Genomic DNA, 56,130 nt, shown 5'->3' on the forward strand with positions numbered 1-56,130 from the left:
TGAAGCTTCATCGCCCTTGAATTTCTACCTGGTCTATTCGCCATCGGACGAGAGCGACTTCTTCTGTTTTGAACCGGTCAGTCATGCTGTCGATGCTCACAATCGTGGTTCGATCGACAAATGGAATGGACTGTCGGTGCTTGGGCCTGGCGAGGGCCTGGCAGGCCGTTGCAGCTTTGCCGTCAGTTAGGCGGACCTCAGCTGCGCCCTCGAATTGGCGGATCTCGGCCAGGGCTAGCCGTCGGCGATCCAATCCGAGAGGCTGCGGGCAAAACTTCGCGGCACGATAAGTTCGCACGCGGTCTCGTCGGTGCGCAGGAAGAGCACGGACACGTGATGGAAGGATGTCAGCACGGCGCGGCCCGGAGCGGCGGCCGGCGCGTGCCAGTCGACGGCAATGCAGCCGGACAGAAGCCTTGCGATACCAGGGCCGGCCATTTTCAAACGAACACGACCTTCCTCGAGGGGAACGGAACAGCCGAGATCGGGGTCGACGGCAAGCGCAGGCGCTTGCGTGCCTTCGTCTAGAGCCAGCCAGAGGCGGCGAGGTGCAACGCGGATAATTAGAAGCCCCTTGTGGCGAACCGTCTCTCCGACCGAAGCGGGAAGTTTCTTGCCCAGCGGCGCCGAGACGCTCTTTTCGAATTGCGTCAATGTCGCGTCCCAGCCCTCGATCTGGATGAGCGGACAATCTGCCACGGACAGGCTGAAATCCCGAGAAGAGGTCAAGCTAGCCATGCAGCCGTTCTCCCTGTGGATCGACGAATACCGGCGAGACAACGCGGGCGCGAACCGTTTCGGCCTTCATCGGATAAACCGCTACGACCTCGCTTCCTTCTGCCGCGACATCACCGGCAAGCAGGGCCAGCCCGACATAATGGCCGCGTTCGGGGCTGAAAGTGACGGAGGTGACGCGACCGCGCCCATGGCCATGGGGTTTCTCATCCGGCAGGAACAGGATGGCGCCGCCGCGCAGGCGTTTTCCGTCCTCAATGCATTCCAGTCCGACCAGGCGCTGTCGGTTGGGGGCCTGGAGGGCAGGGCGCCGTCGCAGGACGTCGCCGACGAAGCCGCTGCGCTTGCCCGCCATGCGGCCGAGGCCGAGATCGTCGAGCGTCGTGCGCCCGTCGATCTCCGGTCCGGCGACATGGCCCTTTTCGACCCGCAGCGCGCCAAGCGCCTCGACGCCGTACGGCTTCAGCCCGAGCAGTCTGCCGGCTTCGACCAGACGGCTCCAGAGCTGTTCACCGGCAGTGGCGCCGACATAGATTTCGTAAGCGCGCTCGCCGGAATAACTGAGACGCAAGATGCGGAGCCCACGGTCCTCCCACTCGCTTTCGAGTAGTCCCATGTGCGGAAGTGCCTCATCGGAAACGTCAAGGGCAGGAAAAGCAGCACCGAGGATTGCGCGGCTGTTAGGCCCGGCAACCGACATTGCCGCCCATTCATCGCTGACCGAGGTGACGGCCACACGCAAATCCGGCCAGGCCGTGTCGAGCAGGAATTCGAGACGCGACAGCACATCGGCGGCCTTGGCGGTCGAGGTCGTCATGAAGAACCGGTTTTCCGCCAGCCGCGTCGTGGTGCCGTCGTCGAAGACGATACCGTCGTCGCGCAGCATGATGCCGTAGCGGGCGCGGCCTACCGCCAGTTTGGCAAAGCCGTTGGCGTAGACGCGATCGAGGAAGATTGCCGCATCCGGGCCCTGGACATCTATCTTGCCGAGCGTGGAGATGTCCATCAGCCCCCCGGCCTGGCGCACATTCCGCATTTCGGCGACATAGGCGTCGTTCACGTCACGTCCCGACTGCCGGTAGAAATAGGGCCGCATCCAGAGCCCGACCTCGAGCATCTCGGCGCCGTTCGCCACGTGCCAGTCATGCATCGGCGTGCGGCGGATCGGCTTGAAATGATGGCCGATGGCGCGCCCGGCAAGCGCGCCGATGGCAACCGGCGTATAGGGCGGGCGGAAGGTCGTGGTGCCGGTCTCACGGATCGTTGCGTTGCGCAGCGCTGCCATGGCGGCAAGTGCGGGAAAATTGCTGGTCTTGCCCTGGTCGGTGCCCATGCCGAGCGTAGTGTAGCGCTTCAGGTGCTCGACCGATTCATAACCCTCGCGATGGGCGATCTCGATATCCCCGGTCGTCACGTCCATCTGGAAATCGACGAAGGCTTTTCCACGTCCGACCGAAGGGGCTTCGCGAAGTAGCGTCGTGGCGGTTTCGCCGAGATCGAGTCTGGACGGAGCGGACACCGGCGCCGACTTGCCGCAGGAGGCTGCCGCTTCGATGCCAGCGCGATGGCCGTCCTCGACGGCAGCGGCGGTCGCATAGGCTCCTATCATTGCGCCGGCGCCGAACTGGCTGGCTGCAAAGACGCCCGGCACGAAGCCGTCAATGTCGTCGTGATACACAGGTTTGACACCGAGGTGTGAGGTGAGATGCACGGTTGGCGACCAGCCGCCGGAGATGCAGACCAAGTCGCAGGCGGCCGAAGATTGTCCCTCCGGACCATTGAGCGTTACGCGCCTGACGGCATGGCCGCCATGCAGGTCGACGATGCGCGTTGCGGCCCGCACCACCACGCCGAGCCGTGCGGCTTCTGCGGCAAGTGCTGCGGGCGGGACGGGGCGCAGATCGGCAATCGTCACCTCCGCGCCGGCTGCGGCATAGTCGAAGGCGGTGCGCCAGGCACCGTCATTGGTGGTAGCGACGACGATTTTCTTGCCCGGCAGGACGGCGAAACGGTTGAGATAGGTCCGGGCGGCCGAGGCAAGCATGACGCCGGGCCGGTCGTTGTTCGAGAACACCATCGGCCGCTCGATGGCGCCGGTGGCGAAAACGATCGAGCGGATGCGCAACATAGTGACCGTTTGCCGTGTCTCGCCATTCGGCTGCGGATTGGTTGGATCGCGCTGTTCGACCAGTCCAAGGACATTGCCGTCATAGCTGCCGAAAGCGGTCGTCCGCTTCATAAGCGTGATGGTTTCGAAGCCCTCCAACTCGGCCTCGGCCTGCCGCAGCCATGCGGCCGCTGCGCTGTCGGACGGTTCCGCCAGAAGCTGGCCGCCAAGCAGGAAATCCTGCTCGATCAGCGCGACCCGCGCGCCGGCCGCGGCGGCCGCCCGCGCCGCCGACAATCCCGCCGGGCCGCCGCCGACGATGGCGACATCGGCGAAGGCATGACGAACCTCGTAGTGGTCGGGATCCACGCCGGTGCCGGCTCTGCCCAGACCGGCAGCCTTGCGGATAAAGTGCTCGTAGAACATCCAGGCGCGGCGCGTCGGGCCCATGAAGGTCTTGTAGTAGAAGCCGGCGGACAGAAACGGTGCCAACAGCCCGTTGACGCTTTGCATGTCGAAGGCAAGCGATGGCCAGCGGTTCTGACTCTCCACGACCATACCGTCGGCGAGTTCCAGTGTGGTCGCCGGCAGGTTCGGCTCGCGCCTCCCGGCGGTCCCGAGCGTAACCAGCGCATTCGGCTCTTCGGGTCCGGCGGAAAAAATGCCGCGCGGGCGATGATATTTGAAGCTGCGCCCGACCAGCGTGACGCCATTGGCGAGCAGCGCGGAGGCAAGTGTGTCGCCGCGATATCCAGCCAGCTTGCGGCCGTCGAAGGTAAACTCGACCGGCTGCTCGCGAATGATGCGGGCACCCACCGACAGCCGTTTGCGGTTTGAACTCATGCCGGTGACTTCCTGAGAGTTGATTTCCTGGCCCGCAATTTTCTAGCGAAGTCGACGGCTGCGATGGCATGGTTGCGGGTGTCGCGTTCGACCACCAGCCATTGCCGGCAACCGGTCACGTGCTGCCAGAATTCACGGTGCGGGCCGGCCGGGTTTGTCCTGATATAGACGTAGCGGTACCAGGCCTCCGGATCGGGATCGTCATGGGCCGGACGCTTGACCGAGGCATCGCCGCCATAGCGGAACTCGTCATGATCGCGCGGGCCGCAGCAGGGGCATTCGATGCGCAGCATTTTGTCCTGCCTCCTATTGCAGCCAGGCGGAAGGGCCGGCGCCGGCCTCATCGAGCGTGTGGCCGGTGCGGAAACGATCGAGCCCGTAGGCCGCGATCAAGGGATGCGGCTTGCCGGTGGCAATCGTGTGGGCGAAGCACCAGCCGGAAGCCGGCGTCGCCTTGAAGCCGCCATAGCACCAGCCGCCGTTGAGATAGAGACCCTCGATCGGCGTCGGGCAGATGATCGGGCTGGCATCGGGGGTCATGTCCATGAGGCCGCCCCAATGGCGAAGCAGACGGACGCGCGAAATGCACGGCATCAATGCGATCGCGGCCTCCGCCACTTCGCGCACGACGCCGAGATTGCCGCGCTGGGCATAGGAATTATAGCCGTCGAGATTGCCGCCGAAGACCAACCCCCCCTTGTCCGACTGGCTGACGTAGAAATGGTCGGCGCCATAGGCGACGACGTGATCTACCAGCGGCTTCAGCGGCTCGGTTACGAAAGCTTGCAGCACATGGCTTTCGATCGGCAATTCAAGCCCAGCCTTGGCGCCGAGCACGGACGTGTGGCCAGCAACCGCGAGGCCGACCTTGCCGGCGCCGATCCGGCCTTTCGTCGTTTCGACGCCGACGATCCTGTCGCCGTCACGGACAAAGCCTGTCACATCGCAGTTCTGGATGATGTCGACGCCATGGCTGTCGGCGGCACGCGCATAGCCCCAGGCGACGGCGTCGTGGCGTGCCGTGCCCGCGCGGCCCTGAAAGATGGCGCCATGGATCGGGAAGCGGGCGGTGTCGGAAAAATCGAGATAGGGCACCAGCCGGCGCACGTCTTCGCGGTCGACGATGTCGGCGTCGATGCCGTTCAGCCGCATGACGTTGGCGCGGTGGCTGAAACCGTCGAGCTGATCGGCCGAATGCGCCGTGACGAGTTGACCGCGCTGGGAGAACATCACGTTGAAATTCAGCGCCTGAGACATGTCCTCCCAAAGCTTCATCGAGAATTCGTAGAACTGGGTGTTGCCGTCGAGCAGGTAGTTGGAGCGGATGACGGTGGTGTTGCGGCCGACATTGCCGCCGCCGACATAACCCTTTTCGAGCACCGCGACGTCACGGATGCCGTGGTTCTCGGCGAGGTAGAAGGCGGTGGCGAGGCCGTGTCCGCCGCCGCCAATAACGATCACGTCATAGGACGATTTTGGCTCCGCGGCCCGCCAGGCTCGCTGCCAGTTCTTCTGGCCTGACAGCGCGTTGCGGAAAACCGAAAATGCCGAGTAGCGCGCCATGTGTGCAGGCCTATCGAATGATCGGGCCGGCCGGCGTGCGGGTAAGCACTTCGGCGCCCGCATCGGTCAACAGCACCGTGTTGGAGACGAAGTCATTGCCGCGACCAGTGCCCATCAGCCACGACAGGATGTGGAAGCTCATCCCGGTTTGGATCTCGAGGTCGGAATCGTGTCGCAAGCCGGTCACCGAATTGCCGCCGGTCCATGACGGCGGCTGGCCGGCGCCGACCAGGTAACCGCAGTGATGGCGGCGATAGTGGGAAAGACCGGCCTCGTCGGCGACGGCCTGCCAGGCGGCGTAGACATCGCGCGCCTTGGCGCCCGGCCGTAGCGCCTCGACGACCGCGTTGAACGCCTTGGCGGTCACCTCCGCCATTGTGGCGTCTTCATCGCTGATGTGGCCTATGCGAACGAGCCGGCCGAGCGGGGCGTGGTAGCGCGAGATGCACCCGGACAGTTCGACAAAGACGGGCTCGCCCTTGCGGTAGATCCCGTCGCCCCAGGTTGTGTGCTCTTCACCCAGGCGCGCGGCCGGGCGGATGAACGGTCCGAAGCCCGGCGCATGACCGCCGGCGCGGATCATTGCCGCAACACATTGGGCGGCGACCTCCTGTTCGGAAGCGCCATCGGAGATCGCCGCGATCGCGGCACCGGCGGCGGCGTCCGTCACTTGTGCCGCCCGCCGCATCAGCGCCTGTTCTTCGGCGCTTTTCACCCGCCGCATTTTGTCGGTCAGACCGGAGACATCGCTCCACTTTGCATCGGCTTGCATCTGGAGTGCCACGGCAAGTCCATGGCTAAGGCCGGCTGTCCAGTATTCGAGGCCGATCCGCTTGCCGGATAGGCCGAGCTCTGCCAGCACCCGCGCGGCAAGGTCGGCCGCCGTTTCGCTGTCGGAATGGCCACGGAATTCCGCTGCCTTCACCTGCTTCTCGATTGTCACCTTCTCCATCGAGCGGGTGACCAGAACAGGTTTTTCCCGGAGCGGGACAATCAGCAGGTGAGGGGCAAAATACCCCCAGTGATCAAGCCCGGTGAGATAGAAGACGTTCTCCGGCGAGGCAAACACCGCCGCGTCGAGCTCGCGCTCAACCAGTGCAGTACGGACCTTTGCCAGCCGGCCTGCGATTTCGGCTTCGGAAAAAGGATTGCGGTCCATCGGGCGTCCTCGTGCTTGTTGCCGGCTTGCTGGCGGGCATGGTCTTTTTCGGCAGGCGGTTTCCCGGCCCCCATGTCAGTCGATGACGATGAGTTCGCGCGCCACATCGCAGAGGCGTTCGCCGCCGCGTTCCGTGACGACGAACGATTCCGAGATGGCGATGCCGAAATCGTCGAGCCAGACGCCGGCCATGAAATGGAAGCACATCCCAGGCTGCATCTCGGTAGTATCGCCCGGACGAAGGCTTGCGGTGCGTTCACCCCAATCGGGCGGATATGCGAGCCCGACCGGATAGCCGACGCGGCTGTCTTTCTTCAGCCCGTTCCGTCGCAGGACTGCCTGCCAGGCGGCTTCCACCTGTTCGGCGGTGTTGCCGGGGCGCGCGTTCTCGAGGCCAGCGTCGACGCCCTCGACGATCGCCTTGGCCATGTCGAGCATGGCTTGCGGCGGCTTGCCGAAATGTACCGTCCGGGTCAGCGCCGCATGGTAGCGGCGGCGCACGCCGGCGACCTCCAGAATGGCGAGGCCGCTGTCCGGCAGCGGCGCGTCGGACCACGTCAGGTGCGGCGTGCTAGTGCCCTCGCCAACGGGCATCAGCGGACAGATCGCGGCATAGTCGCCGCCTGATCCGGGCACGCCCATGATCTGCGCGTGATAGATTTCCGCAATGGCGTGGTTCTGAGGCACACCGGGCCGCATTTTCTCGATGGCACGGTTCATGGCATGCGTGCAGATCGCACCCGCCTCGCGGATCAGCACCAGCTCGGCTTCGGATTTGATCAGCCGCGCCCAGTTGACGAGATCGTGGTTGTTGGCGAAGTGCGCGTCGGGCAGTCCCTCGACAAGGTGGGCGTGGCAGCGCGCAGTGTAATAATGCGCGTCCATCTCGACGCCGATACTGGCCTTTTCCCAGCCGCGCGACCGGATCAGTCGGGCGAGTTCGTCATAGGGGTGTTCGACGGGCTGCTGCACCAGCCGCTCCGAGAACGGCACGATGTTTGTCTCCGGCAGGCCGGTTGTCAGGCGCGCGCTCTTGGCATCCTGCGCCCTGCCGAACCAGATCGGCCGATCCTCCTCCAGATGGACGAGGACGCACTGCGGAACATAGAACGACCATCCATCATAGCCGGTCAGCCAGCACATGTTGGCTGGATCCTGACAGACGATGAGATCGAAGCCGGCTTTTTGCATGCGTGTCTTCACGCCGGCGAGACGCTGCCCATACTCCGCTTGCGTGAATGTCCCGAACCCGTTCGCGGTCGCCACCGAAATCCTGCCTTCCAGGTACGCCGCTTGCCCTTTGATCAACATGGGCAAATAGGCCAAATTGTGCACAACTCGACGTCAATTTGTTGGCTAACTACGAATTACCGCCGAATTTTCATGGTTTCTATATCTCAGCTTGCGAAATGTCTAGGGCAGTTGTATACGTCTTATCAAGCAGGCGTCGACCTCGAAGAAGGCTGCGCCCTGGGAACCATCCACAGTTGTCCAATGGGAGAAAAGCATGCTCAATTCATCAATATCGCGCCGCATGGTCGTGAAAGCGGCTGCCTGCATCGCGCTCGCCGCGACGTCATTGACGTCGCTATCCGCTCACGCGGAAACCACCCTCGAACGGGCCAAGAAGGACGGCTACATCCGCGTCGGTTTCGCCAACGAGGCGCCGTTCGGTTACGCCACGCCTGACGGCAAGCTGACCGGCGAGGCGCCGGAAGTCGCCAAGGCGGTGCTCGCCAAGATGGGCATACCGCAGGTCGACGGTGTTTTGACCGAATTCGGCTCGCTCATTCCAGGTCTCAAGGCCGGCCGCTTCGACATCATCGCCGCCGGCATGTTCATCACTCCGAAGCGCTGCGCCGAGATCAACTACTCCGAGCCGTCCTACGGCATCGGCGAGGCTATGCTGGTGGCAAAAGGCAATCCGAAAGGCATCAAGGATTTTTCCAGCATCAAGGATAATCCGGATCTCAAGCTTGCCGTGATGGCCGGCGCCGTCGAAGGCGGCTTCGCCAAGGAAGCGGGCGTTGCCAGTGGGCAGATTGTCTCCTTGCCCGACCAGTCCAGCCTGGTCGCGGCCGTCCAGTCGGGCCGCGCCGACGCTGCTGCGCTGACCGCTCTTTCGATCGCCGATATGGCCAAGAAAGCCGACGGCGTCGAATCGACCAAGCCCTTCGGCGAGGTTGCCGGCAAATCGGTGAAAGGTCATGGCGGCTTCGGCTTCCGCAAGGAAGACACCGACCTGCAGCAGGCGTTCAACGCCGAGCTGAAGAAGTTCATCGGTTCGCCGGAGCATATTGCGCTGGTCGAGCCGCTCGGCTTCGGCAAGGACTACCTCCCCAACAAGACCACCGCGGAGCTTTGCGCGGGCAAGTAGGTTCCCAACTGCTGGCGGCGCGAAAGCGCCGCCCTTTTTTCTCCGGGGGAATCGCATGGGTATCCGTACGCTCGTTGCCATGCTGGTCATCGCGCTCGTCGTGATCGGCGCCTTGGCAACACAGGAAAGCTATCGAGTGTTCATGCCGGGGCTGCTGCAAGGCGCGGTCCTGACAATCGAGATCGCCGTCCTCGGCAGCCTGCTCGCAATCGTCATGGGCGTGCTTGCAGCACTTGCACGGATGTATGGCCCGACGCCGCTCAGATGGCTGGCCACGGTCTATGTCGAGATCTTCCGCGGAACGTCGGCATTGGTACAATTGTTCTGGCTGTTTTTCGTGCTGCCGCAATTCGGCGTCACGATCAACGCTTTCGTGGTGGCAGTCCTGGCACTCGGCCTGAACGTCGGTGCCTACGGGTCGGAGGTCGTGCGTGGTGCGATCCTTTCGGTCGCTCGCGGCCAGTGGGAGGCATGTACGGCATTGAACATGAGCCGGCCACAGATGTTGCGCCGGATCATCCTGCCGCAGGCCTTTGTGGCGATGATCCCGCCCTGGGGCAACCTGTTCATCGAGCTTCTGAAATCGACAGCGCTTGTGTCGCTGATCACGCTTTCCGACCTCGCCTTCAAGGCGCAGCAAATGAACCAGAATACGTTCAAGACCATTCCGATCTTCACACTTGTCCTTTTGATGTACCTGGCAATGTCGCTGGTTCTCACCATTGGCATGCGGCTTCTCGAAAGGCGGGCATCGATCGGACTGGCGCGAGGGAAGGCAGCATGATCTGGGACTGGGCATTTGCTTTTGAAATCCTGCCGGTGCTCGCCCGCGCGGCCATCGTCTCCATCGAGGCGACGCTGATCGGCTTTGCACTTGCCGCCTCGCTTGGCCTGGTGCTGGCCGTCGTCCGTATCGCCGTGCCGTGGACCGGCTGGACAATTTCGGTGCTGGTCGAACTGATCCGTTCGACCCCGCTGCTTATCCAGATATTCTTTCTCTATTTCGTCTTTCCGAAATTCGGTGTCGTGCTCGACGCCTTCACCGCCGGGGTGCTAGCCATCGGCATCCACTATGCCGCCTATTGCTCCGAGGTCTATCGCGCCGGTTTCGACAACATCCCTCGCGGCCAGTGGGAAGCCTCGATCGCACTTAATCTTTCGGCCTGGACAACGTTCCGCGACATCATCATTCCGCAGGCGATTCCGCCGATCGTTCCGGCGCTCGGCAACTATCTGGTTGCCTTGTTCAAGGAGACGCCATTGCTGTCCGCAATCGCCGTGCTGGAGCTGATGCAGACGGCCAAGATCATTGGCTCCGAAACCTTCCGCTACACCGAGCCGATGACGCTGGTGGGTCTGTTCTTCCTTGCCATGAGCCTGGTTTCTGCTGCGTTCATTCGCTCCCTCGAAGGCCTGCTCAACCGGAGGACCATGCGATGACGGAACAACCGATGGTTCGCTTCGACAATGTATCGAAACGCTACGGCACGTTAACCGTTCTCGACGGGCTTAATCTGGAAATAGCGCGCGGCGAAAAGGTCTCCATCATCGGCCCGTCCGGCTCGGGCAAGACGACGGTGCTGCGCATGCTGATGACGCTGGAGACGATCAATGACGGTGTCATCTGGGTTGAAGGCGAGCCGCTGACCCATATGGAGAGGAACGGCAAACTTGTTCCCGCCGATCTCGCCCACATCCGCAAGATCCGCGCCAAGATCGGCATGGTGTTCCAGTCGTTCAACCTGTTCCCGCACATGACGGCGATGCAAAACTGCATCGAGGCACCGATAACCGTGCTCGGCATGAAGCGGGCCGATGCCGAGGCGCGTGCCGCCGAACTGCTCGACATGGTCGGCTTATCGGATAAGAAGGACCACTATCCCTCGCAGCTCTCCGGTGGTCAGCAGCAGCGTGTCGCCATCGCACGCGCTTGCGCCATGCGGCCCAAGATCATGCTGTTCGACGAGGTGACCTCGGCCCTCGACCCCGAACTCGTCGGCGAAGTGCTTGAAGTCATCCGAAAACTTGGTAGGGAGCATGACCTCACCATGCTGATGGTCACCCACCAGATGGGATTTGCCAAGGAATTCTCCGATCGCGTCTGCTTTTTCCACGCGGGCAAGATCTGCGAGCAGGGGCCGCCAGGCGAGTTGTTCGGCACCCCCAAGAACGAGCGGACACGGCAGTTCCTGCACGCTGTCCTGGAGGCTGGATGACGCTTGAGACAGATGCCACGCCCACAGCCGTGACCGCCGCGCCGCCACGTCCGCTCTCGGCCCGGGAGCGATTTGAACGCATTTACCGGATACTGCGCGACCGCATCTGCCTGCTCGACTATGCGCCGGGAAGCCATCTGTCCGAGGAAGAACTTGCCCAGGAATTCGAGATCAGCCGCACGCCGGTCCGGCGTGTCCTGGCGCGTCTCGAATCCGAGGGTCTGGTTCAATCCGTTCACGGCGTCGGCACGATCGTCACCGATGTCGATATCGAGGAATTGCAGCAGGTCTATCATTTGCGCCTGGAGCTGGCGCTCCTCGTCGGCAAGCTTTCGCCGCTCCCGCGCACGGCGGACGATCTCGACCGGATACGGGCGCTCATCGCGCGTTGCGATGCCGATATACTCAATCCCGACCAGCGCGCTTTCCTGCGCCTCAACATGGATTTTTTCTACGAGCTCACGGCGATGACCGGCAACCAGCCGCTGCGCGAGATCAGCGAGCGCCTGTATTTTCAGGTCGCGCGCGTCGTCCTGAAGATGATGCCGCAATTGGGCCTTGTCGAGGAGTTCACCGCGTTCCGCCGCGAAATGGAAGAGGTCCTTGCCGCCGCCGAGATCGGTGACTGGGAGTCCATAGGGCACATAAGGCGGGCGCATATCTCAATGAGCTTTCGCCGCATGATGCGTCATGCAGGCGACGCCAATCTGGATAGAGCAACATAGTCAGCCCCTCGGGGTTGTGCTGGCCGCCAAGGTCGGCGACAGCGATAGTCAAAACCGAATGTGCGGTTTCATAGCAGTCTCCTCTGGTCGAAGAACGCGCCGAGAATTCACTGGCAGTGCAGCAGATGATGAATCTGTCGCGGGGTGCTTCCCGTCAGGCGGCGGCTCTCGCGGACAAGATGCGCCTGGTCGGAATAGCCCGCTTCGGCCGCCAGCATGGCGGTGGAGCTGCTGGAGCGGCTCGAAAGCCGCAGAAAGCGCTGGTAGCGGAGGATACGGTCAAGCGTCTTGGGGCCATAGCCGAAGCTCGTGTCGAAGCGCCGGCGCAACGTCCTTTCGCTCATCTCGAGCGCGCGCATCAACCAAGGGACGAGCGGCGCGTCGGGTGGCGGCCCGCGCTCGATCAAACGATATGCCGCCTGCATGGGAACGTCGGTCGCGGTCGCGGGCATCTCCTCGGCGACGACCTGTTGGAGCGAGCAGGCCAGATCCTCGAGACTGTCGCTGGCGCGCACGCGGCTGGCCAGGCGGCGAGCTCGCGCCCCCCACAGATCTTCGAGCGACAGCCTCTTGCCGACCAGCTCGATTTGCGGCACGCCGAGCCATGCCGCCGCCGCGGCAGGATGGAAGCGCAAGCCGATCACGACCTCGTCCGCCGCTAGAACCTCGGTCTGCGGTTCCTTGTCAGGGCCGGCAATTCGGAAGCTGCCTCCGATCCATTGCAAATCGATCGTCGTGTCGGGCATGATGACGATTGGCGGTGAGCCCGCCGGGTCCATTCGATGCACCCACACCGAAGCAAAGCTCCCGCGAAGCCGCGCCGACGCTGGACGTTGCTGAAATGAACCCGTTGCCTGCGCTGGGACGGGATCGCTCATCTCGCTCCCCTTCGGATTAGCGGCGGTGAACCTACGGCGCAGCGGCGGCGCCCGGCCGTCGCTCGAGACAACGTCTTCCAATCGAGAACGGTTGCAAGAATCGGTTGTTTTCTTCCGGCCGGAACGAAGAGGGCAGGTGGAGGGCGATGCCACGTGCATCGCCATCGGCAGCGCCGTGTGCGGCTCATACGTCAATGGCCGTTCTGTTCAATAAGGCAAGCGAGATGCGTGCTTATCTTTCGGCGTCGTACATCACATGAGAGGTATGCGTCATGAGCAACAAAAACGACCAACGGATCGACTATGTCGAATTCAACGTGAAAGACATTCAGCGGTCACGCGACTTCTACGGAAAGGCGTTTGGCTGGACCTTCACCGACTACGGCCCGCAATATTGCGAGTTCAACGACGGGCGCTTGTCAGGTGGCTTTGCTGCTGGCCCAGCGAGGTCCGGAGGAGGCCCGCTCGTCATTCTCTATGCCGATGATCTGCCGGGAACGGTCAAGCGTGTCGAGGAAGCGGGAGGCAAGATCGTCAGGCCGATTTATGGGTTCCCCGGTGGCCGGCGCTTTCATTTCGCGGACCCGAACGGTTACGAGCTAGCGGTTTATACCGAAGACGGCAGCAATGAATGATCGCGTTCCTCCCACCTCGGGTTGGTTTTGCTCGGCGGCGTCTTGATTTGGGCGGGCGCCGAGCATGTCCTCAGATTTCGGGCGATTGCAGCGTCCCTGGCCGGGCGGGGCTTCCTGCTCCCAAGCCTCTTCTCGCGGCCGGACCGGTGCTGGAGATCGCAGGCGGCTTTTGCCTCGCAACGGGCCTTGGTGGACCCTTTCCCGCCGCGGCCCTGGCCGTATTCACCATTACGGCGTCGTTCATGGCGCTCAACTTCTGGCCTACAGCGGCGATGAACGCGAAGCGCTTCGTACCGGCTTCACCAATGTTGCCGTCTTGGGCGGGTTGATTGTCGCCGCGACCACTAGCCTGTGATCATCATTTCGGGGCGGCGGCTTCGTCTTCATCTGCAATCAGCCGCTGGTCGTTGGTGATCCGGTGTTGTTGCAGCATCCGCCTATCGCTGCCAGAAGGGCAGCTTGGCGATCTCTTCCTCGGCCTGTCGCCTCGTCAGACCGATATCGTCGATCAGATGGGGATTGGTCTGCGCCAATCGCTTGAGATCCCAGCGAAAGCGTGTCGGCTCGCGCCAGGCCGCGATAATGCTTCGCAGCGTCGCCAGGCTGTAGCGCCGAGGCGATGCTTCCGCCGGCCGCACTGCCTGAAGCGGGGCCGAGGCAAAGGTGGGAATATCGTTCATGGCAACCTCCATATGGTTTGAGGGGCCCATACGATTTTGGGAGTGTGGGGCCCTCGACCTGAAAGAGGCTGAATTCTGCAGGATACGAACCGCGCCGTAATTAAGCTCTCCCAAATAGTTCTCAAAACTTCCAAACGGGCTATAGATGCGCCGTATGCAGGGATCGCGCTTTGCCTTTGGTCCGTTCGTGCTTGATCCGGGTGCGGGAACGCTTATTCGGAACGATGTCCCCGTTGCCGTTAGCTACCGCGGGCTAAAGCTGCTTGCGGCGCTCGTCGGACGGCCCGGCGAAATCCTTGAAAAGGCTGAGTTGATGGACGCGGCGTGGCCGGGTACAGCCGTCGAGGAAGGCAACCTAACCGTCCAGATCGCGCTGCTGCGGAAGCTGCTTGGCCCGGCCGCCGACGGCGGTGAATGGATCGCCACGGTTCCGCGCGTCGGCTACCGCTTCACGGGCGCCGTCGAACAGCTCGGCGTCGCGAAGCGAAAACCTTTGCCGCTGCCCGACAAACCATCGATAGCCGTGCTGCCCTTCGTCAATGTCAGCAACGATCCCGAGCAGGAATCCTTCGCGGACGGGTTGACCGAAGACCTGATCACCGACTTATCCAGGATCTCCGGCCTCTTCGTTATCGCACGCAACTCGGCCTTTGCTTACAAAGGAAAGGCGATGGACGTGCGCGGGATCGCACAGGACCTTGGTGTGCGCTACCTGCTGGAGGGTAGCGCAAGGCGCGCCGCAGGGCACGTGCGCATCAACGCACAACTGGTCGACGCGGTGAGTGGCGATCATCTATGGGCGGAACGCTTCGATCGCAGCCTGGAAGATATTTTTGCCGTTCAGGACGAGGTCACCGGCAAGATCGTCGAGGCGTTACTCGGCCGGCTGCGCGCACCGCCGCCGCGCAATCGGCCCCAAAATCTCGAGGCCTACGATCTCTGCGTGCGGGCGCGCAAGCTGATGGATGATTCGCCGCAGACGGCGCAGGAAGCGCATCTGATGCTGACCCGCGCGGTTTCGCTCGATCCGGAATATGCCGAGGCCTATCGCTGGCTTGCCATGAACCACTGGATGGGATGGGTGCATTCCGGCGGACCAACCGAAACATCCCGTAGCGCTGCTTTGGAACTGGCGCGCAAAGCCGTGGCGATCGACCCCAACGATGCCGGCTGCCGCTGGGTTTTGGCTTACCTGCTTGCCTACGAGCGCAGCTTCGCCGAGGCGGATGCGGAATTCGCCAAGGCGATCGAGCTCGACCCGAACGAGGCCGATGCCTGGGCGGCATTGTCCGACATCGCGGTCCTGGCCGGACGGGTCGAGGAGGGTCTTGAGCACATTCGCAAGGCGTTCCGGCTGAATCCGTTTCCGGCAAGTTGGTATTATCTCGCGCTCGGCCAGGCGCAATATGCGGCCGGCGAATACGAAGCCGCTGTCGAGACACTGCGCAGGGACGAGACCTATCGTACAAGCTCACGCCGTTTCCTGGCGGCAAGCCTTGCCCAACTCGGCCGGCTCGACGAGGCGCGCGCAGAGGTCGAACTGTTTCTCGTCGGCAACCCGCATTTCACAACCCGCCACTGGGCGGCGACGGAGCCATTCCGCGACGCTGCGACGCTTGAGCATTTTCGTTGACGGCTTCCGTAAGGCCGGCCTTCCGGAGTGACGCGCCGGCGCCGTCGCACGGTTCGTGCGACCTATTCCTCAAAGCGACCCGTGGCGTCACGATCGCGCTCGTATCGTCTCGTGAGCGGAAACGGCGGCAACCAGGACTCGCGACGGATGATCCAGCTTTCGTAAGTTGGCATCAGTTGGTCAGGCGCGTCCAGGGATCCGAGGTTCACTTCGACTTCGTCGGCGGTGCGGGCGAAAACGGTCGAGCCGCAGCGGGGACAGAAAAACCGCCCGGCATAGTCGCGTGTTTCGCCGTCGATCGTCACCGCATCTTCGGGAAATATCGCGGAAGCGTGAAAAAGGGCTCCATGATGCTTGCGGCAGTCGAGACAGTGACAAAGACCGACCCGGTATGGGCGCCCCGACGCGACAATTCGGACGTTGCCACACAGGCAACCGCCGGTGAATCGGTCCATGCTGCGTCTCCTCCAAAATCAAGCGGCCGGAATGGTTACAACGACCGGCACTGTTGTTGCAATCGGCGCGCCGCGGGCGGGGACACGTCGTTCTTCCGTGGCGATGACATTGCAGCCGCCTCTCTATGCCTTATGCGAGCTTGCCGCCGAAAATAGGCTTTGGTTTGTCATATGGAACGAAACGGCGCGTTCCATTGAGCCGCCAACTCGGCGGCCGAGGCGAGCTTGACTCCGCAGTCGGCGAGTATGCGTGCGACCGTCGCTACCGCCTCGGCGTTGGACGAGGCCATGCTGCCGTTCGGAAGGAAAAGATTGTTTTCGAAGCCGACCCGGACATGGCCCCCAAGCAATGCGGCGGCGGTCACGCACGCCGCTTCGTTACGGCCGAAGGCGCAGACGCTCCAATGATCGAAGCGCGGCATGTTCGCCGCGAGGAATGGCAAGAGATCGGCAGGAACGGACGTCTGTCCCGGCGTGTAGCGGCCCAGCACGTAGAGAACCGGTATGCTTGCCCAAGGGGTCAGTCCGCGTTGCTGCATGTCCGAAAGCCTGACGGCCTCCTCGGGCGAATAGAGGATGATCTGTGGCGCAACCCCCTCGGTGTGCAGCCAGGCCATGAAGCGCACGAAGGCGAGTTCCGATCCGGCATCAGGAACGATTTCGCGAAGCGCCAGGGAGACAGCTTGCGGCTTCACATCTTGTACGACGGCCATCTGTTGGGCCGGCGAATAGATACCGAGTGCTTCGGAGGTGATCTGGATTACCAAGCGGTCGCCGGCAGCACCGCGGATGGCGGCGATCGCCTGGCGGTAGGCGTCGGCGTCGAGCAGATGATTGCCGCTTCGGTCGCGGACATGAACGTGGATCATAGCCGCACCGGCATCGGCGCATTCCGCGGCCGTCCTCGCAAGTTCGGCTGGTGTCAGCGGAATCGCCGGATGGTCGGCCTTGCTCCGACGTCCCCCGTTCGGGGCGACGGCTATGGCGATGCCGTCGACACCATGGGCCGGCTTCATGGGAACGTTCTGTAAGCGACAAGATTCATATGAATCATCTTTGATCACACTGAAACAGACGTTGCAATCGCTGGTCTGGCGAGCTAGCAATATCCATGGACCAGGAAGAGCTTGCTGGACAGATCGTCACTGCCTTCGACGGCATGTCGGCGCAGCTTCGGTCCGCCGCGCGCTATGTCCTTGATAAGCCGTATGATGTCGCGCTGTTGTCCATGCGCGAGCAGGCCCGGCACGCAGGAGTGCAGCCGGCGACGATGACGCGGCTGGCCCAGCATCTCGGCCTTGATGGCTACGAGGCGGTACGCGATATCTACGCCGCCGCGATCCGGGACGGCGAAATCGGTTTCGCCGGCAAGGCGGGCCTTCAGGTCGCCAGCCAAAAGGTCAAGGGCGACCACGCGCTGGCGGCCGATATTCTGGATTCGATTTCCAGCCAGCTTGCCCATCTCGCCGAAGGCAGGTCGATCGACCGTCTGGTCGAGACGGCCAGGGCGCTCAGTGCGGCAAGGCGCGTCTATTGCCTCGGCCTGCGCTCAAGCCACGCAGTGGCCTGGCATCTGCATTACATCCTGTCGCTGATCGGCGAGAAATCGGTGCTGCTGCACGGCATCGGCGGAACCGATGGCGACGCTCTGGCCCATGCGACCAGGGACGACGTGCTGATCGCCGCCAGCGTCCTGCCCTACACGCGCTTCACCATCGAGCTTGTCGAGTACGCTGCCGGCCGCGGCGTACCGGTCATTGCGATTACCGACAGCGGGGTAGCGCCCTTGGCGCTGCTTGCCGATCACCTGGTCGTCGTGCCGACCGGCAGCCCGTCCTTTTTCCACACCATGACGCCAGCTTTCATCGTTGCTGAGGTCCTCGGTGCTCTTGTCGCGGGGCAGGCAGGCGAGGGCGCTGTTGAGTCGCTGCGACGTTTCGATGAGCAGGGCGCCGCCCTCAAGACCCATCTGAACCAGCGTCCGCCGAAGAAAATGCCCATCAGGGACCGTCGATGACACACATTCTTCATCGAACCATCCACTCGACGCTGCCGGTCGCCGCTCGCGGCCAAGGCATCGAACTGTTCGATGCCGAGGGCAAGTCCTATATCGACGCGTCGGGCGGCGCCGCCGTGTCCTGTCTCGGCCACGGTCATCCCGACGTGATCGCCGCGCTGCACGCCCAGCTTGACCGCATCGCCTACGCACACACCGGCTTCTTCACCACCGAGGTGGCGGAGCGCTTGGCGGATCGGCTTGTCGAGGACGCGCCGAAAGGGTTGGACCACGTCTATCTGGTCAGCGGCGGCTCGGAGGCGGTCGAGGCCGCGCTCAAGATGGCCAGGCAATATTTTGTCGAGAAAGGCGAGCCGCAACGGCGCCATCTCATCGCTCGCCGGCAGAGCTATCACGGCAATACGCTCGGCGCTCTCGCCACCGGCGGCAACGAATGGCGGCGCGCCCAGTTCAGGCCGTTGCTGATCGAGACCCACCATATCGACCCCTGTTACGCCTATCGCTATCAAAAGCATGGCGAAAGCGACGAAGCCTATGCGGCGCGCGCCGCTCGGCAGCTCGAAGACAAGATCCTTGAACTCGGCCCGGACGAGGTCATCGCCTTTGTCGCCGAGCCGGTGGTGGGTGCCACGCTCGGCGCCGTGCCGTCGGTCGCCGATTATTTCAAGCACATTCGCGCGATCTGCGACCGCTACGGCGTGCTGCTCATTCTCGACGAAGTGATGTGCGGCATGGGCCGTACCGGCACGCTGCATGCGTGCGAGCAGGACGGCATCGCTCCCGACCTGCTGACCATCGCCAAGGGGCTCGGCGGTGGCTACCAGCCGATCGGCGCGGTGCTGCTTGGCCGGCATATCTTCGAAGCCTTTGCCCAGGGTTCGGGCTTCTTCCAGCATGGACATACCTATATGGGGCATCCAATGGCGGCGGCGGCCGGCCTTGCCGTGCAGGAGGTCATCCGGCGCGACCGCCTGCTCGACAACGTCAGTGCAATGGGCGCGCAGCTCGACGAGCGCCTGCACCAGCGCTTTGATAATCACCATCACGTCGGCGACATTCGCGGACGAGGTCTGTTCAGGGGAATCGAGCTGGTGGTCGATCGCGCCAGCAAGGAACCGTTCGACCAGAGATTTGAACTCAACGCTCGCATCAAGCGCGAAGCAATGGCCCGCGGCCTGATGATTTATCCGATGGCCGGGACGATTGACGGTGTGCGGGGCGTTCATGTGCTTGTGGCGCCGCCTTTCATCATTTCCAGACAGGATATCGATCGGATCGTCGAACGGCTCGGTGAGGCGATCGACGCTGCGATCGCTTCAGCGGCCTGACCCGCACGACGCGGACCGCCTCAATCAGTTCCAACGCGTCATCGGCGATGGGCCGGGACACCCACCAGAGAGGTAGCAACCATGTACAGTCCAATGAAAACCCTGATCGGCGCGGCGGCTTGCATGCTGCTGGCGCTGCCGTCCGTCAGAGCCGAGCAGCGCTTCGTCACGGTCGGCACCGGCGGGGTCACCGGCGTCTACTATGCCGTCGGCGGCGCCATTTGCCGGCTGATGAACAAGGACCGGCAGAAAACCGGCATCCGATGCTCGACCGAGTCGACCGGCGGTTCGGTCTTCAACGTCAACTCCATCCAGACCGGCGACCTCGATTTCGGCTTGACCCAATCGGACGTCCAGTACCAGGCCTATGAGGGGACCGGAAATTTCGAAGGCAAGCCGTTCAAGGATCTGCGGGCCGTCTTCTCCGTCCATCCCGAGCCGTTTACCGTGCTGGCGCGGCCCGATGCCGGCGTCACCAAATTCGAGGACTTCAAAGGCAAACGCTTCAACGTCGGCAACCCCGGGTCAGGCACCCGCTCGTCGATGGAGGAGTTGCTGAAGCAGATGGGCTGGACGCTCGGCGATTTCTCGCTTGCCGCGGAGCTGAAGGCGGATGAGCAGGGCAGCGCGCTGTGCGACAACAAGATCGACGGTTTCTTCTACGGCGTTGGTCATCCTTCCGCCGCGATCCAGGATCCGACCACGGCCTGCGGCGCCAAACTCATCCCGCTGACCGGTCCGGCAGTGGACGCGCTGTTGGCAGCTCATCCGTACTATTCAGTCGCCACCATCAAGGGTGGCATGTACGCCAATAACCCGGACGACGTGAAGACATTCGGCGTCCGCGCCACCGTGGTGACGAATGCCAGTACCCCCGATGAGGTGGTTTACGAGCTGGTGAAGTCGGTCTTCGAAAATTTCGACGACTTCAAGAAACTGCATCCGGCTTTCGCCAATCTCGATCCCAAGGAGATGATCAAGACCGGTCTGTCGGCGCCAATGCATCCGGGCGCGGAGCGCTATTACAAGGAGAAGGGCTGGCTCTGAGGCTTTCAATGCGAGGCGCCAAGGGCGCCTCGCATCGCAAATAAATGTGGGGAACGATGACAGATCAAAGCCAGCGGGCGGCAGCGCCTGACCAACCCGTTATCGACATCGACAAGCTCAGCGAGATCGTCGCGGAAGCCGACACCGGTGGGCGCAAGCCGACCGGCCGCACCGCGAAGCTGATCCTCGGCGTATCGCTTGCATGGTCGCTGTTCCAGCTTTGGTATGCCTCGCCCCTTCCGTTCATGCTCAATTTCGGCGTTGTCAGCGACGGCATCGCCCGCTCCATCCATCTGGCCTTCGCCCTGTTTCTGGCGATGCTGACGTTTCCCGCCTTCAAGACCTCATCGCGCAGCCGGGTGCCGCTACCCGACTGGGTGCTAGGCATCGCCGGGGCGGCGTCCGCCCTCTATCTGCTGGTCTTTTATAGCGATATCGCCCACCGGCCGGGGCTTCCCACTACAGCTGACCTGGTCGTATCTATCGCCGGCGTCCTCATCCTGCTCGAGGCCGCCCGTCGCGCCGTCGGGCCTGCCATCACTGTCATCGCGGCGATCATGCTGATCTATATTTTCGCCGGGCCTCACCTTCCTGGCCTGCTCGGCCACAAGGGCGCGACGTTATCGCGCGCAGCCTCGCAGATGTGGCTGACGTCCGAGGGGGTGTTCGGTGTCGCCCTCGGCGTGTCCACCAATGTCGTCTTCATGTTCGTTCTGTTCGGAACATTGCTGGAGCGCGCCGGCGCCGGCGGCTTTTTCATCCAGCTTGCCTTCTCGCTGCTCGGCAAATACCGCGGCGGTCCGGCCAAGGCCGGTGTCGTGGCTTCCGGCCTGACCGGCATGATTTCCGGCTCGTCGATCGCCAATGTCGTGACCACCGGAACCTTCACCATCCCGCTGATGCGACGGGTCGGATATTCTGCGGTGAAGGCGGGCGCCATCGAATGCGCGGCCGGCGTCAATGGTCAGCTGATGCCTCCTGTGATGGGCGCCGCCGCGTTCCTGATCGCGGAATATGTCGGCATCTCCTATGCCGAGGTGGTCAAGCACGCCTTCTATCCGGCGCTGCTGACCTACGGATCGTTGTTCTACATCGTCGATATCGAAGCGATGAAGACAGGGATGAAGGGCCTGCCGTCACGCCGCACGCACTCCGCATTTCAGGGTGCACTGCGCGGGCTGATGGGCATATGCGGCTTCATCGTCCTCGCAGGGCTTGTCTATTACGGCATCGGCTGGACGAAGATCGTTTTCGGCGCGGCCGCGACCTGGATGATCACTGCCGCGCTGATCGCCGTTTACATCGGCCTTGTCGCCTACCGGGCGCGCTATCCCGACCTGCCGCTCGAGGATCTGGAGGGCGAGATCGTCAGGATTCCGCACTTCGGCGAGACGGCGCGCACTGGATTGCATTTTCTGCTTCCGGTGATTCTGCTGATCTGGTGCCTGATGGTGGAGGAGCTCTCGCCGGGCCTCTCGGCATTCTGGGGCGTTGTCGCCCTGATGGCGCTGATCGTCACGCAACGGCCGCTCACCGCCTTTTTCCGCAAGGACCGAGCGCTGGCACGGCATTGGCTTCACGGTTTCGACGATCTGGTCGGTGGCCTGTCCGCCGCTGCGCGCAACATGACGACGGTCGGCATTGCCACTGCGACGGCCGGCATCATCGTCGGCACGGTCCTGCTCACCGGCATCGGGCTGGTGATGACCGAGCTCGTCGAATTCATCTCGGGCGGCAGCTTCATCGTCATGCTTTTGTTCACCGCGGTGATCTGCATCATTCTCGGCATGGGCATGCCGACCACCGCGAGCTATGTCGTCGTCGCCACCTTGATGGCGCCGGTCATCGTCGATTTGGCGGCGCAGAACGATCTTGCCGTGCCGCTGGTCGCCGTCCACATGTTCGTTTTCTATTTCGGGCTGATGGCGGACGTGACGCCGCCGGTGGGGCTGGCGGCTTATGCTGCTGCGGCAATTTCCGGCGCCGATCCGGTGAAGACCGGGATTCAGGGTTTCAAGTACGAGATCCGTACCGGCCTCTTGCCGTTCATCTTCATCTTCAACACCGGACTGCTGATGATCGATCTCGAAGGGCCGTTCGACTTCGTTGCGATGGTCGTGACATCGACGCTGGCCATGGTCTCGTTTGTAGCAGCGACGCAGAATTGGATGCTCGTGCGCAACCGCTGGTACGAGACGATTGCGTTGCTTCTGGCCTGTTTCATCTTGTTCAGACCGGGATTGTTGCTCGATCAGGTGAGCGAACCTTATCGGGCAGTGCCTCCCTCCGAACTCAGCCGTATCGTCGACGAGACAGCCGAAGGCGGAGCGGTTCGCCTGCGCCTGACGACACTGAACCTCAACGGCGATGAGATATCGAAGCTGGTTCGGCTACAACTCGGGCCCGCAAATTCATCGGCCGAACGCCTGAAGGCTGTGGGGCTGGACGTCAGCGCGCTCGGCGACAGCGTGATGGTCGGCGTCGTGCGACTGGGCAGCCAGGCGGCCAAATTCGGCCTGCAGCCCGGCGACGAAATCAACCAGGTGCTAGTGCCCGCGGAGCGGCCGTCACGCTATTGGTTCGCGGTTCCAGCCCTGCTGTTGCTCGGTCTCGTCTTCTGGGTTCAGAAGCGGCGAAGGCGGACAGTCGGCCCGTAAGCGTCTTGTGAGCGGAAGAGGCTCGCCAGCATGTCAGTAACAAGAGAACCAAACGGCGCCGCGGAACCGGCTAATGCGGAAATGCGCATGACGACGCGCGACCGCCCCTTCGAACCCGTCGACTATGGGCTTTACGCACTAACGGTCATTGCCTGGAGCGCATCGTGGTTCGCGATCGAACTTCAGGTCGGCAGCGGCGTGTCGAACGAGGTCAATCTGGTCTGGCGCTTCGCCATCGCCACGCTGCTGATGTTTGCCTGGGCGGGTTTCTCCGGTCGGCGGCTCCGCTTCCCGATCACCGATCATCTGCGCTTTGCTGTACTTGGCATCCTCATTTTCTCGTCGAACTTCCTGTTTTTCTATTATGGCGCCGGCTATCTCGTCAGCGGCTTGCTCTCGGTCGTCTTCTCGCTCGCCTCGGTCATCAACATGCTGCTCGGTGCCTTGGTCATTGGCGAGCGCCCGGCGCCGCGCATTCTCGCCGGCGGCGTCATCGGCTTCGCCGGCATAGCGCTGATGTTCTTCCCCGAAATTGCTGCCAACGGGCTTTCAGGCGGGACGTTGGTGGGCCTTCTTCTGTGCCTCTGCGGAACGTTGAGCTTCTGCGCAGGCAATCTCGTCTCCGTCGCAAACCAGCGCCGCGACCTGCCGCTCGTTTCAACCAACGCCTGGGGCATGCTCTACGGCACTTTGTGGTCGGCGTTCCTGGCCTTCCTGTTCGGTGAGCCGTTCGTGTTCGCGACGACCGCCTCTTATATCGGCTCGCTGGTCTTCCTCGCCGTCATATCGACGGTCGTGGCTTTCGCCGCCTACCTGACGCTGCTCGGACGCATTGGCGGCGCCCGTGCCGGCTATGCGACCGTCATATTTCCCGTATTTGCGCTTTTGATCTCCACGGCACTGGAAGGCTATGCCTGGACTGCGTACGCGATCATCGGGCTCGTCCTCGTCGCCGCCGGAAACGTCCTGGTCATTCGAGGAGGACGACGCTGACGCATGCAATGCCGCTGCGCGGCCCCCGCCACATAGGTGCACCGGATAGATCGGGCGGGGCGCCTTCTTCTTCTGTCTTTTTATCCAGCTTGACTCTCTGGGTCGTCAGTTTAGGCTGTGGTCAATGGGTCAGACCAATGTACCAGGGCGGCCGGGGAGGGGAATTAGACGCGCATGCCGATCCAGGCTGTTGAACCTCGCCGACTATACCGACAGGTCGCCGATCAGCTCAGGCAGCTGATCGATGCCGGCGAGTTTTCCGTCGGCGACCGTCTGCCGACCGAGCGGGATCTGGCCGACCAACTCGGAATTTCCCGCCCGACGGTCCGTGAAGCGCTGATAGCGTTGGAGGTCGAAGGCCGCATACGCATCCGCGTCGGCTCGGGCATCTACGTCACCGATCCGCCGAGCGCCGCCGCCTCCGAACCCGAAGTCGAGGAAGGCCCGTTCGAGCTGTTGCGCGCGCGCGAATTCGTCGAAGGCGCGATCGCTGCCGAAGCGGCCCTCCATGTCCGGCCTGCAGACATCGAACGGCTCGACGACGTGCTGCGCCGGATGGAGGCCATGCGTCACCCCAACAAGATGACCATTACGCTCGACCGGGAATTCCATACCGCTGTCGCCGGCATTCTCGAGAACGCGGTGCTGGTGCGCTTCATCGGCGAGCTTTTCGACCAGCGCATGAACCCGTACTTCGAACGCCTGTCGATCTATTTCGAGACCAGCGATTCCTGGCAGGTCGCGGCAAGGGAACATCGTGCCGTGCGCGATGCAATTGCCTCGCGCGACCCCGAGCGGGCCAAGGCCGCCATGCAGCAGCATCTGCGCCAGTCGCAAATCAGATTCTCACGCAATTTCGATGAGAGAGCCGCAGCCAAGGAGGTTGCGGAATAGCAGTTGGCCTGGGGGAGATCCGGCCGTCAAATTCAACCAGGGAGGAATTAGATGCTGAGAAAATACGCAGTTCTGCTCGGTGCGATCGCCGCAATTGCCATACCCATGGCGTCGGCCTCGGCGGAAACGGTCCTGAAATGGGCACATGTCTACGAGACGACGGAGCCCTTCCACACCGAATCCGTGTGGGCTGCCGACGAAATCAAGAAGCGCACCCAGGGCCGCTACGCCATCGACGTCTATCCGGCCTCGCAGCTTGGCAAGGAAGCCGACATCAACCAGGGCCTGATGCTCGGCACCGTCGATATCATCATTTCCGGATCGAGCTTCGCGGCGCGCGAATATCCACCGATCGGCGTCACCTATTTCCCGTACACTTTCCGCGATGCCGACCATCTGCTGAAATACACCAAAAGCGACGTCTACAAGGCCCTGACCAAGGGCTATGAGGACAAGACCGGCAATCACATCGTCGCCACCACCTATTACGGGACGCGGCAGACCACCTCGAACCGGCCGATCGCCAAGTGCTCCGACATGCAGGGCTTGAAGATGCGCGTTCCCGACGTGCCGGCCTATCTGGCCATGCCGCGTGCCTGCGGGGCCAACACGGCGCCGATTGCCTTCGCCGAGGTCTATCTGGCTCTGCAGAACGGCACGGTCGAGGCCCAGGAGAACCCGCTGACCACCATCGAGGCGAAGAAATTCTACGAGGTGCAGAAGAATATCGTGCTAACTGGCCATATCGTCGATCATCTCAACACCATCATATCGGCGTCGCGCTGGGCCTCGCTGTCCGACGAGGACAAGAAGATCTTTACCGAGGTGATGCAGGAGGCTGCCGCCCGCGCCACGGCGAAGATCGTCGCCCGCGAAAAGGAACTGGTGCAGGTATTCAAGGACCGCGGCATCACCGTAACGGATGTCGACCGTGCCGACTTCGAGAAGAATGTGTTGGAGAAGGTCACCTTCGAGGAGTTCGGGTACAACAAGGCCGATTGGGAAGCGATCCGCGCTATCAAGTAGAGCATCGGAAACTGGATGCTCAATCAAGAGGATAGAGCGGCAATCGGATTCGCCGCTTTAACCTGCCCATCCGTCCGGCCTCAAATTGCGCCGGACGGCCTTCCAATCCTTGACGATCCACCAGCTTCGGGAGTGCGCGCCAATGGCCGAGGAACACCACACCGAGATCACCGTCGAAGAGATTGCGCATGCCTTCGAGGAAGTGCCGATACGCGTCGACCTGTCGGACCACGGTATCGAGGACTGGGTCACGCTTGCCGTGTTCTGGGGCATGGTCGTCTGTGTCTTCCTGCAGTTCTTCACCCGTTATGCGCTGAACAACAGCTTTGCGTGGACCGAGGAGATCGCCATCAACGCGCTCGTCGTCGTTGTCTTTCTAGGCGCCGCCATGTGCGTGCGCCTTTCGCGCCATATCCACGTCGACGTGCTTTACCACTATCTGCCGGAGCGCGTCGGCCGCTGGCTAGCCCTCGCCGTCGATATCATCCGCATCGCATTCTTCGCCTACGGATCCTGGCTGATGTGGCGCTACGTCACGATCGTGGCGCATGAGCGCATGGTCACCGTCAACCTGCCGCGGCGCTGGTTCTTCTACGCCGTACTGGCCGGCTTCGTGCTGATGCTTCTGCGCTCGATCCAGGTCTTTATCGGCAATTACCGGCGCGGCTATTCGGTGCTCGAGCGTCCTGGTGCGTTCGAGACGGCGGGGGTCTGAGCGATGCTGCTTCTGGTCGGGGGTTTTCTTGTCCTGATGCTCATCGGCGTGCCGGTCGCTGTTTCGATGGCGGCCGCCTCGATCCTTTACCTCGTCATCTACGGCGTGGCGCCCGACATCATCGCAGCCCAGCGCATGATCGCCGGGGTGGAGAGCTTTCCGCTGCTCGCCGTGCCCTTCTTCATCCTGGCCGGCAACCTCATGAACATCGCCGGCGTCACCGGGCGTATCTATTCCTTCGCCCTTGCCCTGGTCGGCTGGATGAAGGGCGGCCTGGCGCAGGTCAACATCATCGGATCGGTGATCTTTTCCGGCATGTCGGGTACCGCGCTCGCCGACGCCGCCGGTATCGGCACCATCGAGATCAAGGCGATGAAGGACCACGGCTATCCTATCGACGCCGCGGTTGGCGTCACCGCCGCTTCCGCCACGCTCGGGCCGATCTTTCCGCCCTCGCTGCCCTTCGTCATCTACGGCATGATGGCCAATGTCTCGATCGGTGCCCTGTTCATGGCCGGCATCCTGCCCGGCGTGGTCATGACCGTGCTGATGATGATTACGGTTGCCATCTTTGCCTACAATCGCGGCTGGGGTTCCGACACGCCTTTCGAGCTTCGGCGGCTCGCCGAAGCGGCGGGCGAGGTGCTGGTGGTGGCTGCCTTTCCGATTGGCTGTTACGTGCTTGTGCAGCTTGGCCTGTCGATCAACATCGCGGTCGGCATCGTGCTGCTGCTGCTGATCGCCGCGGACTGGTATTTCGATTTCTCCGCGGTCATGGCGCTGATGACGCCGGTCATCCTGATCGGCGGCATGACGATGGGCTGGTTCACGCCGACGGAGGCGGCAATGGCGGCTGTGATCTGGTCGCTTTTCCTCGGGCTGGTGCGCTACCGCACGATGACGTTGCGCTTGCTTGCCAAGGCCAGCTTTGACACGATCGAGACGACCGCCTCCGTACTGTTCATCGTTACCGCCGCATCGATCTTCGCCTGGCTGCTTACCGTCAGCCAGGCGGCACAGCTGTTTTCGAACTTCATTTTCGCCCTCACCGAAAACAAGTGGGTCTTCCTGATCCTGGTCAACATCCTGATGCTGGTGGTCGGCTGCTTCCTCGATACGATCGCCGCGATCACGATTCTGGTGCCGATCCTGCTGCCGGTCGCCGCCGTCTACGGCATCAACCCGGTACATTTCGGGCTGATTATGACGCTCAATCTGATGATCGGGCTTTTGCACCCGCCGCTCGGCATGGTGCTGTTCGTGCTGTCACGCGTCGCCAAGCTCTCGGTCGAGCGCACCACCATGGCGATCCTGCCGTGGCTGGTGCCGCTTATCGTGGCGCTGCTTCTGATCACCTTCATACCCGCCATTACGCTTTGGCTGCCGACCGAGATGGGCTTGATCCGGTGAGTGGCCAGGTGATCGCCGCAACGCTGTTCGGCCCGCAGGACCTGCGCGTCGTGGAGCATCCGCTCGAACCGCTCGCACCAGGCATGGTGCGTGTGCGCTTCGGGGCCGGGGGCATCTGCGGCTCCGACCTGCATTATTTCCGCCATGCCCGCACCGGCGACTTCGTTGTGACCTCGCCGCTTGTCCTCGGCCATGAAATCTCCGGCGAAATCGTCCAGATCAACGGCGCGGCACCCGGCCTGGGCGTCGGCGACCACGTCGCGGTCAATCCGTCACGCTGGTGCGGGCATTGCGCGCGATGCCTGGAAGGCCGCGCCAATCTCTGCGAAAACATCTACTTCATGGGCTCGGCATCGAAGACGCCGCATATGCAGGGCGGCTTCGCCAGTCTGTTCGACGTCACGCCCGCGCAATGTTTCAAGGTTCCATCTGATGTGGCCTACCAGGCGGCCGCACTTGCCGAACCGCTGGCGGTCAGCCTGCACGCCGTCGCGCGGGCCGGCGACATCAGGGGCCGCAACGTCGTCCTGTTCGGTGCCGGTCCCATTGGCCTCTTGACCATGCTCGCGGCCAGGCTTGCCGGCTGCGCTGAACTGATCGTCGTCGATATCGCCGCCGCGCCGCTCGCCTTCGCCCGCAGGTTGGGCGCCGACAGGACGATCGACCTTGCCAGCGGGGACGCCGAGATCCAGTCGCTCGCGGCCGGCGGTTCCCTTGATGTGGCGTTCGAGATTTCAGGCACTGCCGCAGGCCTTGCCGCGGCAATCGCCAGCGTCCGGCGCGGCGGCACGGTGGTCCAGGTCGGCAATCTTCCCGGTGGCCAGATCCCGCTGCCCGCCAATGCGGTGATGGCCAAGGAGATCGACCTCAAAGGCACCTTCCGCTTCGGCAGCGAGTTCGGTCGCGCAGTCGACCTCATTGTGTCACGGGAGGTGGACGTCCTAAAGCTGGTGACGGCGGAGCGCACGCTTTCCTCCGCCCCCGATGCCTTCCGACTTGGCGCCGACCGCGCTCAAAGTGTCAAGGTTGTGCTGACCGCGGACTGATTGAGGATTCGCAACGTCCCTGTTTTTTACGAGCCCATTGGCGCTTCACGGTGCAGGTACAAACAGAGGATGTGCGACGGAGCGGCCTCGCGCCTTCCAAACGTGGCGTGTGGGCCATGCCGGCGCGCGCGAAGATGCTGGACAGATTCGAACGACCAGGAGCGATTCGTACCTGATTCTATGTTCCTTTCACGACTCTCGGCTTAATCGGCCGGCGGGATTGGGCCGCGCTCTCGAGTGTCAAGGCCAACCGCTTCTCGTCTTCGATGGCGCGATCGACTGCCTCGATTTCCTCTTGGAGGCCTTCAGCTCGACTCCGTAGCTGGAGCCGTCGCTGTCGCCAATTTGAAAGCCACTTGCCCGCATTGCGTCGCGAGTATGGTGCACGTTACGGACTCCTTCGCGTCGAGTCGCGACCAGAATTTCCCTGAATTCTCTAAGACGTTCAACGTGATTGCGAGCCATTTGCGTTCTCCTATTTCGTCGTCATCGTCGCTGACGGCGATTCAGCCCGACAAAAACCTACGGCGCAGAAGGTTTAAGCGCCTCTAAGAGATACGCTCGACAGAGCATGAATGCGGAAGGTCAAATTTGAACGTCTTGCAATAGTTTGAAGCACGGCAGCTGGAGAGACGCTTCGACTGAGCGCCTCTGCTGCTCGGCGCTCTTGCTGGTTCCTCCGGCTTCAGGATTGCGAGGGTCGATCTGTGAGCGTGCATGGTCTCATGTCTGGTAAGCGGCGCAGTCACGACTACAGTTGGCAGATCGCCGGATTGGCCCATCACTCCCAACGGCGCGCCTGAGATCGCCCGCGCTCGGTTTTATTGGTCCGAAAACCTCACGCTCACGCCGCGCTGCCGAAAATAAGCCTGCATCAACTTGCGGCCCGAGCGATTGTTCTGCGCCAACTTGGTCGGATCGAACACCGCCTGTTTTATCCCCTCTCGTGTGAGCGCTGCCTTGAGCGTCGCGATACCTGCGTCGATGTCGGCATTGCCCGCCCGGAGCGAGGCATAGATACTTTCGGTCGCCTCGGCCACGGTCAGTTCGCTCACAGATGTCGTCCTTTCATACAGGGCGGCGGCTTAGCATGGATTCGCGGCTCGCCGATACCGATGAGACCGTCATTGGAATCCTGTCGGCGGCGCTGAAGTAGCGGTATTACTCGACCGGCGACGACGGCGTGCTGCGGCTCGGCGTGATGACATACCTTTATGGGGACCTAGTCTAACTGCGTGAGAGATCGAACAGACCCTCCACGCCAGCAATTTACCCCGAACCAACAAATCACTGAGGAGACAATTCCCATGAAAGCGATCGTAGTGACGGACCAGGCTGCAGGAACGGCCGGAATGAAGCTGGGGCAGCGGCCCGAACCACAGGCGGCAATAAACGATGTCGTCGTACAAGTTCATGCGGCGGGATTCGTCAACACCGAACTGGAGTGGCCTTCGACCTGGGCCGATCGGGCCTTCCATGACCGGACGCCGTCGATCCTCGGCCATGAGCTGGCCGGTGTGGTCACGGCCCTCGGCTACGGCACCACGGGGCTTTCGATCGGTCAGCGGGTGTTCGGCCTCGCCGACTGGCATCGCGACGGCACGCTCGCCGAGTATGTCGCCATGGAGGCACGCAATCTCGCACCGCTGCCCGGCGACGTCGACTTCACGGTTGGCGCAAGCTTGCCGATCTCCGGCCTGACCGCGTGGCAGGGACTGTTCCAGCACGGCCGCCTTCGGGCGGGGCAGAGCGTTCTCGTGCATGGCGCGGCCGGTGCCGTCGGTTCGATGGTGGCGCAGCTTGCAAGGGAGGCCGGAGCTTATGTCATTGGCACCGGACGCGCCGCTGACCGCCAGAAGGCGCTCGACTTTGGTGCAAATGAATTCATCGATCTCGGGAATGACACCTTGGAAGAGGTCGGCGGTGTCGATCTGGTGTTCGATGTCATCGGCGGCGATATTCAGAAACGGTCCGCAACGCTGGTCCGGGCCGGAGGGACGCTTGTGACAGTCGTCGGACCAACGGATATTCGACCTGCAGATGGCCTGACGGTTGACTTCGTCGTCGAGGCTGATCGAGCCCAGCTTTCGGAGATAGTTCAGCGGATCCGGGATGGACGACTGCGGACGAACATCGGCAAGGTCTCGAGCATGGATGATGCCGTCGCCACCTTCAACTCAACCGAGCGACGCACGGGAAAGACAGTCATCAGCGTTCGTCCGTAAGAACTCGGGGAGAGAGGGCGGCTCCTCTCTCCTCGTCTACTCCCGTCAGCAAGATACCATTAGCAAGATAATTGCCTCGGCCATGCCGGTCTTCGTCGCTTAGACTCTCCGTGTCGCTCGGTGTATTGGCGCTGTTCCCCTCCGCGAGGCCCCGCGATGGCTGCAGGACTATGCGCCGGACCTCCAGTCGGCCGTGTCGGTGAGCGCAGGGGGGGAGCGTCTTCGCGAGGGAGGACGGAGCGGTCTACAACACCTACCGCCGCTATCCACCGCTTGTGGGGCCGCCCTACGCGCCGTTGCTCGAGTTCGTGCCAAAGCCGTGACATCCGCAACTTGCGCGCCTGCCTTGGCGAAGCGGGCATTCGCCGATAGAGAGCGTGTCATGCAAGCACGTGACCGCTTCTTATCGCGGGGATGTTCCTAAGGCGGAGGCCCTAAAATCAGCCGCGAGCGAAGAAGACGCAGATGCGGAATTAGCGTGCCGTCCTCGCCGCTTCCGCCTCGGCAGCGCGAGCAAGGTCTTCGACCCACTGCTGATGATAGCGGTAGAGCCCACCGGGGTGCTTGTGTCCGAGCACGTCGAGGAACCAAGGGCCCTGCTGCGTCTCTTCCGTCAGCACATGGCAACCCGTGTCCTTGGGAGTGATGACCCAACCGTGATAGGCGGTCGAGCCGGTCTCGTCGCCGTCGACCACCGTTTTCCACGCGAGCCTGTGGCCGGGCTCGCACTCCGTCACGACAAGGCTCATCGGAAATCCAACCGTCACCCGACTGAATCTGGTTCCGAGCGCCAGTTTAGGCTCACCGGTCAGGATCTTGACCTGATCCTCTGGAGGAAAGTAGCTCGACCAGTTCTCGGCGTCGACCAGCAGCTCCCACACCACTTCAGGCGGCGCTTTCACGTCAATGTCATTGAGCGCGTAGATCGACGAAATCTTCGGGTCGAAATGGTCAGGCCATTTTACACGATCATACATGGCTCAAGCCTGCTTCTTGAAGAGATCTTTGAAAATTAAAGGCGCCCAGGTGTTTCCTCGCGCCTGAATGAGCAGCCCACCCTCTGCGAGCCTTCCAAGGTTGACCGGTGCATAGCCGAGTTGCTCGACCAGCGTGGACACCACCGGAAGGGCGCTGTCATTGTCGCTGGAGAGAAAAACCACTCGCCGCCAGCCGCCGATGGAGGGCTCCTGAGCAAGGACGCCTGCAGGCAGGTGGTTGAACGCCTTGACAAGCGCGGCAGCGCCAAACGCCTTGGCGACTACGGCCGAAGACGGGAGGCTGCCCAAATCGTTTGGTGAGACGCCGTAGGCGTTCGTCACATCGATAATGATCTTGCCCCGCCAGTCCTTGGCAGTGTTCGCAATCTCCCCGTGCGCCCAGAACGGAACAGCCAGCAGGATAATGTCGGCCTTGAGCGCTTCGTTCAGGGAGCTGGGGATGACCGTGGTTCCGATGGCCGTTGCGAGCGGCGCGAGCGCCTTGGGCGCACGTGTGCTTGCTATGGCCACTTCGATACCCTTGCGGGCGAACCTTTTCGCGAGCGCCTGACCGACGGCCCCGGCGCCTATGATTGCGTAAGTCATTTCATATCTCCAGATCGGCGAATTGCCGGTACGTCCTGGAGCTTAGCTAAGGTCGTGGAGCCTCAACCGGGATTGACGATTTCTCAACAGCGGCTGTGCATCGGCGCACCATTCACGGATTGGTCGCGCTTCGGCGTCCCAGTGGAGCTCGACACCCGTGGCCAGGGACAGCGAACTCGAGGACTCCCTCACCCGCATCCGTGAGACGATAGCCTGAGGGTAGCTTCTCGAACAGGTACGCGCCGAGGCGCTGTTCCAGTTGGGCAATGCGTCGCAGCACAGTCGAGTGGTTTACCTTGAGGCGCTCAGCGGCGGCCCGAACCGAACCTTCGCGCGAGATGACAAGAAAGTAGCGAACGTCGTCCCAGTCGATCATGTGGTGCAACCTTGCACCGCAAGGTGCGGTGTTGAAACACGTATTAAATAGCATGAATGGTGCGAACCTCTTCGTCGACCTCCACAGTTCTAGTTTCGCTGCAGCTCCCATACCTCGGCAATCGGCTATTCTGCGGCATTCGCAGCCAGTGCGAACACCATCCCCTGGGAACAGGCGGTGCGCCAACGCACAGCCGCTGTCGAGAAATCGTCAATCCCGCCTGAGCGCGTTCGATCCCATTTGCTTGCGAGGGGGCGAGATGATCGTCGGCCCTGGACGAACGAAAAGGAGAAACCGACATGGGAAGACTTGATGGTCGGATAGCCGTTGTCACAGGTGCGGCAAGCGGCATCGGCCTTGCCACCGCGAAGCGGTTTGCGGCCGAGGGCGCAGTAGTCGTGATGGTGGACCAGCACGGCGAGAAGGTTCGACGTGCCGCGCAGGCGTTGGGGCGGGGCCTGGATCCGGTCCTCGCCAACATCACGAAGATGGCAGATCTCGCTGCTCTTCGCGACCACGCCGCCAAGACCTACGGCTTCGCCGACGTCCTGTTTGCCAATGCCGGCGTCGCTACGTTCGCGCCGGTCGGCGAAGTGAGCGAAGAAGCGTTCGATCGAACCGTCACGACCAATTTGAAGGGCACATTCTTCACCGTGCAAACGCTGTTGCCGGTGCTCCGAGACGGCGCCTCGATCATTCTCACGTCGTCGGTGTCGGGCTCGAAGGGCGCTCCGGCTTTCAGCGTCTACTCGGCCACCAAAGCTGCGGTCCGCTCCCTCGCGCGGACCCTTACCTCGGATCTGAAGGCCCGCCATATCCGCGTAAACGCGCTCGCCCCCGGGAACACCGAAACGCCCATTGGCATAAATGCCGGGCTGTCCCAGGAGCAGAGCGATGCCTTTTTCGCGCACACTGCCCTCGACACGCCGCTGGGCAGGAACGGTCAAGCCAACGATATCGCTGCGGCCGCGCTCTACCTCGCGTCCGACGACAGTTCGTTCGTGACCGGCATCGAGCTGACCGTCGACGGGGGCTTTGCGCAGGTGTGAGCCCGGGCCGCTGGCGCTGAGGGGCCGCCGCTAATTTCGGCATCGGCCGACCACTTCGCGCAGGCAGGTAGGGCACTTTTCTCGTTTTTTGTCCCAACACGGAGAACAACATGTTCAAGGCAATCAAATGGCCGGCAGACCTGACGCCCAGCCGATCCCCGATCCATTTCACCAACGAACTTGAGGTCGCGGCCTCTGCTGAAACGATCTGGTCGTTGCTCGTAGATCCCGCCGCTTGGCCTGGCTTCTACCCGGGCGTCGAACACGTGCAGTTGCTTGATGGGCACGAATCGCTTCGCCTTGGCACACGGTTCGAAACCAACCTGGCCGGCCAGGACGTCTTCGCGTCAGTGCAGGAGTTCGAGCCCATGACGCGCATCGCGTGGGGCGGCTACCCCAAGGCGGCGGTGACTTCGAAGGCCTATCACGCATGGATTATCACACCCACGGCGAATGGATGCCACCTCTGGACCGAGGAGACGATGCGGGGCCCGTTCTGGATCGAATTGGCCAAGAAGGCCCCCGACGTTTTTTGGCGCACGCACGAGAAGCTCCTTGAGGATCTCGCCAAGGTCGCAACCGAACGCACTGCCTCACACATCAAGTAAAACAGCCGTCGCTGTCGCAGTCCGAAATTGAAGGAATAGACTCATGAATATCGATCTTAAGGGCCGCAAGGCCGTTGTAACGGGTTCCACGGCGGGCATCGGTCGCGCCATCGCCGAAGGACTGGCGCGCGCGGGCGCTTCGGTTGTGATCAACGGCCGTGGCGAGGAACGCGTCGCCACAGCGCTTCGCGAGATTCGCGAGCTTTTCCCACAGGCTGGTCTGACGGGCGTTGCGGCTGATCTGGAGACAGCCGAAGGGGCCGGAGCTCTGTTCGCACAGGCGCCCGATGCGGATATCCTCGTCAACAATGTGGGCACAGCGCGCCCGAAGACCTTCTTCGATCTCGCCGATGACGACTGGCTAAGCCTCTTCCAGCTCAACGTCATGAGTGGCGTTCGCGCCGCACGCCACTATGTGCCGAAGATGACTGCGCGGGGTTGGGGACGGGTCGTATTCATCAGCAGCGAATCCGCACTCAACGTCCCGAAAGAGATGATCGACTATGGCATGACCAAGACGGCGCAACTCGCTATTTCGAGGGGGCTTGCCGAAGCGGTCGCCGGAACGGGTGTTACAGTTAACGCGGTCCTCCCCGGCCCAACGAGGTCCGAAATCCTGTCGAATATGATGAATGAGCTGGCGCACTCGCAAGGCATCAGCCAAGAGGAAGCGGAGCAAGTGTTCTTGACGACGATGCGCCCGACAACACTGATCAATCGATTTGCGACGACCGAAGAAGTTGCCAACATGGTTGTTTACGTTTGTTCGGAGCAAGCGTCAGCGACGAGTGGCGCCGGTCTGCGCGTCGACGGCGGTGTACTTCGGTCAATCGTCTAAAAGTGTACGGATTATAAACCAGCTTCCCTAGCGCGAGTCGACGTCGCCAGTGAGTTCCGTCGCGGCCGAGATCACTTTCACCATCTCGCGCATCCGACCCTGCAGGCGCTCCGATGACGGGTTACGGAGCGTGTTGCGGTGGACACCGTCAACTGGGCCAGGTTGGCCACCTTCACACCCAGTGCCTGCGACGGGTGCTTCGGCGAGATATAAGGCGTGCGCGGCTCGTCAAGGCTATCGACAAAGCCTGAAACCACCGTGGAATGTGCGAGCTGTGCTTGGCAGGTGAACAGAGGCCTGACGCCTTCCAGCGCACTGCTTGTCCGTCCTCATCCGTAGCGGCTGTTAGCGCACCACTACCACACAGCGGAACTCGACCAGTGCGCCATTGCCTGTGCGCTTGATCAGGCGTCCGTTGTGGACAGCGATGGTCGGGTCGATCAGGTCGCTGCGCAGTGCCCGCAACCTGGCCAAAGTACGGTCTTCATCCGCGCTCGCTAGCCGGCTGTACCCGACCACGTCGGCGGCCAGGATCGCGGCTAACTTGCGGTTCTCGCTCACAGGGGGCATCTCCTCGTGTCCATAATAACAGGAAGACACGTGATTACTGAAGGCCCGCTTCTGATAATCCAAGCCTCGAAGCTGCCAATCCGCCTCCGGCTCCAAATCGAGACCCTCCTTGCTCGTCGCAAAGTATCGTCAATGCGCCATGCGACCTTCCAACTTGAGACTGAAACACGTCATGGCCCTCCCTTTTCCGTTAACGGTGAGCGAGGCGTTTGATCGGGTGGAATCTGGCGCCGTAGATAGGACAAAACATCGAAAAACATTGGAATTCATGTGAATGCCGCGAAGCCAAAACGTCCTCCGGGCCCACCGTTATCATTATTTCAATGCTTTATAAGATAGTTCGCCACGAGCTTCGCCGATTCGTTCAGGCCTCTACTACTATTGTCGGCGCGCCGGGCCTGGCATGGCCGATGATGCGAGCCGAAGGGTACCCGTCCGCGACGATCCTCTCGACGAGCGCCGCTGCGCAGTCGGTCTCGCAAGCAACCAGCAACCCGCCCGAAGTCTGTGGGTCCGTGAGAAGGTGGCGTCGCCACTCGGGCATGCCGGGAGGTAAGCTTACCGCGTCGCCATAACTCGCCCAGTTGCGCCAGGATGCGCCGGTAACGTGGCCGTCGACCGCGAGCGAGACAGCTTCGGAAAACAGCGGCACGTCGCGGCTGCAAATCATCAGCGTGCACCCGGAACCGCGTGCCATCTCGAGGGCATGTCCGAGCAAGCCAAATCCGGTCACGTCGGTGACCGCGTGGACGCTCGCGTCCTGCGCCAGCTCCGCTCCGATCCGGTTGAGAAGGGTGGTGGAGGCGATCATTTCGCGATAGCCGCTCTCGGAAAGCGCCTGCATCTTGATGGCGGCGGAATAGATGCCGACACCGAGCCCTTTCGTCAGGATCAAGGTGTCGCCCGGCCTGGTATCAGAATTGCGTCGGATATCCTCGGGTCGGCATGTGCCGATGACTGCAAGGCCGTAAATCGGCTCCGGCGAGTCGATTGAATGGCCGCCGGCAACCGGGATTCCGGCGTTGGCGCAGACAGCTTCGCCACCTTTCAGGATTTCGCGGACCATGAGCGTCGGGATCTTGTCGAGAGGCATGCCGAGTATAGCCAACGCCATGATCGGCCGGCCACCCATCGCATAGATATCGGACAGGGCGTTGGTTGCGGCAATCCGGCCGAAATCGTAGGGGTTATCTACCATCGGCATGAAGAAGTCGGTGGTCGCAATGACGCAAGTCGCGCCGTCGAGCTGCCAGACTGCCGCATCGTCGCCGGTTTCCGTGCCGACGAGAAGCTGATGATAGGGACTGGCAGCCGCCGGATCGGCGAGAAGCTGCTGCAGCACTGACGGTGCCAGCTTGCAGCCGCAACCGCCGCCATGGGCGAGGCTGGTCAGGCGCACAACGGGCGCTTCCGTGATTTCAGGCGAGAGGGCGATTGCCATGGTCGAGCCTCCTCTGCTGGCAGGCTTAAGTAGGGATCAAAGTCAACCGGAATGGAAAATACGATCGCCCGACGCACGGCACGTTTGGAGCACGCTTGCGCTCAGCGGATTTTGTTGAGTTAGGAAAGGCAAGGACCGTACCCGGCGTGCGAGGCACCGCCGTCATTGGGTATAGATCGAAAGGCGCCCCGACCCGCGGGAGCTGTTTCATCGCCACGCTTTACTTTATTATAATACGTTCGTTTTCGTCAATCGCAGTCGCGGTCACGAAAACAAGACAAGAAATTCGACAATAATACACAGTGCCGATTTGCGGGCACGAACCTGCTGCGAAGGCCGTTCGGAGGGCACTTTTGCTGCACCGTACGCACCTCGTTCTTTGGCATTGATTTTATTTGGTCCGAGACTAGTTACCCGGATTGAACCGTTGGTTCGAGTTGCCTTGTGGGGCATCGGCTTCGGGAGGAAACCATGAACATCGATCTTTCTCGACGCGCGTTCCTGCAAACAGCAGGCGCGGGTCTCGCCGGTACTACGCTCGGAGCCCTCGGCTTCGGCGATAGCGAGGCCGCACACGCGGCGGCCATACGGTCCTTCAAGCTCGCGAACACCATCGAAACACGCAATACCTGTCCATACTGCTCGGTGGCTTGCGGCATAATCTTGTATTCGAAGGGTGATCTCAGAAAGGGCGAGCCAGCCGAGATCACCCATATCGAGGGTGACACTGATCATCCGACCAATCGCGGCACCTTGTGCCCCAAAGGGTCGGCCCTGCTCGGATTTGTCAAGTCGCCGACCCGTCTGCAACATCCGATGATCCGCAAACCGGGCTCGGACAAGTTCGAGCCGATAAGCTGGGAAGACGCACTCAGCCGCATCGCCCGCCTGATGAAGGACGATCGCGACAAGAACTTCGTCGCGACAAACAATGACGGCGTGACGGTCAACCGGTGGATCACCACCGGCTTCCTCGCCGCCTCGGCTTCGACCAATGAAACCGCGTTCGCGACCTACAAGGTGGTCCGCAGCGCGGGCATGCTGGTGTTCGACAACCAGGCACGTGTCTGACACGGCCCGACGGTGGCGAGTCTCGCCCCAACATTCGGCCGCGGCGCAATGACGAATTCCTGGACCGACATCAGGAACACGGATCTCGTCGTCATCATGGGCGGCAATGCCGCCGAAGCGCATCCTTGCGGCTTCAAATGGGTCACGGAGGCGAAGGCCAACCGCGGCGCCAAGCTCATCGTCATCGACCCGCGCTTCACGCGCTCGGCTTCGGTATCGGATCTTTACGCGCCGATCCGCCAGGGAACGGACATCGCCTTCCTGCTCGGGCTGATCAACTACTGCATCCAGAACGACAAGGTGCAATGGGACTATCTGAAGGCCTTCACCAACGCGACATATGTTGTCAAGGAGGGCTTCACCTATCAGGATGGCCTCTTCTCGGGCTATAACGAGGCGAAGCGAGACTATGACAAGTCCAGTTGGGACTATGACATAGGCTCGGACGGCTTTGCCGTTGTCGACGCGACATTGGCCAATCCCCGCTGCGTCTGGAATCTGCTCAAGAAGCATGTCGCGGTCTACACGCCGGAGATGGTCGAGCGCATCTGCGGGACACCGAAGGACCGGTTCCTGAAGGTGGCCGCGATGGTCGCCGAGACGTCGTCTCCGACCAAGGCGATGACCTCGATGTACGCACTCGGCTGGACGCAACACTCGAAGGGCTCGCAGAACATCCGCGCCATGGCGATGCTGCAGCTTGTTCTCGGCAACATCGGTATACGCGGCGGCGGCATGAACGCGCTTCGCGGTCACTCCAACATCCAGGGGCTGACCGACCTCGGGCTGATGTCGAACCTGCTGCCCGGCTATCTGACGCTGCCGACTGAGAAGGAGGTCGATCTGGCAGCCTACATGTCGACCCGGGGCTTCAAGCCGCTCCGGCCGAACCAGATGAGCTACTGGCAGAACTACAGGAAGTTCTTCGTAAGCTTCCAAAAGTCGATGTGGGGCAATGCCGCAACACCGGAGAACGATTTCGCCTATGACTTCCTGCCGAAGCTCGACCTGCCGGGCTACGATCTGCTGCGGGCTTTCGAGCTTATGCACCAGGGCAAGATGAACGGCTATTTCTGCCAGGGCTTCAACCCACTACAGGCAGCTCCGAACAAGAAGAAGGTGATCGAGTCCCTCTCGAAGCTCAAATACCTCGTCATCATGGATCCGTTGGACACGGAGACGGGCCGGTTCTGGGAGAACCACGGGCCGTACAACGATGTCGATCCGTCGCAGATTCAGACGGAAGTCTACCAGCTTCCCTCCACCTGCTTCGCCGAGGATGACGGCTCGCTGGTCAATTCGGGGCGCTGGCTGCAGTGGCATTGGGCCGGCGGCACGCCCCCCGGCGAGGCCAAACGCGATACCTGGATCATGGCGCAGCTCTATTTGCGCCTGAAGGAGCTCTACACCAAGGAAGGTGGTGCCTTCGCCGATCCGATCGTCAAGCTCAATTGGCCTTATGCCGATCCCGGCGATCCGAAGGCCGAGGAGCTCGCCCAGGAGATCAATGGCAGGGCGCTCGCCAGGGTAACCGATACGGCCGACCCGACAAAGGTGCTGGCCGAGGCCGGAAAGCTCTTGCCGGGCTTCGCCGCGCTGCGCGACGACGGCTCCACCTCCTGCGGCTGCTGGATCTATTCCGGCTGCTTCAACGAAAACGGCAACAACATGGCCAGGCGGGACACCACCGATCCTGACGAAACCGGCGCCTATTCCAAATGGGCGTTCTCATGGCCCGCCAACCGCCGCATTCTCTACAACAGGGCGTCGGCTGACCTCGCCGGAAAGGCTTGGGATCCAAGCCGCAAGGTGATCGAATGGGACGGCACGAAATGGTCGGGCTACGATGTCCCCGACATCTTGCCAACGGCAAAGCCCGATCAAGTAGGCCCGTTCATCATGAATCCGGAAGGCGTCTCGCGCCTCTTTACCCGGGGCATGATGCGCGACGGACCATTCCCGGCGCATTACGAGCCATTCGAGTCGCCCATCGCGAACCCGATAGCTCCCAAAGTCCGCGGCAACCCCGCAGCGCGGGTGTTCGAAGGCGATATGGCCCAGTTCGCCGAATCGGCTTCGCAGGAGTTCCCCTACGCGGCGACCTCCTACCGACTGACCGAGCATTTCCACTTCTGGACCAAGCACGTCATCACCAATGCGGTGATGCAGCCGGAGTTTTTCGTGGAAATTTCGGAACAGCTTGCGGCCGAGAAGGGCATCACCAAAGGCGGCTGGGTGCGCGTCTGGTCGAAACGCGGTTCCGTTGTGGCGAAGGCCATGGTGACCAAGCGGATCAGGCCGCTCACCTGCGATGGCAAGACCGTCCACATCGTCGGGATACCGCTGCACTGGGGCTTCACGGGAGCGGCGAAGAAAGGCTTTGGCCCGAACATGCTCACCCCCTTTGTCGGCGACGCCAACATCGAGACGCCGGAATACAAGGCGTTCCTTGTCAACATCGAGCCCATCGCCGGGCCGGTAGCGTAGGAGGCGTAAGCGATGTTTCCTCCACTTCCAAATCCTTCGACGACAGATACCGCACCGCGTTTTTCCGACAAGGACCTCATCCGCCGCTCTGCCTCGAGGGTTCCCGCACCCGAGCAGCACTTGACGGAGGTCGCCAAGCTCATCGATGTTTCGAAATGCATCGGCTGCAAGGCGTGTCACACGGCCTGCATCGAGTGGAACGACACGCATCCGGAGATCGGCTTCAATGCCGGCGTCTATGAGAATCCTGCCGATCTCACGCCGGACATGTTCACGCTGATGCGCTACAGCGAATGGGACAATCCCGAGACGAACGAACTCGAATGGCTGATCCGCAAGGATGGCTGTATGCACTGCGCTGACCCGGGCTGCCTCAAGGCTTGTCCGGCGCCGGGCGCCATAGTGCAGTATTCGAACGGCATCGTCGATTTCGTCCATGAGAACTGCATCGGCTGCGGCTATTGCATCAAGGGTTGCCCGTTCAACATTCCGCGCATCTCCAAAGTCGATCACACGGCCTACAAATGCACGCTCTGCTCCGACCGCGTGGCTGTCGGCCAAGGACCAGCCTGCGCCAAGGCCTGCCCGACCCAGGCGATCGTGTTCGGCACGAAAGACGAGATGAAACAGCACGCCGACGGCCGCATCAAGGACCTGAAATCGCGCGGCTATTCGAATGCCGGCCTCTACGATCCGCCCGGCGTCGGAGGGACGCATGTGATGTATGTGCTGCACCATGCCGACCAGCCGGAACTCTATTCTGGTCTGCCGAAGGAGCCGAAGATCAGCCCGCTCGTGGAGGCGTGGAAGGGCGTGACCAAATATGCCGGCCTCACCATTCTCGGCGTGGCGGCCGGCGTCGGCCTGCTTCACCATCTGGTCATGGGACCGAACAGGGTCTCCGAGACGGATGAGGAGCATGCCGAAGAGCTGACGGAAGGCGACTACGATGGCCGCGTATGACGTGAAGCCGAACGAGCAGGTACATCCCGGCAAGCCAGTGATCGTGGACCGCTACACGGTTGGCGCGCGGATCAACCATTGGATCACGGCGGCCAGCCTGATCCTGCTCGCCTTGTCCGGCCTTGCCATGTTTCACCCGAGCCTGTTCTTCCTGTCGGGGCTGTTTGGCGGCGGCCAGTTCACGCGCTTCATTCACCCGTGGATCGGCGTCTTGCTCTTCTTCAGCTTCCTTGGGCTTTTCCTTCGGTTCTGGAAGGCCAATTTGTGGAGGCCCGAGGACGGAACGTGGCTCGCACGTTTCCGTGACGTATTGTCCAATCACGAGGACAACGTCCCCGAAGTCGGCAAGTACAATGCCGGCCAGAAGCTCGTCTTCTGGTCAATGTCGATCCTCATCATCATCCTGATTTCGAGCGGCATTGTCATCTGGCAACAATATTTCGCCGCTTACACCACGATCAGTCAGCAGCGGGTGGCGCTGCTTGTTCATTCGATCGCTGCCGTGGCGATCATCGGCGTGTGGATTATCCATTTCTATTCGGCCATCTGGGTACGCGGCACCATTCCAGCCATGACGCGCGGACGGGTGACCGGCGGCTGGGCTTGGCGGCATCATCGCAAATGGCTGCGTGAACTGATCGCACGCAAACCGGACGGACGTTCGGGATCGAATCCCGCCGAATGAGCGGGCATTATTTTTACGCAATTCCGGACGGAAAGCCGTTATACTTTTCGTGGAATTGCTCTGGAGCAGTATCAAGCCGACCACGTGGCCCGTGAGGTTCGTGAGGTTGAAATGCCAAAGCAACAAGATCCGTCACGCCCTGACCCGACTGTAATCGGCGAGGTCTCGGCCCCACCCTTTGCGCGCCTGCCTGATCCGCGGACCTTGTTCATTCGCCGCTCAGAGCGATTGAATGTGTTGGCGGATGACCACCAGCTCGGCCCCTATCTCCGCTTCCTCGCTGCACTGGCGGATGCGCAGCACCGCATCCAGGACGGATTGCCGGATGTCGAATTGCCGACCGCGGAGGCGCGCGAGCGCGCACGAACCTTCAGTATGCCGCCGCTCGATCGCAACCAATTCACTTCGGATGCCGCCCTTGCAATGACGCTCGGCCGCCTGTTCGAAGTGGCAGCCACGATCGAAAAACCCGAGGCGGCCGCAGCCGCCTTGGACAGGCTCGCGAATATCGATGCGTTCGGGGTCGAATCCATGGTGCGCAATGTGCTCACCGATGCGATCCCAATGAACGCGCTTGCCGAGCATGTCTATGTCGCGGCCGCGCTGCAGGTTCACTTCGCCCGCCTCGCGGCATGTCTCGACAGCTCGAAGCTGGTTCCGGTTGCCGACGGCGCCTGTCCGGCCTGCGGTGGGCCGCCCGTATCCTCGATCATCGTCGGTTGGCACGGCGCACACGGGGCGCGGTTCTGCGCCTGCGCGCTGTGTGGAACATTGTGGAACCACGTCCGCATCAAATGTACGCTGTGCGGCTCGACCAAGGGGATAGGCTATCAGGAAATCGAGGGAGGCTCTGGCACGGTCAAAGCCGAGACCTGCGATGCATGCGGCAGCTATGTAAAGATCCTATCCCAGCACAAGGATCCGGCTCTCGATCCGGTCGCCGACGACGTGGCGACGCTCGGCCTCGACCTGCTCGTCCGCGAGGGTGGCCATCGCCGCGGATCGTTCAATCCGTTCCTGGTTGGCTACTGACAATACGATGACTGCTTCATCCGCAAACCCTTTACGCAATCTTCCGTCGGTCGACCAAGTGCTGAGGACCCCGCTGGCGGTGGCCGCAATCGAGCGCTTCGGACGGCAGGCCGCGACGGAGGCCATTCGCCGAGCCGTCGCCGATGCGCGAATGGCCTCCCGCAATGCCGGAGCGATCGTGCCGGAGGCAAACGATCTTGCCGGCGACGCACTTTTGCAGCTCAGGGATGGCGAACGACCTTCCCTGCGCCCCGTTTTCAACCTGACCGGAACGGTGCTGCATACCAATCTGGGACGTGCCCTCCTTGCGAAGGAGGCGGTCGATGCTGTTCGGCTGGCAATGAGCGAAGCGGTGGCTCTCGAATTCGATGTCGAGAACGGCGGGCGCGGCGAACGGGACGATCATCTTCGATCGCTCGTTTGCGAGCTGACCGGAGCCGAGGATGCAACCGTCGTCAACAACAACGCGGCCGCCGTCCTTCTCGTACTCAACACGCTGGCGCTCGGTCGCGAAGCGATCGTTTCGCGGGGCGAGTTGATCGAGATCGGCGGCTCTTTCCGAATGCCCGAGATCATGACGCGCGCCGGCGCCAGGCTTGTCGAGGTCGGCACCACCAACCGCACCCATCGCAAAGACTATGTCACGGCGATCGGCCCGGAGACCGGGCTCATCCTCAAGGTGCACACATCGAACTACCGAGTCGAAGGATTCACGGCAGAGATCCGGGCCCCCGAGCTCGCTGCAATCGCCAAGGCGCATGGGATGCCGCTGGTCCATGATCTCGGTTCGGGCACGCTGGTCGATCTAGCCCGCTACGGCCTTGGGCGCGAGCCGACCGTGCGCGAGGCGGTCGCCGACGGCGCCGATCTCGTCACATTCTCCGGCGACAAGCTGCTCGGCGGTCCGCAGGCGGGTTTCATCGTCGGCTGCAGGGACCTGCTCGCAGCGATCCGCCGCAACCCGATGAAGCGGGCGCTCAGGGTCGACAAGCTTCGTTTGGCCGCGCTCGAAGCGACGTTGAAGCTCTACCGCGACCCAGACCGCCTGGCCGAGCGCCTGCCGACGCTAAGGCTGCTCTCGCGCTCGGTGAGGGAGATTGCAGCGCAGGCAAAGCGCCTTGCTCCCCTGGTTGCTGACGCCGTGGGCGAAGCCTTTGCGGTCGACACGGTGGAGTGCCGGAGCCAAGTCGGATCCGGCGCGCTGCCGCTCGAAACCGTGCCAAGCGCCGGGCTTGCTCTCAAGTCGCGCTCAGGGAGCGGCCGGGCGCTCGAAGCGCTTGCGGCTGCGCTGCGTGGGCTGGGCGTCCCCGTGATCGGGCGCATCGAAAACCAGGCGCTCGTGCTCGATTTGCGCTGTCTGGAAGACGAGGCGAACTTCATCGCCAATCTAGCCGGCTTAAATCCGGGAGGAACCGATGCGCTGGCGTGACCGCCTTGCGCGCCGCCCAGCCGAGACGCCTGTGGCCGCACGCATGACCGAGGCCCTCGAAGCCGCGCGGCGAGGCGACCATGCCGTGGCTCTCTCCATATGGGAGCCGCTGGCTCACCGGGGCGTGGCCCGCGCTCAGAACAATATCGGCGCCTGCTTCGCCGAAGGGCTCGGCGTCGAGCGCGATGCGGAAATGGCCTTTCGCTGGCTGGCGCTCGCCGCCGAGGCAGGGGATCCTGTCGGGCAAAGGAATCTGGCGTCGCTTTATTTCCGCGGCGAAGGCGTCGAGCAGGACTTTCGCCGGGCGGCCGAGCTCTATCGGGCCGCAGCGGAAACTGGCGACGGACCGGCGCAGGATATGCTGAGCTGGATGCTGCTGGAGGGCGAAGTGATGCTTCCCGATGTCGGCGAGGCGCGACGCTGGGCGCTTGCCGCGGCCGATCAAGGCATCGCATCCGCGATGACCCGGATCGGCATGCTTTATCACAATGCGCTCGGCGTGCCGCGCGATCCCCACGAGGCTGTCCGCTGGTGGCGCCGTGCTGCCATGCGAGGAGACGCCGAAGGGCAGGCAATGCTCGGTGCCGCCTGCCATCTTGGCTCGGGCGTGCCGGCTGACGCGGTCGAGGCGCTGGTTTGGCTCCTGCGTGCCCAGGCAGGCGGCAGCGCCCTTGCCGGCCGCTATCTGGCTGCGGTGCGGGCCGAATTGAGCGCGGGCGATGCCGCCGAGGCCGAGCGTCGCGCCGCCGCGCCGTGGCCGGAGGCCGCATCATCATGATCGTTGGCACGGCGGGACATGTCGACCATGGCAAAACTGCGCTGGTGCATGCGCTGACCGGTATAGACACCGATCGTTTGCAGGAGGAAAAGACACGCGGCATGACGATCGATCTCGGCTTCGCCTATTTGCCGGTGCCGGGTGGGGACAGCATCGGTTTCGTCGATGTTCCCGGGCACGAGCGCTTCGTACACACGATGCTGGCCGGCGCCAGCGGCATCGACTTCGTGTTGCTCGTGGTGGCCGCCGACGACGGCGTCATGCCGCAAACCCGGGAGCATCTCGCCATCGTCGATCTGCTCGGTGTCAAGCGCGGCGCCGTCCTGCTCACGAAATGCGATCTGGCCGGTCCCGAGCGCCGCACTGCGGTGGCGAACGATATCCGCTCGGTGCTTGCCGGGACGATGCTTGCCGAGGCCCACCTGATTCCCGTCTCGGTCGTCACAGGCGAAGGCATCGATGAACTCAGGTATCTCTTGTTCGAGGAGGCGTCGCATCTTGCCCGGCGTGCAGTTTCGGGCCGTTTTCGATTAGCGGTGGACCGCTCGTTCACGCTGCGCGGCGTGGGCACCGTCGTGACGGGCACCGTGCTTTCGGGTTCTCTCGGTATTGGGAACAACGTGGTCGTAAGCCCGTCGGGATTGCTTGCGCGGGTTCGATCGATCCACGCCCAGAACCGGCCGGCCGAACGTGGTCGGGTAGGAGACCGCTGCGCGCTCAATCTGACCGGCGAAAGGGTTTTCAAGGAGGCGATCCGGCGCGGCGACGTGATTGTCGATCCGGAGCTTCACGCGCCGTCGGACCGGATCGATGCAAGCCTTCGCGTTCTGCCGGGTGAACGCAAGCCGATCGGCCAATGGTTTCCGGTGCGGCTCCACCATGCCGCGACGGAGGTCGGGGCACGCATCGTACTCCTCGGAGACGAACCGATCGGGCCTGGCGGCACGGCCAATGTTCAATTGGTGCTGGATAGTCCGATCGCGGCCGCTGCCGGCGACGTTTACGTGGTGCGCGACACCTCCGCGCAGCGAACCATCGGCGGTGGACATTTCCTCGATCTGCGGGCGCCCAGCCGCAAACGCCGCGCGCCGGAACGGCTGATCCAACTCGATGCCCATGCGCTATTGGCGCCCGAACTGGCCGCCGCCGCACTCCTTGATGCGCCGCCCCACTATTTCGACCTGAAGGCTTTTGCGCGCGACAGGGCGCTTAGTGACTGCGAGATGGAAGGCCTGATCGATCAACTCGGGCTTATCCGTTTTAAGGTCGGAGAAATGCTTCTCGTGCTGTCGCCGGAGCGCTGGTTGCGATTTAAGCGCGACTTGGCCGCGACCCTGGGGACCTTCCATGCCGACAATCCGGATTTGCCCGGCGTAGGAATGGAGAGACTGCGTATTGGGCTTGATCCACGTCTGCCGGCCTCCTCTTTCATAGCAGTTCTGCGGAGCCTTTCGCACGCTGGAGAAGTTGCCTTGGACGGCGCCTGGGTGCGACTACCCGGTCATGAGGCGCACTTGACGGCAAAGGATGAAAATCTCTGGCTACAGATCCAGCCTCTCATTGGCGGACCCGAACGATTCCATCCGCCGAGGGTGTGGGATATTGCCGAGGTGCTGGGCTCGCCGGAGACCGAAATCCGCCGGCTTCTGAAGCTTGCCGGCCGCATGGGGAAGGTCCACGAGGTCGCTCATGACCATTTCTTCCAGCGCGAGGCATTGGCGCAGATCGTCGAGATCGCGCGCGACCTCGCTGCGTCGATGCCTACAGGGCAGTTCACCGCTGCTCAATTTCGCGATCGCGTGGGCAGCGGACGCAAGGTCGCCATCCATATCCTCGAATTTCTCGATCGGCACGGCGTGACGCTGCGGCGGGGAGACTTGCGCCGTCTGAACAGGCGCAGGCTGGACCTGTTCCGCCTGACAGGCGAGGGTGAGCCGCCGATGGCGCAAATTTCTGGAGGAGCATCGTCCCCGGTGGGGCGTCCGGACTTCAAATCCGGGAGGGGCCGCGAGTCGGTCTCTGGTGGGTTCGACTCCCACTCTCTTCCGCCATCCTAGTGAGCCAAGATGAACCCGACGGCTTCCTTTCTGAATGACCTGAAAACGGCGGCTGAGACCGCCAGGACAACCGAGGCAAGCTTCAGGCGACAAGCGGCCAATCAGATCGCGGTTCTGGAGCAGGAGCGCGCTTTCGCCTTCAGGCGGCTCAACCTCATGCAGGATATCTCCGACGCCGTGGCCTCGGCCGAAAGTGAGGAGATCGCTGTGGCCAGCGCTTTGGCCGTCTTGCGCTTGCGGCTCGGCTGGAATGCGGACAGCGAGGCGCGCACGGAAGCGATCACGCATTTTGGCCCGGTTGCGCTTGCGTTGTTCCAGGCCGCGAAGTTGCCCGACGTCGAACCCGCCACCAATATCGGCGAGGCCCTTGCGATTTTTGAGCATTGGTACTCCGAATCCCAGGGATCGCCGTTCTGGGCGCTGTTCGAGCACCAGATCGTTGACACGCCGCTGGTCGACTTTTGACCGACGGACTTTTCGGCATACCCGGATGTGGAAGCAGAGAGCGCAACGTCGCTTTACCGACAAGATACGGTAACTGGCGCCTCGGCCACCGCCGTAAGCAACTGCTTTGGGCGCGGATGCCGGAAGGCGTTCACTCCCATGACAGACGCGGCGTAGTGCGGTCGCGTGGCCAAACGGCCATGCCGGTGGCGAAGGACATCGGCCGCTTCCAGCTATATCAGCATGAGAGCGGCGTACTGCATGGTCAGATCGAAGCCTCTACCCGAAGCCAGGGCGAGCGATACCGCCGCCGCCGGACCGCCCAGCGGCAAGCGCGTCTATGATACGGCCCCAGACACCAGCCCGACGCCACCTAACGAAGTGGTTGTAGCAAGTGGCAATATCCCGCTCCTTGGGTGATGAGCACAGTTACATATATAGAAGCATAACCAATATCATCACAGAACCCCTTGAGGGGGCTGCGCTGGATAAAGGTAGGCAGCGGGGGAATTCGCGTCGGATTCGCCGATAAACAGATAGCTTCAGAACGCGGCTATCAGCGTAGCTCCGTTATGCGCACCAGCGCGTCCCAATGACAGCCGGGCGGATGCCGGCAGTGCCGCCGACGCTATCCCTTGATCGCCGAACCGACGATCGAATCCACGAAGAAGCGCTGCAGGAAAACGAACAGCACCAATGGAGGCAGCACAGCAAGTGTGGCGCCGGCCATCACCAGTCCAGTATTGAGGGCGCCTCTGTTGTAGCTGAGCAGGCGGCTGAGGCTGATGACGATCGGATAGTCGTGTGCATTACCCTGTAGAACCGTCAGCGGCCAGAGATAGCTGTTCCAATGATAGACGAAGGCAAACAGCGCCAATGCTGCGATCGCGGGCGCCACGCTCGGCGCGACGATCTTGAACAGGATCACAAGTTCCGACGCCCCATCCATCCGTGCCGCGTCGATCAAATCGTCCGGCACGCCGGCGATGAACTGGCGCATCAGAAAGATGCCGAAGGCATTGGCGAGGTTGGGCACGATGATGCCGGCAAGGCTGGCATTCAGGCCGATCGATCCGACGAGCCGGTACAACGGGATCAGCGTGACGATCGGCGGCAGAAACATGGTGGCGATCAGCACGGAAAACAGCAGCGAGCGACCGGGAAAGTGGTGCTTGGCGAAGGCGTAGCCAGCCATCATGCTGGTGACCAGAATGCCTGCGGTGGTGATCGAGGCGATCACCAGCGAATTCCACATCGAGCGGCCGACATTGATGACGCCGGAGACTTTCTCATAGGCTTCGAGGCTCGGCGTGCGCGGTATCCACACCGGCGGCACCTGCATGGTTTCGGCCGGCGTCTTCAGGCTGGAGAGTACCATCCACAAGAGCGGGAAGGCGGAGGCCACGGCAACCAGCAGCATCAGCGTGGCGAGCAGGGCTCTGCGGCCCGCCAGGCGTTTGCGCGCCCACAGGCTCGATCCTGAGCGGCCCCGCGCGCTCATTGGTCATCCTTCCGGTTGGCAAATGCAAACAGCGCGCACACAACGACGATCAGCGCCAACATCAGCATCACCGCCATGGCCGAGCCCAACCCGCCTTGCGCGCGCTCGATGCCGACACGGCGGATGTGATAGGTCAGCACGTTGGTCGAGCCGACCGGCCCGCCTTGGGTGATCAGCGCGACCGGCTCGAATACCTGCACGGCGTTGATGATGGCGATGACGGCGCTGAACAGAAGCGTGCGCCGCAGTAGTGGCAAGGTGATGAAGCGGAACTGTTCGCGCCGGTTGGCGCCGTCCAGAGTCGCCGCCTCATAAAGACTGCCCGGGATCTGGGTCAGCCCGGCAACCGCCAGCACCGTAAAATAGCCGATCTGCTGCCAAACATTGAGCACGACGATCGAGATCAACGCCGATCTTGGCGAGGACAGCCACGGTTGCGGGCCGATACCGGCCAGGCCGAGTATCTGGTTGAGGGGCCCTTCGCTCGGCGAATAAAGCTTCGACCAGACCAGCGTCACGGCGATCATCGGCACCATGTAGGTGGAAAACAACACGGTCCGCAGCGCCGCGCCGCCTGCGACATCGCTCTGGTGGACCAACAAGCCGAACACTACCGAAAGGGGCAGGATGAGCATCATCGACAATGCCGTGTAGATCGCCGTGTTGAGCAGTGCTCGCTTGAAATCCCGCCCGACCGAGGTCGGTCCGAATATTGCGCGAAAATTGTCGAAGCCGATGAAGCTCGCACTGGAAAAAGGTGTTTGCGTCGACCAGTCCTGGAATGACAGCCAGATGGTGAGCAGCATCGGCAGCAGGATGAAAACGCCGATCAATGTCACGGCGGGCGCCAGCATGATGCCCGCCGAGGCACGATAGGTCTTGATCATCGCTCTGCTTCCAAAGCGTCGGGCTCACGAAACGGCGCCTTCGCTATTTGGCGGCACGCTCCAGGATCGAGACGGCATCGGCCTGCGCGTTCGCCTGCGCATCCTTGGCCGAGAGCTGCCCATACTGCAACGCCTCGAGCGTCTGCTGGAGCGATTCGCTGAACTCCTGCCCTCCCGGGACGACAGGGAAGGGCTTGGCGTCGGCAAGCACGCTGACATAGCCGGACAGGAACTCGGAACCGAGCTTGTCCTTGTGGGCTTCGATGTCGGAGGTCCGCGTCGGCAGGATGCCCATCGACATCAGAATATCCGACATTGCCGAGGCGCCGTTCTTGCCGGACTTCGGACTGTTCAGCCATGCCAGGAAATCCCATGCCGCTTTTTGCTCGGCCTGACCGGCATTGGCGTTGACGACGGTCATCCACGAATAAGAGATCGAGTGCGGTTTGTCGCCGCTCGGGCCGACCGGGATGGGTGCGGTGGCGATATTGGAGAACTTGTCGCCCATGCCGCTCTTCAATGCGCTTTCCCACCAGTTGGCCATGATGATCATGCCGGTCTTGCCGGAGACGAAATTGTCTAGGAAGGGGCCGGTGGTGTTGGCGTCGGCGGTGGCCATCGCCGGATCGCTGGCGCCCGACTTGATCAGATCCTCGTAGAGCTGGAAAGTCTCGCCGGCTTGAGGACTGTTGAGCATCGGTTTGCCGTCCTTGACCAGCTCGCCGCCATTGGAGACCAGCAGCGAGGCGAACGGGTGGACGACGCCAGCCGCCCAGGAGTTGATCATGCCGAAACCTTGCTGGCCGGCGTCTTTCCGGGTCAGCTTCTGGGCGGCATCCTTCAATTCGGACCAGGTCTTCGGTGCGGCCGTAATGCCGGCCTGCTTAAACAGCTCCTTGTTGTAGTTCAACGCATAGACGTCGATCTCGTTTGGAATGCCGTAGAGCGTGCCGCCGACAGAGGCCGCACTGACGACACCGGCCGGCCACGCACTCTTGACCTCGCCGGCAACCGTATCGGGGGCCGGCGCGACCAGCTTGTCTCGCGCCAGTTCGGGCAGCCACAAATCGTAGATGCCGCCGATCGTCGGCCCATCGGAACTGCCGCCCTGGGAACGCAGTGTCGTCAGGAGGTCGCCGAAGGGGACGGCGCGGATGGTGACGGTCACATCCGGATTGCTCTTGGCGTAGTCCTTGGCCGCGGCGTCCAGCAAAGCGACCGTTTCGGGCGACCAGTGGGTCAGATAGGAGATGCTGACCGATTGCGCCCATCCAGCGGTGGGCGAGGCTAGTAGCCCTGCAGCCAATGCCAGTTTCGGAATCCAAGCCAAAGACATCCGGGATCCTCCGCGTAGGCGCACAGCGATATGAACGACGTTATGACAACTTGAAGCAACGATGCAAGGGCTATCTTCGCGGAGAGTTCCTGGCCGGCGCCGTGGGCGATTCTTATCTGGCCTGTGAGGGAGAGATATGTCATTGAAAACAGATAATTAGCTGCGATAGCTAGGGTTGTTTATCACTGCCGGAAATGCCCAAACGTGCCCGAAGAGCTCTTGCGAACAAAGTCATGTCGTTATAATGACACTTACCCCGCCGCAAAGGAAGCCGATGTCGAATGAGAGACTGATCATGGTTCATCGACGCGCTGCGCCCAGCCTGATCGGCGGCTTCGCCGCCGCGTGCACCGGGGTCTGTATCGCACTGCCGACCAGAGCCGACGACACCGTGAGGAACTGGCGCGCCGAGGACCGGGCGGCTGCCAATCGGAGCCGCTCTCGATGACACACGTTCTGGCCATCGATCTTGGCGGCACCAATTTGCGCGCCGCAATCCATACCGGCGATGTTCGCTGGCTGGAGATGCTCAGCCGCGAGCCTGCGCCGGCAAGCCTTGATGCCTTTGTCGCCCGTATCGGTGCGTTGCTCGCGGAGGCAGGCCCCGTCGAGGCACTCGGACTTGCAGTGCCGGGACTTGTTGAGGGCTCGGTCTGCCGCTGGATTCCAAACCTGCCCTATCTCGACGGTATTGATGTCGCGGCGTTGTTTCCTCGTCTGCGCTTGTCCGTTGGCAATGACGCACACATCGCCATGCTGGCCGAAGCGGTCGAAGGTGCAGCAAAAGGCTTGTCCGATGCCATCCTGCTGGCGATCGGCACCGGCATCGGCTCCGCCGTTCTGGCTAATAACCGTATCGTCGCCGGCGCACATGGCGGCGCCTGCTCATTCGGCTGGGCCTGCGCCGACATCGAGGATGAAGGCGAGGACCGCAACGGCTGGCTGGAGCGCTTCGCTTCCGGGCGGGCGTTCGACGCCGCGGCGCGCCAGATCGGGCTGGCCAATGGCGGCAGGCTGGTCGAGGCCGCCCGGGCCGGCAAGACGGCCGCCCTTGACGCCTTGGAGCTGCCGGCGCGCCGGCTGGGCACCGCCCTTGCGGGTGCGGTCGCGCTGCTCGATCCCCAGGCAGTCCTGTTTTCCGGTGGCCTTGCCGACACGCTGGACGTGATAGGGCCGCCGCTGCTTGCGGCATTGCGGCGTCAGCTGCCGCCGCATCTGCGCGGCGTCGTTCTGCGGTCCGGCGAATTCGGCTCCCGCGCCGGTCTCGTCGGCGCCTCGCTGGCCGGTCTCGCCGGAGCACAGTGGAGGCAGATAAGATGAGCGAGCCGAGCTTTCAGCAACCGGACCGCAAAAGGCCCGAGCCGCTCTGGTATCAGGTGGAAGAGGCCATCCGCGCCATCGTCAAGAGTGGCGAGTGGGCGACTGGCGACCAGATTCCGGCCGAAGACAGACTGTGCGCCCTGTTCGGGGTGAGCCGCATCACGCTGCGCCACGCGCTGCGCAATCTGGAGGAGCACGGGCTGCTCAGGCGCGAACATGGCCGTGGCACCTTCGTGCGCTCCACCACACTGGTCGCCGGCACCCGCGAACTGACCAGCTTCACGCAGGAAATGGGCAATATGGGCGTGGTCGCGGGCTCGCGCTTGCTCGACTGCAGCCTGACCACCGCCAATGCCGCCGCGGCCGGAGCGCTGGAGATCGAGGAAGGCGACCCGGTGGTGCGCGTCCGCCGGCTCAGGCTCGGCAACAACGAGCCGATCGGTATCCAGACGGCGCAGCTCTCGGCCGCGCGCGTGCCCGGCTTTCTCGATGCCGGCCTGCTGCAGGGCTCGCTCTACGAAGCGCTGGAGCGCCATTACGGCATCGTGCCGGTCGCGGCGCGCGAAAACTACCGTGTCGGTGCGGTCGGGGCGGCGGATGCCGAGTTGCTCGATCTGCCCGCGGGGAGTCCCGCTTTCGTGGTCGAGCGCATCACCACCGACGAGCGCGGCCCATTCGAATTCACCGTCTCGGTCATGCGTGGCGACCGCTACGAAATCCGGTCGACGCTGCGTGCCGGTCGCGCCGCGCCAACCGCAAGAAGCTGAGCCGTTACCGAAGCCGACACATAACAGGAGTACCGACGTGTCCGACCTTTACATACCCCGCCTTGCCGCCCTCATCGAAGAGGCGTCGAAAGCCAATGCCGAAGCCCTTGGCGAGGCGGCCAGCCGCTTTGCCGACACGCTCGAGAGCGGTGGCTTGGTTCATCTCTACGGGTCGGGCCATTCGGTGTTGCCGGTCCAGGAAGTGTTTCCGCGCTACGGCAGCTATGTCGGCTTCAATCCGCTAACCGACCCGCGTGTCATGTGGCATAATGTGCTCGGCGCCGGCGGCGTGCGCGAACTTCTGTGGCTGGAGCGGACCGAGAAATACGCCGAGAAATTCCTAGATCACCAGCCGCTCAACAAAGGCGATTCGATCATCATCTTCGGCCACAGCGGCCGCAATTCGTCGGGCATTGACACCGCGCTTTACGCGAAAAAACGCGGCATCTTTGTCGTTGCGGTGACCAGCAAGAACAATCTCGACAAGCCGGCGACGCACTCTTCCGGCAAGCGGCTTGCCGATGCCGCCGACCTTGTCATCGACACCTGCTCGCCGATCGAGGATGCTATCGTGCCGGTCGAGGGCTGGAGCCGGCCGGTCTCCGGTTCGTCGACCGTGCTTGCCATGATCCTGGCGCATGAGCTGATCGCCCGCACCGCGGAGGCGCTTTCGAAACGCGGCATCGAGCTGCCGGTCTTCGCCTCGCCGACTATTGCCGGCGTCACACTGCACGACACCGACGTCATCTATGGCGTCTATCGCGAGAAAATGCTCGAGGCGCAGAAGAAGCACCTGCCCACCTTCCAGGCGACCATGCGCGGCGAATAACCGGGGAGGGCACGCAAATTTGCGAGGCCTTCCGAAGGGCGTAGTCAGGTCACGAGACGGCGACACCCCCGCGCACCGCTGGAGCCGATCAGTTTCGGAGTGCAGGATCAGGAGGAGCTGTTTTTGGGGACAGCGGTGAACCGTCGACCAGGGCTGGGCCGCCAGATTGCTCGCCATTCTGAATCGCTTGTTCGCGGCTCGTATCATGGTGCAGCTCCGGAACGGTGAAAACCGGCACCTCGCCCTTGAAACCCTGGAGCTCAAAGGCGCCCGCCTGGACGACTGGCATCGATGCTCCCTTCGCAAAGCCGGGGCCAAGTACCAGGGGGATGCGCAGCTTCTTGGTCGTCGATTCGAGCCGTGCGGTGCGGTTCACCGGCGAGCCGATCGCGGTGTAGTCGAAGCGCCGTTCGGAGCCGAAATTGCCTACCGAGCAGATGCCGGTCTCGATGGCGACGCCGATTGCGATAGAGGGGTGGCCGTCGGCGGTGAAAGCGGCGTCTTCACGCTTTACCCGTTCTATCAGGGCTAGCCCCGCGTCGAGCGCGCGCTCGCGATGATCCGGCTGATCAAGCGGCGCGTTCCAGAAGGCCAGCACGGCATCGCCCATAAATTTGTCGATGGTGCCGTCGCGCTTGAGGATCTCATCGGTCGCAATGCCGAGGAAGTGGTTGACCACCTTGGCGATTTCCTGGGTATCGAGTTGTTCGCTCAT

At 62.5% G+C, this 56,130-nt stretch carries 50 protein-coding genes, 1 tRNA gene and 5 pseudogenes (2 of these 56 running past the window's edge); 35 read left to right on the forward strand and 21 right to left on the reverse strand.

The window, feature by feature from the left end:
• Positions 1 to 190 carry the 3' portion of an aldose 1-epimerase gene (locus NKH80_RS07250; RefSeq protein WP_352990559.1) on the forward strand. It extends 686 nt beyond the left edge of the window, so the window shows 190 of its 876 coding nt (coding positions 687-876); its start codon lies off the left edge, out of view; its stop codon occupies positions 188 to 190.
• Between the two features lie 44 nt (positions 191 to 234).
• Here NKH80_RS07250 and NKH80_RS07255 read toward each other — a convergent pair whose 3' ends face one another.
• The 6 genes from NKH80_RS07255 to NKH80_RS07280 form a co-directional block, all read right to left on the reverse strand.
• Entirely contained in the window at positions 235 to 738 is a 504-nt protein-coding gene (locus NKH80_RS07255; RefSeq protein ID WP_352990562.1) for a sarcosine oxidase subunit gamma, read from the reverse strand.
• Complete coding sequence (locus NKH80_RS07260; protein WP_352990564.1) at positions 731 to 3,685, reverse strand: sarcosine oxidase subunit alpha family protein; 2,955 nt, start codon at positions 3,683 to 3,685, stop codon at positions 731 to 733. The genes NKH80_RS07255 and NKH80_RS07260 overlap by 8 nt, the downstream gene beginning before the upstream one ends.
• Positions 3,682 to 3,978, reverse strand: a complete 297-nt coding sequence (locus NKH80_RS07265) for a sarcosine oxidase subunit delta (RefSeq protein WP_502900920.1) — start codon at positions 3,976 to 3,978, stop codon at positions 3,682 to 3,684. Before NKH80_RS07265 ends, NKH80_RS07260 begins: the two co-directional genes overlap by 4 nt.
• Positions 3,979 to 3,991: 13 nt before the next feature.
• Complete coding sequence (locus NKH80_RS07270) at positions 3,992 to 5,248, reverse strand: sarcosine oxidase subunit beta family protein (RefSeq protein WP_352990567.1); 1,257 nt, start codon at positions 5,246 to 5,248, stop codon at positions 3,992 to 3,994.
• Between the two features lie 10 nt (positions 5,249 to 5,258).
• Positions 5,259 to 6,407, reverse strand: coding sequence for a M24 family metallopeptidase (locus NKH80_RS07275; RefSeq protein WP_352990570.1), 1,149 nt, complete (start codon positions 6,405 to 6,407; stop codon positions 5,259 to 5,261).
• 75 nt (positions 6,408 to 6,482) lie between these two features.
• Entirely contained in the window at positions 6,483 to 7,679 is a 1,197-nt protein-coding gene (locus NKH80_RS07280; protein WP_502900926.1) for a M24 family metallopeptidase, read from the reverse strand.
• 235 nt (positions 7,680 to 7,914) lie between these two features.
• Between NKH80_RS07280 and ehuB the strand changes: the two genes are divergently transcribed.
• Genes ehuB through NKH80_RS07305 form a run of 5 tightly spaced genes read left to right on the forward strand, consistent with a single transcriptional unit; the run spans position 7,915 to position 11,725 of the window.
• Entirely contained in the window at positions 7,915 to 8,784 is an 870-nt protein-coding gene (gene ehuB / locus NKH80_RS07285) for an ectoine/hydroxyectoine ABC transporter substrate-binding protein EhuB (protein ID WP_352476741.1), read from the forward strand.
• Positions 8,785 to 8,839: 55 nt separating this feature from the next.
• Entirely contained in the window at positions 8,840 to 9,568 is a 729-nt protein-coding gene (gene ehuC / locus NKH80_RS07290; RefSeq protein WP_352476742.1) for an ectoine/hydroxyectoine ABC transporter permease subunit EhuC, read from the forward strand.
• Positions 9,565 to 10,224 carry an ectoine/hydroxyectoine ABC transporter permease subunit EhuD gene (ehuD, locus tag NKH80_RS07295; RefSeq protein ID WP_352990577.1) on the forward strand — a complete coding sequence of 220 codons (660 nt, stop codon included), beginning with the start codon at positions 9,565 to 9,567 and terminating at the stop codon, positions 10,222 to 10,224. The genes ehuC and ehuD overlap by 4 nt, the downstream gene beginning before the upstream one ends.
• Positions 10,221 to 11,000: an ectoine/hydroxyectoine ABC transporter ATP-binding protein EhuA gene (gene ehuA, locus NKH80_RS07300; RefSeq protein WP_302895675.1), complete on the forward strand. Its 780-nt coding sequence runs from the start codon at positions 10,221 to 10,223 to the stop codon at positions 10,998 to 11,000. Before ehuD ends, ehuA begins: the two co-directional genes overlap by 4 nt.
• Positions 10,997 to 11,725, forward strand: coding sequence for a GntR family transcriptional regulator (locus NKH80_RS07305; RefSeq protein ID WP_352990580.1), 729 nt, complete (start codon positions 10,997 to 10,999; stop codon positions 11,723 to 11,725). Before ehuA ends, NKH80_RS07305 begins: the two co-directional genes overlap by 4 nt.
• A gap of 107 nt (positions 11,726 to 11,832) precedes the next feature.
• Here the strand turns inward: NKH80_RS07305 and NKH80_RS07310 are convergent, their stop codons facing one another.
• Entirely contained in the window at positions 11,833 to 12,603 is a 771-nt protein-coding gene (locus NKH80_RS07310) for a helix-turn-helix domain-containing protein (RefSeq protein ID WP_352990583.1), read from the reverse strand.
• Positions 12,604 to 12,875: 272 nt separating this feature from the next.
• Here NKH80_RS07310 and NKH80_RS07315 point away from each other — a divergent pair, with 272 nt between their 5' ends.
• Positions 12,876 to 13,238, forward strand: a complete 363-nt coding sequence (locus NKH80_RS07315; protein WP_352990586.1) for a VOC family protein — start codon at positions 12,876 to 12,878, stop codon at positions 13,236 to 13,238.
• Positions 13,235 to 13,567 (forward strand): DoxX family membrane protein, encoded by a 333-nt coding sequence (locus NKH80_RS07320; RefSeq protein WP_352990589.1) that lies wholly within the window; start codon positions 13,235 to 13,237, stop codon positions 13,565 to 13,567. The genes NKH80_RS07315 and NKH80_RS07320 overlap by 4 nt, the downstream gene beginning before the upstream one ends.
• Positions 13,568 to 13,675: 108 nt before the next feature.
• On the opposite strand, the gene NKH80_RS07325 is transcribed toward NKH80_RS07320, so the two are convergent.
• On the reverse strand, positions 13,676 to 13,918 hold the full coding sequence (locus NKH80_RS07325) for a DUF1127 domain-containing protein (RefSeq protein WP_352990592.1): 243 nt from the start codon (positions 13,916 to 13,918) through the stop codon (positions 13,676 to 13,678).
• Positions 13,919 to 14,072: 154 nt separating this feature from the next.
• Between NKH80_RS07325 and NKH80_RS07330 the strand changes: the two are divergent.
• A pseudogene (locus NKH80_RS07330) lies at positions 14,073 to 15,582 on the forward strand (winged helix-turn-helix domain-containing tetratricopeptide repeat protein).
• 31 nt (positions 15,583 to 15,613) lie between these two features.
• Here NKH80_RS07330 and NKH80_RS07335 read toward each other — a convergent pair.
• Together NKH80_RS07335 and NKH80_RS07340 are read right to left on the reverse strand one after the other, a co-directional pair.
• A complete protein-coding gene (locus NKH80_RS07335) occupies positions 15,614 to 16,006 on the reverse strand; it encodes a GFA family protein (RefSeq protein ID WP_352508686.1) in 393 nt (130 codons plus the stop codon).
• 167 nt (positions 16,007 to 16,173) lie between these two features.
• Positions 16,174 to 17,022, reverse strand: a complete 849-nt coding sequence (locus tag NKH80_RS07340) for a beta-keto acid cleavage family enzyme (RefSeq protein ID WP_352807707.1) — start codon at positions 17,020 to 17,022, stop codon at positions 16,174 to 16,176.
• 95 nt (positions 17,023 to 17,117) lie between these two features.
• Between NKH80_RS07340 and NKH80_RS07345 the strand changes: the two genes are divergently transcribed.
• From NKH80_RS07345 to NKH80_RS07390, 10 genes are all read left to right on the forward strand, one after another.
• Entirely contained in the window at positions 17,118 to 18,023 is a 906-nt protein-coding gene (locus NKH80_RS07345; RefSeq protein ID WP_352990595.1) for a MurR/RpiR family transcriptional regulator, read from the forward strand.
• Positions 18,020 to 19,351, forward strand: coding sequence for an aspartate aminotransferase family protein (locus tag NKH80_RS07350; protein ID WP_352990598.1), 1,332 nt, complete (start codon positions 18,020 to 18,022; stop codon positions 19,349 to 19,351). Before NKH80_RS07345 ends, NKH80_RS07350 begins: the two co-directional genes overlap by 4 nt.
• A 93-nt stretch (positions 19,352 to 19,444) precedes the next feature.
• Positions 19,445 to 20,398 (forward strand): TAXI family TRAP transporter solute-binding subunit, encoded by a 954-nt coding sequence (locus tag NKH80_RS07355; RefSeq protein ID WP_352990601.1) that lies wholly within the window; start codon positions 19,445 to 19,447, stop codon positions 20,396 to 20,398.
• A 56-nt stretch (positions 20,399 to 20,454) separates the two neighbouring features.
• Positions 20,455 to 23,055 (forward strand): TRAP transporter permease, encoded by a 2,601-nt coding sequence (locus tag NKH80_RS07360; RefSeq protein ID WP_352990604.1) that lies wholly within the window; start codon positions 20,455 to 20,457, stop codon positions 23,053 to 23,055.
• Positions 23,056 to 23,142: 87 nt separating this feature from the next.
• On the forward strand, positions 23,143 to 24,048 hold the full coding sequence (locus NKH80_RS07365; protein WP_352898760.1) for a DMT family transporter: 906 nt from the start codon (positions 23,143 to 23,145) through the stop codon (positions 24,046 to 24,048).
• Positions 24,049 to 24,222: 174 nt separating this feature from the next.
• Positions 24,223 to 24,942: a FadR/GntR family transcriptional regulator gene (locus NKH80_RS07370; RefSeq protein WP_352990606.1), complete on the forward strand. Its 720-nt coding sequence runs from the start codon at positions 24,223 to 24,225 to the stop codon at positions 24,940 to 24,942.
• A 51-nt stretch (positions 24,943 to 24,993) separates the two neighbouring features.
• Positions 24,994 to 25,968 carry a sialic acid TRAP transporter substrate-binding protein SiaP gene (locus tag NKH80_RS07375; protein WP_502894239.1) on the forward strand — a complete coding sequence of 325 codons (975 nt, stop codon included), beginning with the start codon at positions 24,994 to 24,996 and terminating at the stop codon, positions 25,966 to 25,968.
• 142 nt (positions 25,969 to 26,110) lie between these two features.
• The gene (locus tag NKH80_RS07380; RefSeq protein ID WP_352508693.1) at positions 26,111 to 26,683 is read left to right on the forward strand and encodes a TRAP transporter small permease; all 573 of its coding nucleotides are present in this window, start codon (positions 26,111 to 26,113) and stop codon (positions 26,681 to 26,683) included.
• A gap of 3 nt (positions 26,684 to 26,686) precedes the next feature.
• The gene (locus NKH80_RS07385) at positions 26,687 to 28,093 is read left to right on the forward strand and encodes a TRAP transporter large permease (protein WP_352990609.1); all 1,407 of its coding nucleotides are present in this window, start codon (positions 26,687 to 26,689) and stop codon (positions 28,091 to 28,093) included.
• A complete protein-coding gene (locus NKH80_RS07390) occupies positions 28,090 to 29,139 on the forward strand; it encodes an L-idonate 5-dehydrogenase (protein ID WP_352820457.1) in 1,050 nt (349 codons plus the stop codon). Before NKH80_RS07385 ends, NKH80_RS07390 begins: the two co-directional genes overlap by 4 nt.
• Positions 29,140 to 29,960: 821 nt before the next feature.
• Here the strand turns inward: NKH80_RS07390 and NKH80_RS07395 are convergent.
• Positions 29,961 to 30,194: a hypothetical protein gene (locus NKH80_RS07395; protein WP_352507602.1), complete on the reverse strand. Its 234-nt coding sequence runs from the start codon at positions 30,192 to 30,194 to the stop codon at positions 29,961 to 29,963.
• A gap of 252 nt (positions 30,195 to 30,446) precedes the next feature.
• Here NKH80_RS07395 and NKH80_RS07400 point away from each other — a divergent pair, with 252 nt between their 5' ends.
• Positions 30,447 to 31,364 (forward strand): NADP-dependent oxidoreductase, encoded by a 918-nt coding sequence (locus tag NKH80_RS07400; RefSeq protein ID WP_352480611.1) that lies wholly within the window; start codon positions 30,447 to 30,449, stop codon positions 31,362 to 31,364.
• Between the two features lie 473 nt (positions 31,365 to 31,837).
• On the opposite strand, the gene NKH80_RS07405 is transcribed toward NKH80_RS07400, so the two are convergent.
• The 3 genes and pseudogenes from NKH80_RS07405 to NKH80_RS07415 all read right to left on the reverse strand — a co-directional run.
• Positions 31,838 to 32,341, reverse strand: coding sequence for an SRPBCC domain-containing protein (locus NKH80_RS07405; RefSeq protein ID WP_352750972.1), 504 nt, complete (start codon positions 32,339 to 32,341; stop codon positions 31,838 to 31,840).
• A gap of 3 nt (positions 32,342 to 32,344) precedes the next feature.
• The gene (locus tag NKH80_RS07410; RefSeq protein ID WP_502900927.1) at positions 32,345 to 32,962 is read right to left on the reverse strand and encodes an NADPH-dependent F420 reductase; all 618 of its coding nucleotides are present in this window, start codon (positions 32,960 to 32,962) and stop codon (positions 32,345 to 32,347) included.
• Between the two features lie 154 nt (positions 32,963 to 33,116).
• Positions 33,117 to 33,323: pseudogene (locus NKH80_RS07415) on the reverse strand (LysR family transcriptional regulator); the annotation flags it as partial.
• 299 nt (positions 33,324 to 33,622) lie between these two features.
• Between NKH80_RS07415 and NKH80_RS07420 the strand changes: the two are divergent.
• The 3 genes from NKH80_RS07420 to NKH80_RS07430 all read left to right on the forward strand — a co-directional run bounded on the left by NKH80_RS07420 (position 33,623) and on the right by NKH80_RS07430 (position 35,818).
• Entirely contained in the window at positions 33,623 to 34,372 is a 750-nt protein-coding gene (locus NKH80_RS07420; protein ID WP_352990615.1) for an SDR family oxidoreductase, read from the forward strand.
• 110 nt (positions 34,373 to 34,482) lie between these two features.
• On the forward strand, positions 34,483 to 34,980 hold the full coding sequence (locus NKH80_RS07425) for an SRPBCC domain-containing protein (RefSeq protein ID WP_352990618.1): 498 nt from the start codon (positions 34,483 to 34,485) through the stop codon (positions 34,978 to 34,980).
• A 43-nt stretch (positions 34,981 to 35,023) separates the two neighbouring features.
• The gene (locus NKH80_RS07430) at positions 35,024 to 35,818 is read left to right on the forward strand and encodes an SDR family NAD(P)-dependent oxidoreductase (protein ID WP_352990621.1); all 795 of its coding nucleotides are present in this window, start codon (positions 35,024 to 35,026) and stop codon (positions 35,816 to 35,818) included.
• Positions 35,819 to 35,857: 39 nt separating this feature from the next.
• On the opposite strand, the pseudogene NKH80_RS07435 reads toward NKH80_RS07430, so the two are convergent.
• The 3 genes and pseudogenes from NKH80_RS07435 to selD form a co-directional block, all read right to left on the reverse strand.
• Positions 35,858 to 36,129: pseudogene (locus tag NKH80_RS07435) on the reverse strand (hypothetical protein); the annotation flags it as partial.
• 46 nt (positions 36,130 to 36,175) lie between these two features.
• Positions 36,176 to 36,379: pseudogene (locus NKH80_RS07440) on the reverse strand (adenylate/guanylate cyclase domain-containing protein); the annotation flags it as partial.
• A 373-nt stretch (positions 36,380 to 36,752) separates the two neighbouring features.
• The gene (gene selD, locus NKH80_RS07445) at positions 36,753 to 37,829 is read right to left on the reverse strand and encodes a selenide, water dikinase SelD (protein ID WP_352880264.1); all 1,077 of its coding nucleotides are present in this window, start codon (positions 37,827 to 37,829) and stop codon (positions 36,753 to 36,755) included.
• A 471-nt stretch (positions 37,830 to 38,300) separates the two neighbouring features.
• On the opposite strand from selD, the gene fdnG reads away from it, so the two are divergent.
• The 9 genes and pseudogenes from fdnG to NKH80_RS07490 all read left to right on the forward strand — a co-directional run bounded on the left by fdnG (position 38,301) and on the right by NKH80_RS07490 (position 48,796).
• Complete coding sequence (gene fdnG, locus NKH80_RS07450; protein WP_352701537.1) at positions 38,301 to 41,387, forward strand: formate dehydrogenase-N subunit alpha; 3,087 nt, start codon at positions 38,301 to 38,303, stop codon at positions 41,385 to 41,387.
• Between the two features lie 12 nt (positions 41,388 to 41,399).
• Positions 41,400 to 42,350 (forward strand): formate dehydrogenase subunit beta, encoded by a 951-nt coding sequence (gene fdxH / locus NKH80_RS07455; RefSeq protein WP_352990624.1) that lies wholly within the window; start codon positions 41,400 to 41,402, stop codon positions 42,348 to 42,350.
• Positions 42,337 to 43,035 carry a formate dehydrogenase subunit gamma gene (locus NKH80_RS07460; protein WP_352507612.1) on the forward strand — a complete coding sequence of 233 codons (699 nt, stop codon included), beginning with the start codon at positions 42,337 to 42,339 and terminating at the stop codon, positions 43,033 to 43,035. The genes fdxH and NKH80_RS07460 overlap by 14 nt, the downstream gene beginning before the upstream one ends.
• A gap of 111 nt (positions 43,036 to 43,146) precedes the next feature.
• Positions 43,147 to 44,067 carry a formate dehydrogenase accessory protein FdhE gene (gene fdhE, locus NKH80_RS07465; RefSeq protein ID WP_352990627.1) on the forward strand — a complete coding sequence of 307 codons (921 nt, stop codon included), beginning with the start codon at positions 43,147 to 43,149 and terminating at the stop codon, positions 44,065 to 44,067.
• Between the two features lie 7 nt (positions 44,068 to 44,074).
• The gene (gene selA / locus NKH80_RS07470) at positions 44,075 to 45,496 is read left to right on the forward strand and encodes an L-seryl-tRNA(Sec) selenium transferase (protein ID WP_352701534.1); all 1,422 of its coding nucleotides are present in this window, start codon (positions 44,075 to 44,077) and stop codon (positions 45,494 to 45,496) included.
• A complete protein-coding gene (locus NKH80_RS07475; RefSeq protein WP_352990630.1) occupies positions 45,483 to 46,274 on the forward strand; it encodes a tetratricopeptide repeat protein in 792 nt (263 codons plus the stop codon). Before selA ends, NKH80_RS07475 begins: the two co-directional genes overlap by 14 nt.
• Positions 46,271 to 48,106 (forward strand): annotated as a pseudogene (selB, locus tag NKH80_RS07480) (selenocysteine-specific translation elongation factor); the annotation flags it as partial. The gene NKH80_RS07475 and the pseudogene selB, both read left to right, overlap by 4 nt.
• A 123-nt stretch (positions 48,107 to 48,229) precedes the next feature.
• Positions 48,230 to 48,325 (forward strand) — tRNA-Sec (locus tag NKH80_RS07485).
• Positions 48,326 to 48,487: 162 nt separating this feature from the next.
• The gene (locus NKH80_RS07490; protein ID WP_352701532.1) at positions 48,488 to 48,796 is read left to right on the forward strand and encodes a hypothetical protein; all 309 of its coding nucleotides are present in this window, start codon (positions 48,488 to 48,490) and stop codon (positions 48,794 to 48,796) included.
• A gap of 607 nt (positions 48,797 to 49,403) precedes the next feature.
• Here NKH80_RS07490 and NKH80_RS07495 read toward each other — a convergent pair.
• The 3 genes from NKH80_RS07495 to NKH80_RS07505 are packed head-to-tail and all read right to left on the reverse strand — an operon-like array spanning position 49,404 to position 52,499.
• Positions 49,404 to 50,276 carry a carbohydrate ABC transporter permease gene (locus NKH80_RS07495; RefSeq protein WP_352701531.1) on the reverse strand — a complete coding sequence of 291 codons (873 nt, stop codon included), beginning with the start codon at positions 50,274 to 50,276 and terminating at the stop codon, positions 49,404 to 49,406.
• Positions 50,273 to 51,163, reverse strand: a complete 891-nt coding sequence (locus tag NKH80_RS07500) for a carbohydrate ABC transporter permease (RefSeq protein WP_352701530.1) — start codon at positions 51,161 to 51,163, stop codon at positions 50,273 to 50,275. The genes NKH80_RS07495 and NKH80_RS07500 overlap by 4 nt, the downstream gene beginning before the upstream one ends.
• 43 nt (positions 51,164 to 51,206) lie before the next feature.
• Positions 51,207 to 52,499 carry an ABC transporter substrate-binding protein gene (locus NKH80_RS07505; protein ID WP_352990635.1) on the reverse strand — a complete coding sequence of 431 codons (1,293 nt, stop codon included), beginning with the start codon at positions 52,497 to 52,499 and terminating at the stop codon, positions 51,207 to 51,209.
• Between the two features lie 444 nt (positions 52,500 to 52,943).
• Here NKH80_RS07505 and NKH80_RS07510 point away from each other — a divergent pair, with 444 nt between their 5' ends.
• From NKH80_RS07510 to NKH80_RS07520, 3 genes are read left to right on the forward strand one after another with little or no spacing between them, the layout of a single operon-like run.
• Positions 52,944 to 53,819: an ROK family protein gene (locus NKH80_RS07510; protein ID WP_352990638.1), complete on the forward strand. Its 876-nt coding sequence runs from the start codon at positions 52,944 to 52,946 to the stop codon at positions 53,817 to 53,819.
• A complete protein-coding gene (locus tag NKH80_RS07515; protein ID WP_254820103.1) occupies positions 53,816 to 54,586 on the forward strand; it encodes a GntR family transcriptional regulator in 771 nt (256 codons plus the stop codon). The genes NKH80_RS07510 and NKH80_RS07515 overlap by 4 nt, the downstream gene beginning before the upstream one ends.
• Before the next feature lie 37 nt (positions 54,587 to 54,623).
• Positions 54,624 to 55,415, forward strand: coding sequence for a sugar isomerase domain-containing protein (locus tag NKH80_RS07520; protein ID WP_352990641.1), 792 nt, complete (start codon positions 54,624 to 54,626; stop codon positions 55,413 to 55,415).
• 88 nt (positions 55,416 to 55,503) lie between these two features.
• Here the strand turns inward: NKH80_RS07520 and NKH80_RS07525 are convergent, their stop codons facing one another.
• Positions 55,504 to 56,130, reverse strand: partial view of a CHASE2 domain-containing protein gene (locus tag NKH80_RS07525; protein ID WP_352990644.1) — the 3' portion only. It continues 1,398 nt past the right edge of the window; the window shows 627 of its 2,025 coding nt (coding positions 1,399-2,025); the start codon falls outside the window, past its right edge; it ends in the stop codon at positions 55,504 to 55,506.

The organism is Mesorhizobium sp. M0904 (assembly GCF_040319475.1).
Taxonomy (GTDB): Bacteria; Pseudomonadota; Alphaproteobacteria; order Rhizobiales; family Rhizobiaceae; genus Mesorhizobium.

What these genes read in the sequence shown, in the direction of transcription:
- NKH80_RS07255 (WP_352990562.1), bottom strand. Translation starts at nt 738, where the DNA reads ATGGCTAGCTTGACCTCTTCTCGGGATTTCAGCCTGTCCGTGGCAGAT.
- NKH80_RS07260 (WP_352990564.1), bottom strand. Translation starts at nt 3,685, where the DNA reads ATGAGTTCAAACCGCAAACGGCTGTCGGTGGGTGCCCGCATCATTCGC.
- NKH80_RS07265 (WP_502900920.1), bottom strand. Translation starts at nt 3,978, where the DNA reads ATGCTGCGCATCGAATGCCCCTGCTGCGGCCCGCGCGATCATGACGAG.
- NKH80_RS07270 (WP_352990567.1), bottom strand. Translation starts at nt 5,248, where the DNA reads ATGGCGCGCTACTCGGCATTTTCGGTTTTCCGCAACGCGCTGTCAGGC.
- NKH80_RS07275 (WP_352990570.1), bottom strand. Translation starts at nt 6,407, where the DNA reads ATGGACCGCAATCCTTTTTCCGAAGCCGAAATCGCAGGCCGGCTGGCA.
- ehuB (WP_352476741.1), top strand. Translation starts at nt 7,915, where the DNA reads ATGCTCAATTCATCAATATCGCGCCGCATGGTCGTGAAAGCGGCTGCC.
- ehuC (WP_352476742.1), top strand. Translation starts at nt 8,840, where the DNA reads ATGGGTATCCGTACGCTCGTTGCCATGCTGGTCATCGCGCTCGTCGTG.
- ehuD (WP_352990577.1), top strand. Translation starts at nt 9,565, where the DNA reads ATGATCTGGGACTGGGCATTTGCTTTTGAAATCCTGCCGGTGCTCGCC.
- ehuA (WP_302895675.1), top strand. Translation starts at nt 10,221, where the DNA reads ATGACGGAACAACCGATGGTTCGCTTCGACAATGTATCGAAACGCTAC.
- NKH80_RS07305 (WP_352990580.1), top strand. Translation starts at nt 10,997, where the DNA reads ATGACGCTTGAGACAGATGCCACGCCCACAGCCGTGACCGCCGCGCCG.
- NKH80_RS07310 (WP_352990583.1), bottom strand. Translation starts at nt 12,603, where the DNA reads ATGAGCGATCCCGTCCCAGCGCAGGCAACGGGTTCATTTCAGCAACGT.
- NKH80_RS07315 (WP_352990586.1), top strand. Translation starts at nt 12,876, where the DNA reads ATGAGCAACAAAAACGACCAACGGATCGACTATGTCGAATTCAACGTG.
- NKH80_RS07320 (WP_352990589.1), top strand. Translation starts at nt 13,235, where the DNA reads ATGATCGCGTTCCTCCCACCTCGGGTTGGTTTTGCTCGGCGGCGTCTT.
- NKH80_RS07325 (WP_352990592.1), bottom strand. Translation starts at nt 13,918, where the DNA reads ATGAACGATATTCCCACCTTTGCCTCGGCCCCGCTTCAGGCAGTGCGG.
- NKH80_RS07335 (WP_352508686.1), bottom strand. Translation starts at nt 16,006, where the DNA reads ATGGACCGATTCACCGGCGGTTGCCTGTGTGGCAACGTCCGAATTGTC.
- NKH80_RS07340 (WP_352807707.1), bottom strand. Translation starts at nt 17,022, where the DNA reads ATGAAGCCGGCCCATGGTGTCGACGGCATCGCCATAGCCGTCGCCCCG.
- NKH80_RS07345 (WP_352990595.1), top strand. Translation starts at nt 17,118, where the DNA reads ATGGACCAGGAAGAGCTTGCTGGACAGATCGTCACTGCCTTCGACGGC.
- NKH80_RS07350 (WP_352990598.1), top strand. Translation starts at nt 18,020, where the DNA reads ATGACACACATTCTTCATCGAACCATCCACTCGACGCTGCCGGTCGCC.
- NKH80_RS07355 (WP_352990601.1), top strand. Translation starts at nt 19,445, where the DNA reads ATGAAAACCCTGATCGGCGCGGCGGCTTGCATGCTGCTGGCGCTGCCG.
- NKH80_RS07360 (WP_352990604.1), top strand. Translation starts at nt 20,455, where the DNA reads ATGACAGATCAAAGCCAGCGGGCGGCAGCGCCTGACCAACCCGTTATC.
- NKH80_RS07365 (WP_352898760.1), top strand. Translation starts at nt 23,143, where the DNA reads ATGACGACGCGCGACCGCCCCTTCGAACCCGTCGACTATGGGCTTTAC.
- NKH80_RS07370 (WP_352990606.1), top strand. Translation starts at nt 24,223, where the DNA reads ATGCCGATCCAGGCTGTTGAACCTCGCCGACTATACCGACAGGTCGCC.
- NKH80_RS07375 (WP_502894239.1), top strand. Translation starts at nt 24,994, where the DNA reads ATGCTGAGAAAATACGCAGTTCTGCTCGGTGCGATCGCCGCAATTGCC.
- NKH80_RS07380 (WP_352508693.1), top strand. Translation starts at nt 26,111, where the DNA reads ATGGCCGAGGAACACCACACCGAGATCACCGTCGAAGAGATTGCGCAT.
- NKH80_RS07385 (WP_352990609.1), top strand. Translation starts at nt 26,687, where the DNA reads ATGCTGCTTCTGGTCGGGGGTTTTCTTGTCCTGATGCTCATCGGCGTG.
- NKH80_RS07400 (WP_352480611.1), top strand. Translation starts at nt 30,447, where the DNA reads ATGAAAGCGATCGTAGTGACGGACCAGGCTGCAGGAACGGCCGGAATG.
- NKH80_RS07405 (WP_352750972.1), bottom strand. Translation starts at nt 32,341, where the DNA reads ATGTATGATCGTGTAAAATGGCCTGACCATTTCGACCCGAAGATTTCG.
- NKH80_RS07420 (WP_352990615.1), top strand. Translation starts at nt 33,623, where the DNA reads ATGGGAAGACTTGATGGTCGGATAGCCGTTGTCACAGGTGCGGCAAGC.
- NKH80_RS07425 (WP_352990618.1), top strand. Translation starts at nt 34,483, where the DNA reads ATGTTCAAGGCAATCAAATGGCCGGCAGACCTGACGCCCAGCCGATCC.
- NKH80_RS07430 (WP_352990621.1), top strand. Translation starts at nt 35,024, where the DNA reads ATGAATATCGATCTTAAGGGCCGCAAGGCCGTTGTAACGGGTTCCACG.
- selD (WP_352880264.1), bottom strand. Translation starts at nt 37,829, where the DNA reads ATGGCAATCGCCCTCTCGCCTGAAATCACGGAAGCGCCCGTTGTGCGC.
- fdxH (WP_352990624.1), top strand. Translation starts at nt 41,400, where the DNA reads ATGTTTCCTCCACTTCCAAATCCTTCGACGACAGATACCGCACCGCGT.
- NKH80_RS07460 (WP_352507612.1), top strand. Translation starts at nt 42,337, where the DNA reads ATGGCCGCGTATGACGTGAAGCCGAACGAGCAGGTACATCCCGGCAAG.
- fdhE (WP_352990627.1), top strand. Translation starts at nt 43,147, where the DNA reads ATGCCAAAGCAACAAGATCCGTCACGCCCTGACCCGACTGTAATCGGC.
- selA (WP_352701534.1), top strand. Translation starts at nt 44,075, where the DNA reads ATGACTGCTTCATCCGCAAACCCTTTACGCAATCTTCCGTCGGTCGAC.
- NKH80_RS07475 (WP_352990630.1), top strand. Translation starts at nt 45,483, where the DNA reads ATGCGCTGGCGTGACCGCCTTGCGCGCCGCCCAGCCGAGACGCCTGTG.
- NKH80_RS07490 (WP_352701532.1), top strand. Translation starts at nt 48,488, where the DNA reads ATGCAGGATATCTCCGACGCCGTGGCCTCGGCCGAAAGTGAGGAGATC.
- NKH80_RS07495 (WP_352701531.1), bottom strand. Translation starts at nt 50,276, where the DNA reads ATGAGCGCGCGGGGCCGCTCAGGATCGAGCCTGTGGGCGCGCAAACGC.
- NKH80_RS07500 (WP_352701530.1), bottom strand. Translation starts at nt 51,163, where the DNA reads ATGATCAAGACCTATCGTGCCTCGGCGGGCATCATGCTGGCGCCCGCC.
- NKH80_RS07505 (WP_352990635.1), bottom strand. Translation starts at nt 52,499, where the DNA reads ATGTCTTTGGCTTGGATTCCGAAACTGGCATTGGCTGCAGGGCTACTA.
- NKH80_RS07510 (WP_352990638.1), top strand. Translation starts at nt 52,944, where the DNA reads ATGACACACGTTCTGGCCATCGATCTTGGCGGCACCAATTTGCGCGCC.
- NKH80_RS07515 (WP_254820103.1), top strand. Translation starts at nt 53,816, where the DNA reads ATGAGCGAGCCGAGCTTTCAGCAACCGGACCGCAAAAGGCCCGAGCCG.